Below are 54,890 nucleotides of genomic sequence, written 5' to 3' on the forward strand. Positions count from 1 at the left end.
GGGATCGAGGCGGTCCGCACGTCGTCGGCCCAGTCCCGCCAGATGGCGGCCGGGTCGCCGTACAGGTCGATCATGTCGTCGCGCTCGGACCAGGCGAACAGCACCGGGCAGGCGATCCGGCGCCCGGCGGCCCGGTCCGCGTCGTCCGCCGCCCGGTCCGGCCCGAGCCCGGCGCGGTAGTCCTCGCACATGGCGTGCACTGTCGCCGGATCACCGATGGCCCGCCGGTAGTCGGCGTACGCCTGCTCGCCCATCTCCTCCGGTGAGCCGCCGTACCAGGCGTCCGGATCGGCGTTGATCACCCGCTCGGCCGGCTTGGCGAGCTGACCGAGGAAGAACCAGTGCCACCAGCGGGCGGCGAACCGGGCGTCGCAGCGGGCCAGCGCCTCGCCGATCGGCACCCCGTCCAGCACCCCGAGGCGGCTCACCCGGTCCGGGTGGTCCAGGGCGGTCCGCATGGCCACGTACGCCCCGCGGTCGTGACCGATCACGGCGGCCCGGCGGTGGCCGAGCGCGTCGAGCAGCGCCACCACGTCGGCGGCCATCGCCCGCTTCGAGTAGACCGTGTGCTCCGGGTCGCTCGGCGGCTTCGACGAGCCGCCGTAACCGCGCAGGTCCGGGCAGATCACCGTGTGCCGCGCGGCCAGCCGCGGCGCCACCCGGTGCCAGGTCGCATGGGTACGCGGGTGCCCGTGCAGCAGCACCACCGGCGGCCCGGCGCCGCCGTGGCGCACGCGCAGGCGTACCGGCCCCACGTCGATCTCGGTGAGCGTGAATCCTGCGAACATGGCCGCAGCGGTGCCCACCGCCGACGACGGGGAAACCTAGGTCAGCGCCGAGCAGGCGGCCACGCCGAACAGCAGCACGGCGCCCAGCATGGCCTGCAACAGCAGCGCCGGACCCAGGTGCGACCAGAGTGTGGCGGTACGCGGGCGCAGCAGCTGACCGGTGGTCAGGTTGACGATCCGCTCGATGCGGGGCGCCAGGTCCGCGTCGCGCTGGGCCCGCAGCGTGAGCTGGACGTGATCGCCGGGGTGCAGCGCGCTCTGCGGCAGGTGGCCGTGCAGCTCGACCTCGACCAGCCGGCCGCTCGCCTCGCGAACCCGGACCGGGGTGACCAGGAACTCCGGGCCCTTCTTCAGCTCCTTGAAGCTGCGCCGGGCCCCGCCGCCACCGCTGCTGAGCAACGCGCGCACCACCTTGAGCAGCAGCCCCACCACCCCCGCGGCGGTCAGCACCGCGACCAGCGCCGGCTGCGCGACACGTACCTCCCGGGCGTAGCCCTCCATCAACCGGACCAGACGGCCGGTGACGACGCGCTCCGCCGGGTGGACGACGCGTCGGGTGTGCAGCTCCGTGTCCATGTTCACCACCGAGAGTTCCGATCCGTGCACAGATGGTATCGACCCGTGGAGTTGAACGACGTGAATGAACACTGGTCACGCCCGGGAAGCCGGCAGGTGAACTCCGCCGGGGCGCGGGTATGCGTGCGGCCGAGCCGGAAAGGGGTCGAGCATGCAGCTGTCCTTCCTGCGCCCGGTCTACAACCGTCCCGGGCCCTGGTGCTCGGTGTACCTGGACGCCTCCCGCGACACCCAGGACGCGCGAGCGCAGGTCGACCTGCGCTGGCGGGCCCTCAAGGGCGACCTGCTGAGCCAGGGCGCCGACCCGGTCACCGTCGAGGCGGTGGAGGAGGTCGTCCGCCGGCACCAGCCGATGCCCGGCGACTACGGCATCGCCGTCTTCGCCACCCGGGGCCGCGTGGTGCTCACCGAGTACCTGTCCGCGCCGCCGCTGCGTGACCTGGCGAGCTGGTCGGCGCTGCCGCACACCATGCCGCTCGTCGCCCAGCGCGGCGAGCAGGTGGCCTGGGTGCGGGTGCTTGCCGACCGCACCGGCGCGGACGCGATGGCGGTGAGCGCCGGCGGCGTGCCCCGCCGCGCCCACGTCACGGGCGCGCAGAGCCGGCAGCTGCGGCGCGTGCAGCCGGGCGGCTGGTCGCAGTCGCGCTACCAGCGCGCCGCCATGGAGGCGTGGCATCAGAACGCCGGTGACGCCGCCGCGGCCACCGCCGACCTTGCCGAGCGGGTCGGCGCGGACGTGGTGGTGGTGGCCGGGGACATCCGGGCCACCGGGATGATCGCCGCCCAGCTGCCGGAACGGTGGCAGGACGTGCTGGTCCGCACCGACGCCGGCGCCCGCGACGTCGGCGCGGACGACACGCTGATGGACGACATCACGGCGCAGACCGTCGCCGAGGTCGCCGACCGGCGCGTCACCGCCGCCCTGGACCGCTTCGGCGTGCAGGAGGACGTCGGCGCCGGCCTCGACGCCGTGGTCTCCGCGCTGCAACGCAACCAGGTCGACACCATGCTCATCGTGGACGACCCGTCCGCCGACGGCGAGCTGTGGGTGGGCCCCGAGCCGACCGAGATCGCCACCGACCCGGGCCAGCTGGCGGACATGTCCGTGGCCGACCCGCAGCGGGTACGCGCCGATGCCGCGCTGCTGCGCGCGCTGATCGGCACCGACGCGGACCTGACAGTGCTCGCGCCGGAGGAGGCGCCGGAGCTGACCGACGGGGTCGGCGCGGTGCTGCGCTACGTCGACGCGAGCACGCCAGGGCGGGGTAATGGCTGAGCGCATCGTCGCCGACCTGGTGGTCGAGCGCCTGCGGGCCTGGCGGGTGCCGCGGGTGTTCGGCTGTCCGGGCGCGGCGATCGCCCCGCTGGTGGGCGCGCTCGACGACGCGGGCGGGGACCCGGCTTTCGTCCCCGCCCGGCACGAGGAGACCGCCTCGTACATGGCCACCGGGCACGCGAAGTTCACCGGCGGCGTCGGGGTGTGCCTGGCGACCCAGGGGCCCAGCGCGGTGCACCTGCTCAACGGGCTCTACGACGCCAAGCTCGACAGCAAGCCGGTGGTCGCGATCATCGGCGAGGACGTCACCGGCCCGCTCGGCGGCGCGCACGAGGAGATCGGGCTGAGCCGGCTGTTCGGCGACGTGTGCAACCAGTTCGTCCGCTACGGCCGCCGGCCTGAGCAGGTGCCGGCGCTGCTGGACCAGGCGTTCCGTACCGCGGCCGCGACCCGCAGCCCGACCTGTGTGGTGCTGCCACGGGTGTTGCAGGTCACCGCCGTACCGGACCTGCTGCCGCAGACCGCCGGCGTGGTCACCGCGACGCCCGGCGAGCCGCTGGCCCGGGTGCTGCCGCACGACGCCGACCTGGACGCCGCCGCCTCGCTGCTCGGCAACGGGCGGCGGGTGGCGGTGCTGGTCGGTCAGGGCGCGCACGGCGCGGCCGAGGAGATCGTCGCGCTGGCCGACCGGCTCGGCGCGGGCGTCGCCACGTCGCTGCTCGGCAAGCCGGTGCTCGACGAGCGGCTGCCGTTCCACACCGGCGTGCTCGGCGAGGTCGGCACCACCGCCGCCGCGCAGCTCATGGGCAGCTGCGACACGCTCCTGATGATCGGCACGAATGACCCGTGGACCGACTGGTTCCCGATGCCGGGACAGGTGCGCACCATCCAGATCGACATCGACGGCCGGCGCATCGGCACCCGCTACCCGGTGGACGTGCCGCTGGTCGGCGACGCCGCCGAGACGCTGCGGGCGCTGCTGACCCGGGTACCCGACCAGCCCCTGCGCGAGTGGCGCGGCATGGTGGAGAAGATGGTGGACCGGTGGCGGGAGACCGCCGCCGAGCGCGCGGCCGCCCCGGCCGAGCCGGTCAACCCGCAGCTCGTGCTCCGCGAGCTGTCCGCCCGGCTGCCCCGGCACGCCGCGGTCGCCGTCGACGTCGGCTCGGTCATCTACTGGTACGCCCGGCACCTGGAGCTGCCGCCGGGGGTGCAGGCGCAGCTGTGCGGCACGCTCGGCTCGATGGGCTGCGCGCTGCCGTACGCGGTCGCGGCCAAGCTGGCCCGCCCGGACGAGCCGGTGCTCGCGCTGCTCGGCGACGGCGCGATGCAGCTCAACGGCCTGGCCGAGCTGATCACGGTGGCCCACCACTGGACGCGGTGGCGCGATCCCCGGCTGATCGTGCTGGTGCTGAACAACCGGGACCACTCCGGTGTGGGCGGCGGGCGGACGCCCGGGGGGCGGCGCTCCGACGTGCCGTACGCCGGGTGGGCCCGCCTGCTCGGGCTGCACGGCGTCCGGGTGGACCGGCCCGACCTGGTCGGACCCGCCTGGGACGAGGTGCTCGCGGCCGACCGGCCGGCCGTCCTGGAGGCGGTGGTGGACCCGGCCGTGCCGCTGGAGCCGCCCGAACCGGCGCTGGCCGACCTGCGTGGCCTGGTGACCGACGGGGACGCCGCCCGCCGGGTGCGGGAGCGGGTGATCCAGACCGAGGCCATCGCGGCGGACGAGGTCGTTTAGCCGGATCACACCGGGGCACTGCGACCAGGCACAACAGTCCCGGGAGGTCCCATGTCCGTCGCCGCCGGCCGTCGCTACGGCCCCGCCCCACTGCCCGCCGTCCGCGGCCCGGTCTCCGCCGCGCTGCTCACCGCGCTGAGCGGGACGCCCGGCGAGCTGCCCGCCGGGCTGGGCGCCGAATTCGGCGCGGTGGCCGCGCCGCTGACCGACGAGGACCTCCAGCTCACCCTGTTCCTCTGCTACGAGCTGCACTACCGGGGCTGGTCGGGCGTCGACGAGGCGTGGGAGTGGGAGCCGTCGCTGCTGGCGCTGCGCGCCCGCGCCGAGCAGCCGTTCGAGGCCGCGCTGCGGCAACTGGCCGGCCCGGCGCCGGCGGTGCTGCCGGCCGCCCTGCCGGCGGCGCTCGCCGACGTGGTGACCGCCGACGGCGGCCCGCCGCTGGCGGCCACGCTGCAACGCCGGGCCGACCTCGACCAGTTCCGCGAGTTCGTGACGCACCGCTCGATCTACCACCTGCGCGAGGCCGACCCGCACAGCTGGGCGCTGCCGCGCCTCGGCGGTCCGGCGAAGGCGGCGCTCGTGGAGATCCAGACCGACGAGTACGGCAACGGCCGGCTGGACCGGATGCACGCCGAGCTGTTCCGCACCACGATGGACCGGCTCGGCCTGGACACCGGGTACGCCGCCCATCTGGACCGGGTCCCGGCGGTGACGCTGGCGACGAACAACCTGATGTCGCTGTTCGGACTGCACCGGCGGCTGCGCGGGGCGCTGCTCGGGCACCTGGCCGCTTACGAGATGACCTCGTCGCTGCCGAACCGCCGCTACGGCAACGGACTGCGCCGGCTCGGCTTCGACGCGGTGGCCACGCGCTTCTACGACGAACACGTCGAGGCCGACGCCGTGCACGAGCAGATCGCCGCGCACGACATGTGCGGCGGGCTGGTTCGGGCCGAGCCGGCGCTCGCGTCCGACGTGCTGTTCGGCGCCGCCGCCGCGCTGGCGGTGGACGGCCTGTTCGCCGCGCACCTCCTCACCGCCTGGTCGGCCGGGCGGTCGTCGCTGCGCCCACCCCACCACGCCCTCGCGGCAGCCTGACCCGCGCACCCCCTACTCCCGCGATCTTGCAGTTCGGGCCCCATGAGTGCCCGGTTCGGGAGGTTTTCCGGGTCCCGAAGTGCAAGATCGGCGGGCGGGCGGGCGGGCGGGCGGGCGGGCGGGGTGGGGTGGGGTCAGGCCTCGCGGTCGCTGCCGGCCCGGAAACCCGCCACCTTGTGCGTGCCGTCGCAGAACGGCTTGATCGCGCTCTTGCCGCACCGGCACAGCGCCACCGTGCCCCGGCGCGTCTCGATCGGCGTCCCGTCGGGCGTGACGAGCGCGAAGTCGCCGCGCACCAGCAGTGGTCCGTCCCGGTACGGGGTGATGGTCGCCGCCGGGGTGCTCTCGTCGTCGGGCATGCGCCCTGCAGTGCCCGTCCCGGTCCGGCCCAAACCCGCGTCCGAGCGCCGTTGCGCCCACGACGGCGGGCGCGCGGCGCGACGGCGTAGCTGGGTGCCGCGGGCGGTGCGGCCATGGGGCGGGCCTTGGTCCTCACCAGTGGGGAGATGCCCCGTTTAGACCCCAGAGGGACGGGAAGCCGGGCCGCGTGGTGAGCGAACGAGTCGAACGGACGCCGGTCAGCGGCGCCGGGCTGCCCGCGGAGCGGGTGGTGGCGGCCGGCAGCGCCGCCCGGATCCTGGTCGCCGTGACCGCCCGGGCGCTGCGCGGCGACGACTGCGGCGACCTGGGCCACCCGCGTGCGCTGTCCCGCCTCACCGGCGCGCCCGAGCCGGTACGCCGCGCCGCCGCCGTCCGGGCCGCCGGGCGTGCGGCGCTCACCGCCGCCCAGGTCGCCGCCGTGGACGCCGAACGGGTGGCCGGATGGTTCGCCGGGCAGTACCCGGACCGGCGCTGGCCCGGGGTGGTGCTCGGCTCGCCGCACGGTGCCGCCGCCCACCTCGCGGTGGCGCTCGGCGTGCCCTGGCTGCCGGCCGGCTTCGAGGTCGCCGCCCAGTGGAGCCGGGGCGCTGTGGACCGCCCGGACGCCGCGTACGACCACGGGGTCCCGCTGGCCGACCGGCTGCTCACCGGCAACCCCAGGGTGCACGTACGGCAGGTGCACTGCCCGGCCAGCCGGGGCGCGGCAGCCGGCGCGGTGGTGACGTTCGCGGTCCGCTGGCGCGCGCTGCCCCGGGCGTACGCGCGTTTCCTGGCCGACCGGCTGGAACCGGCGGCGCCGGTGCTGCTGCTGCACGACGCCCGGACCTGGCCGGTGCGCGACGGCGGCGACGGGCACAGCTTCCAGGCCGGCTGCCCGGCCGGCGGGCTGGACCCGGTCGACTTCCACCCCGACGCCCGCGCGTTGGGCCAGGTGCTGCGCGCCGCCGGCGGGGACGAGGCGCGCTGGGCGGCGCCGGAGGTGACGGTGGCGGGCGCGTTCGCCGAACACGGAGTGGAGTCCGGTTTCGAGCACGACGCCCGCTCCTGGGGCGATCGGCACGGGCATCCGCTGTACCGGGTGGTCGTGCCGCAGCCGGACGCGCTGAGCGCGGTGACTGCCGACCTGTACCGGCGCTGGCTGCGGCGGGCCGGTAAGACCGGGGACCGGCTGGTGGTGGAGTGCGGTCGGCTGCTCGATCCGGGACAGGTGCTGCGGGCCGGTCTGGTGCCCTACTGGTGCGAGAACGCCACCGCGCGCCGGGTGGCGGGCGTCGAGTGGTGGCTGGCCGGCAGCGAGCCGTTCAGCTCGGTGGACGTGCTGGCCGAGCCGCCCGGCCTGCGCTCGCCCGCGCACGCGGGGCTGCCGCAGTGGCTCGCCGTGGCGGGGTTCGGGCGCCGCCGCCGGGCGCTGGACCGGGGTGCCGCGCGCGGGTATCCGGTCGCCTCGGTACCCACCCGACGTGCCACGGAGGTGTTGCGCAACCAGCCCTGCGACCTGCCCGCGCCGCCGCCGTTGCGGATGGCCGACGCCCTCGCCGCGCTCCGCGACGCCGGTGCCCACCAGGGCCTGCTGGTCTGCTGACGCGCCCGCCGGTGACGGCGCGCCGGGCATCCTGGCGAAACATCCTCGCGATCCTGCGGTCCGTGATTGAGTACCTACGGAGCGGGAAGAACGCTCGCCGCGGAACGGCCCACACGCCGTGCGGCGAACGGCCACCGCTTTCGACGTACTCCGTCACGTAACCCAACTTCCTCACCCGGTGCGTGGTCCGACCACGCGCACGACCGGTTACGACCGGGCGGGGACCTTCGGCGAGGGGGGCGCGGATGTTCGGACAGACCACCACACCCAGACCCACACCACCGACCACCGACCGGGGCCTGGAGGACCTGGACGCCGCGGCGCTCGCGTACGCGGCCCGGATCGAGGGACTGCCACCGGAACGGCGGCAGGAGGCGCGGGACGACCTGGTCCGGTTCGCGTTGCCGTTCGCCGGCCGGCTGGCCCGGCGCTACCGGGGACGCGGCGAACCGCTGGAGGACCTGGAGCAGGTGGCCCGTCTCGGGCTGGTCAACGCCGTCGACAGGTACGACCCGGAACGGGGCTCGTTCACCGCGTACGCGGCGATCACCATCGTCGGCGAGATCAAACGGCACTTCCGCGACCGCACCTGGGGCGTGCACGTGCCGCGCCGGCTGCGGGACCTGATCCTGGAGGTCGGGCAGGCGACGGCGACGCTCACCAGCGAGCTGTCCCGCGCCCCCACGGTGGCGGAGCTGTCCGCCCGGCTGGAGACGCCGGAGGAGGAGATCCTGGCCGCGCTGGAGTCGGCCGCCGGCTACAGCCCGGCGTCGCTCAACGCGCCGGTCGGCGGGGAGAGCTCGGCCGAGTTCGGTGACCTGGTCGGCGAGTCCGACCACGCGCTGGAGTCGGTGGACGACCGGGTTACGGTGAGCGGCCTGCTGCACCGGCTGCCCTGGCGGGAGCGCCGCATCCTGGCGATGCGCTTCTACGGCAACCAGACCCAGGCGGAGATCGCCGCCCGGTTCGGCATCTCGCAGATGCACGTGTCCCGGCTGCTGTCGCGGGCGCTGACCTGGCTGCGCCAGGCGATGCTGGCCGAAGCGCCGCCGCCCTGGCAGAACGGCGCCGCCGAGGCCGAGCCGGCGAAGGCCCGCATCTCGGTGAAACAGAACGGCGACCGGGTGGTCGTCGAGGTCGGCGGCGAGGTCGACCGGGCCGGCGCGGACCAGCTGCGCCGGGCCGTGCTCAAGGCGGTCACCGGGCAGCCTCGCGAGGTGGTGGTGGACCTGGTGGGGGCGGGTGGCTTCGACGCCGGCGGGATCGCCGCGCTGATGGCCGGGCGGGACGCCGCCGCGCGTACCGGGGTGCCGCTGCGGCTGACCCGGGTGCAGCCGGCGGTGCGCCGCTCGCTGACCGCTGCCGGACTGCCGGCCGCCGACTGACCCGCCGCACGCACGTACCGCGCCGGCTCCCCACGACGGGGAGCCGGCGCGTGGCGTACGACGAGGGCCGGCGCCCGCACGGCGCCGGCCCTCGTGCTCCGTCTCAGTTCTCCGGGGTGTCCCCGTGCCCGCGCGGGTGCCGCCACCTTTCGTTGGGCTGCTCGTCGCGCTCGGCGTTGAGGGCGCTGTCCTCCGGCTCGTCGGTCTCCTCGAAGCTGGGCCGGCGCACCTCCTCCGGCGCCGGCACCTCCACCGGCCGGGCGCCGGACTGCGGCGCGGGCTGGTAGTCCACCGCCTCGGGCGCGCCGTACGCGCCGCCGGCCGACGGCGACTCCGGCGCGTGGTGCTCGTGGTGCAACTCCTCCCGGAACGTCTGCGGCGGCTTCGTGGTGCGCTGCGGCAGGTCCCGGCCCAGGTCGGAGACGAGCGGACCGTACTTGAGGTCGAACGCCGGGCGCTCGGAGCGGATGCGCGGCATCCGGTCGAAGTTGCGCAGCGGCGGCGGGCACGTGGTGGCCCACTCCAGCGAGTTGCCGAAGCCCCACGGGTCGTCCACGGTGACCAGCGCGCCGTACCGCCACGACTTCCAGATGTTCCAGATCACGAACAGGGTGGACGCGCCGAGCACGAACGAGCCGATGCTGGAGATCGTGTTCAGCGTGGTGAAGCCGTCGCCGGGCAGGTAGTCGGCGTACCGGCGCGGCATGCCCTCGTTGCCCAGCCAGTGCTGCACCAGGAACGTGGCGTGGAAGCCGATGAACATGGTCCAGAAGTGCATCTTGCCCAGCCGCTCGTCGAGCAGCCGCCCGGTCATCTTCGGGAACCAGAAGTAGAGCCCGCCGAACGCGGCGAACACGATGGTCCCGAACATCACGTAGTGGAAGTGCGCCACCACGAAGTAGCTGTCGGTGACGTGGAAGTCCAGCGGCGGGCTGGCCAGCAGCACCCCGGTCAGACCGCCGAGCAGGAACGTCACCAGGAAGCCGACGGCGAACAGCATCGGCGTCTCGAACGTGATCTGGCCCTTCCACATGGTGCCGATCCAGTTGAAGAACTTCACCCCGGTGGGCACCGCGATCAAGAAGCTCAGGATGCTGAAGAACGGCAGCAGCACCTGCCCGGTGGCGAACATGTGGTGCGCCCAGACCGTCATCGACAGCACGGTGATGGCGATGGTGGCCAGCACCAGGCCGGTGTAGCCGAAGATCGGCTTGCGGGAGAACACCGGGATGATCTCGGTGATGATGCCGAAGAACGGCAGCGCGATGATGTACACCTCGGGGTGACCGAAGAACCAGAACAGGTGCTGCCAGAGCATCGGCCCGCCGGTCGTCGCGTCGTACACGTGCGAGTGCAGCAGCCGGTCCGAGGCCAGCGCCAGCAGCGCGGCGGCCAGCAGCGGGAACACGAAGATCACCAGGACGCTGGTGAGCAGCGCGTTCCAGGTGAAGATCGGCATCCGGAACATCGTCATGCCGGGCGCGCGCAGCGTCACGATCGTGGTGATCAGGTTGACCGCGCCGAGGATCGTGCCCAGGCCGGACACGGCCAGGCCGACCACCCACAGGTTCGCGCCGACGCCGGGGGAGTGCTGCGCGGTGCTCAACGGCGTGTACGCGGTCCAGCCGAAGTCCGCCGCGCCGGCCGGGGTGGCGAATCCGCCCACGACCATCAGGGCGCCCAGGAAGTAGAGCCAGTACGCGAACGCGTTGAGGCGGGGGAACGCCACGTCGGCGGCGCCGATCTGCAGTGGCACCAGGTAGTTGGCGAACCCGAAGAACAGCGGGGTCGCGAACAGCAGCAGCATCACCGTGCCGTGCATGGTGAACATCTGGTTGTACTGCTCCGGGGAGACCACCTGCATCCCCGGCCGGGCCAGCTCCACCCGGATGACCAGCGCCAGGATCCCGCCGACGATGAAGTACGCGAACGACGTGATCAGATAGAGCAGGCCGATCTGCTTGGCGTCGGTGGTGCGCAGCAACCGCCACAGCGCGTTGCCCTTCACCGCTTCCCGTACGGGCCCGGGGAATCCCCCGAACCGGGCCGGCGCGAGGATCGCGGGCCCCCGGTCTCGTGCCGGTTCCGTGACTACCCGCTTGGGCATGGCATCTCACCCCGTGTGACGACAGACAGGACGGGCGGGCGTACCCGGCCCCCTGCCCATGTAACCAGGCGAGAGCGGAGAATTCGGTCAATTAGCTGGGAGCATGGCCCAGACGACCTTGCCGGCGCCGACCGGAGTGCTGCCCCAGCGCTGGGTCAGCTCCCGCACCAGCATCAGCCCGCGGCCCCCCTCCTCGCGCGGGTCGCGGCTGCTCGCGGCGCGGGCGTCGGCCGGGCTGCCGTCCATCACCGCCACCCGCAGGTACGGCCGGCGCAGCGTCAGCGTCACCTGCATCGGGGTGCCGGCGTGCCGCACCACGTTGCCGACCAGCTCGCTGAGCACCAGCGAGGCCGGGCCGGCCAGCTCCGGCACGTTCCACCTGCCGCACGCCTCGGTGACCATCTCCCGGGCCCGCCGGCAGGCGCCGGCCACCGGCTCCAGCCGGGCCCGCAGCCGGGGCGCCGAGTCCTCGCCGGCCAGCGCCGCCGCCTCGGCGCAGTCCCGCCGTACCGGCACCACCCGGCAGGCGGTGGTCTCCGCCAGCCAGGCCGCCGTCTCGGCCGGTGGCGCGGCCAGCACCATCGGCACCGCCGGCCAGTCGGCCGCCCGGCGCGCCGCGGCGGCGAAGACGGACAGCGCCAGCGGCTCGCCGACCTCGATCTCCTCCAGGTCGACCACCAGGGCGTCCGGCTGCGCGGCGAGGCACCCGTCCAGCACCTCGTGCACCGCGCGCATCGTGGCCAGGTCGAGCGCGCCGGCCAGCCGTACGACAGTGATCGGCGACTCGTCGCGGACCTCGCACCTGATCCGGGTCACCATCGCCGTCCTCGTTTCCGTTTCGTCGGGGAGGGTCGCCCGGCCGGGACGCTCGTCCGCCTCCCGCAGCCGGTAGAACTACGGACGTACCCGGGCCCCCGGCCCCCGAAACCGGGCATCCAGGTCACCGGGGCGCAGGTCAGCCGCGGTTCCCGCGCCGCGCCGCGAGCAGGCCCAGGACCAGCATGACGGCGCCCAGCAGCAGGTGCAGCCAGGCGTCCGCGCGGTTGACCGCCAGCACGTTCGCCGCGTCGCGCCGGTCGATTCCCAGACCGGCCAGCCACAGCACCAGGTAGATCGCCCCGGCGCCGATCAGGAACGCGCGGGCCCCGGCCACGCTGCGCGCCAGCGCCAGCCCGGCCACCCGAGGACCAGGTGCACCAGGTTGTGCACGACCGAGACCTGGAACAGCCCCAGCAGCCGGGCGCCCGACCCCGGCCCGGCGAAGCGCAGGTCCGCGTAGTCGCTGGTGATGCCGGGCACGAAGCCCAGCGCGCCGAGCAGCAGCAGGAGCACGGCGAACCCCGAGGCGATCCGACGCACCGGCGCCCGGCCGTCGGCCGGGTTGCGGCGCGCCCGGGAGTGCGCCATCGAGTTCGTCACGCCGGCCTCCTCGCCACGCGGGGCAGCGACGGTTTCCCGGGCCGGGCGCGGACAAACGCCGGCCCGGCCACGCGGGGTGGCCGGGCCGGCGCCGGGTTCGCGACCGGATCAGGCGGGCTGCAACGGCTGCGCCGCGCCCTGGCGGACCCGCTCGTACAGCTCCAGATAGCGCTGCGCCATCCGGGCCGGGGTGAACCGGCGGGCCGCCTCGCGCCGGCACTCGTCCGGCTCCAGGCCGCCGGCGGCGAGGACCATCTCGCCCAGCTCCTCCTCGTCGCCGGTGAGCAGGCCGGTGCGGCCGTGCTCGATCAGCTCCGGCAGGCAGCCCCGGGCCGTCGCCACCACCGGCGTGCCCAGCGACAGCGACTCGACCACCGCGGTGCCGCCCGGCTCCTCCCAGCGCAGCGGGAACAGCGAGGCCCGCGCCGAGGCCACCAGGTCGTCGCGGTCCCGCCCGGCCACCGTGCCGACCCAGCGCACCCGGTCCCCGTCGACGTACGGCGCGACGTGGTCGTGGAAGAAGCGCACGTCCGGGTTCTGCCGGGCCTCGTCGCCGGCCGCGGCGAGATCCTCCGGCCGGTGGTACGGGCCGACCGGCCCGGCCAGCACCAGCGGGAAACCGGCCTCGTGGGCGAGCCGCGCGCCCAGGTCCTGCCCCTTGCCCGGGTTGATCCGGCCGAGGATCACCACGTGGTCGCCCTTGGGCACGGGCGCGTGCCGGTCCGCGCCCACCGCGAGCGGGGTGGACAGGTGCACGTGACCCACCGAGTGCGCCCGCAGCGCCTCCGGCGCGCGGGCCAGCTGCGACGCGGACACCCCGTTGACCCGTACCCGGTCGCCGCCGTCGAGGTTGCCGTACAGCTCGGGGTGCTTGGCCAGGTCCCAGTGCAGCGTGTGCAGCACCGGCGGGGCGTCCGGGCCCATCGCCGCGAGCGTGGCCAGCCCGACCGCCTCCACGTGGTCGTGCACCAGGTCGATGTCGTCGCGGGCGTACAGCGCCCGCACCACCCCGGACAGGTGCGCCTGGGACACGCCGCACACCTGGTTGTACGGCCGTTGCAGCGCGTGGAACTGGCCGTCCGGGAAGACCGCGATCTTCTCGTCCACCGGCAGCGTGCTGCTCTCCACCGAGGCCAGCACCACCCGTACGCCCAGCCGGCGCAGCTCCGGCACCAGCGTGGCCACCACGTTCTCGATCCCGCCGTAGCCGGGCGGCGGCACGGACAGCCACGGACCGGCGTTCATCAGCACGGTGAGCGTCATGCGTTGCTCCTCCTCGCGCTCACGCGGCCGCGACCCGGCGGCGGCGCGGGATGCGGTGCCGCAACTGCGCCAACGGCGGGCGCTCCTGCACCGACACGTCGTTGACCACGATCTCGCGGTCCAGGTTGGGCAGCGCCTCCGAGCCGCCGCGGCGGAACTGGGTCAGCAGCGCGCCCGGCGAGACCCCGGGCGCCGCCCAGCCGCGCCGTTGCAGCCGTGACCAGGCGGTCAGCATGATCTGCGCGGACATCCGGCCCAGCGCCGCGGTGTCCTGGTGCCGGTGCTTGCGCTCGCCCAGGTCGACCTGGGCCAGCGCGTCCAGCCCGACCATCTCCAGCAGGTCGATGAGCATGGCCGTCTCCACCCCGTACCCGGTGACGAACGGCACCCGCTCCAGCACCTGGCGGCGGCCGGCGTACTCGCCCGCGAGCGGCTGCACGAAGCCGGCCAGCTCCGGCCAGAACAGGTTGAGCAGCGGCCGGGCCATCAGCTCCGTCACCCGCCCGCCGCCGTCGGGCTCCACGCTCGTCGCGCCGACCAGCGGCCGGTGGTAGAAGCCCTTCACGAAGTCCACGCCCGGATCGGTGAGCAACGGCCCGAGCAGTCCGGTGACGAAGTGCGGCCGGAACTCGCGCAGGTCGGCGTCGATGAACGCGACCACGTCCCCCTCGGCCGCGGCCAGCCCGGCCCAGAGCGCGTCGCCCTTGCCGGTCAGCCGGGGCAGCCCGCGCGTCATGGCGTCCTGGCTGACCACCTCGGCGCCGGCCGCGCGCGCCACCTGCGCGGTCCGGTCGGTGGAGCGGGAGTCGACCACGATCAGTTCGTCGACCAGCGGCACCCGGTCCATCAGGTGCTCCCGGACCGTCGACACGATCGCGCCGACCGTCGCCTCCTCGTCGCGCGCCGGCAGCACCACGCTGACCCGGCTGTTTCCCTTGGCCCGCACCAGTCGCTGCGCCGGCCAGTCGGCGGCGGTGCTGGTGCGGTACGTGGCCCACGCCTCAACCACTGGTGAGACTGTCGAATCTGCTTCCCGCACAGGCACCCCCATCGACGGTGGACTAGCGGATCTGGTTTTCCCAATCCCGCATCCGCGCTAACCGGATCTTGCCCAACATCCTGATCACCTGCCGCGTACCGGGAGGTTCCGGGCGCATGAACGTTGCGTTGCGCACCTCGGCGGAGTTTGGCGCGACGCCGCCGGGGGGAGTGGTGTCCGCAGTTTCTCCAGTCGTGGCGAGAGGGTTGGTCGGATGCGTGCCTGCCGGGTGGGACTTGTCGGAGCCGGCGGGGTGGCGCAACGCCACGCCCGGGTGCTCAGGGGCTTCGAGGACGTGGAACTGCTCGGCGTGACAGACGTCGCGCCGGACGCGGCGGGCGCACTCGCCGGCACGTACGGCGGCCGGGTGTTCCGTGACGTGGACGAGCTGCTCGGGGCCGGCCCGGACGCGGTGTACGTCTGCGTGCCGCCGTTCGCGCACGGCCCGGTCGAGGAGGCGGTGGTCGCCGCCGGGGTGCCGATGTTCGTGGAGAAGCCGGTGGCGCTGGACCTGGAGACCGCCGAGCGGGTCGCGGCGCTGGTGCAGCGGCGCGGGCTGCTCACCGGCGTCGGGCACCACTGGCGCTACCTGCACGTGGTCGAGGAGGCCCGGCGGCTGCTCGCCGGCCGTCCGGTGCGGATGGTCAACGGCGCCTGGCTGGACAAGGTGCCGCCGGTGGCCTGGTGGGCACGGCGGGACCGCTCCGGCGGCCCGGTGGTCGAGCAGGCCGCGCACGTGCTCGACCTGGTGCGGCTGCTGGCCGGCGAGGCGGTCGAGGTGAGCGCGTACGGCGACGGCAGCCCGCCGCCGGTCGACGGCGCCGACATCGACTCGGTGACCGCGGCGACGCTGCGCTTCGGCTCCGGCGCGGTCGGCACGCTCGCCGCGTCGTGCGTGCTGGGCTGGAAGCACCGGGCCGGCGTGGAGATCCTCGCCGACGGCCTGGCGTTGTGGCTGGCCGAGGACGGCCTGACGATCCGCGACGGCGACGGCGAGCGGCACCTGCCCGCCGACCCGGACGCCGCTCGTGTCGCCGTCGACCGGGCCTTCGTCGACGCCGTGTGCGGCCTCGGCGACGACGTCCGGGTTCCGTACGCCGAGGCGCTGCGCACCCACCGCCTCGCGCTCGCGGTGGCCGAGTCGGCGCGGACCGGCCGGCCGGTGGCGCTGCCGACCGGGCCGGCGTCGCGGCTCACCGTGCCGGTCGCGGACGCGGGGGTGAGCGTCGATGCGTGACCGCGTGGTGGTGGTCGCCGGCCCCGGCCGGGTCGAGCTGGCCGAACTGGACGCGCCGGAGCTGCGCGAGGGCACGTTCCGGGTGGAGACGCTCTACAGCGGCGTCTCGGCCGGCACCGAGCTGAGCTTCGTCAAGGGCACCAACCCGTACCTGCACGTCACCTGGGACGCCGGGCTCGGACTGTTCCGGCCCGGGGAGGCGAGCACGCCGTACCCGGTGACCCGGCTCGGCTACATGCAGGTCGGGCGCGTGGTGGAGAGCCGCACCCCGGCCGTCGCGGTGGGCGAGGTCGGCGCCATGACGTACGGACACCGCAGCGGCTGGGTCGCCGACCCGCTGACCGAGCGTTTCGTGCCGCTGCCCGACGACCTCGACCCGCTGCTCGGCGTCTACGTCGCGCACATGGGCCCGATCTGCGCCAACGGGCTGCTGCACGCCGCCGCCGACCTGTGCGGCGCCGACGTGCGCTCGCTCGGCGACGGCGTACGCGGGCGCCGGGTGGCGGTTGTCGGCGGCGGCGTGGTCGCGTTGCTCACCGCGCTGTTCGCCCGCCGCCACGGCGCCGCCTCGGTGGTGGTGGTCGATCCGACGCCGGCCCGCCGACAGGTGGCCGAGGCGCTCGGGCTGGACACGCTCGACCCGGACGCGGACGACCCGGCCGTGTTGCTCAAGACCCGGTGGAACCACGCGGCGGGGGACCGGGGCGCGGACGTGGTCTTCCAGTGCCGCGGCCAGGACTGGGCGTTGCAGCTCGCGCTGCGCCTGCTGCGCCCCCAGGGCACGGTGATCGACCTGGCGTTCTACCAGGCCGGCGCGGACGCGGTCCGGCTCGGCGAGGAGTTCCACCACAACGGGCTGTCGCTGCGCTGCGCGCAGATCGGCCGGGTGCCGCGCGGCCTGACCCCGACCTGGGACCGCGAGCGGCTGTCCGCGGAGACGGTGGAGCTGCTGCGCCAGTACGGCGACGTGATCCGCAAGCACCTGATCTCGGCCGTGGTCCCGCTGGACGAGGCCCCGGCCCTGCTGACCGACCTGGCCGAGCGCCGCCGCTCCGAACTCCAGGTGGTCCTCACCCCCTGACCCGCCCTCTTTCCAGGGCGTCGATCATGAGGTTGGCGGCGACAAAACGGACGCCGAACGCCGCCAACCTCATGATCGACCGAAGCGGACGCGAAGGGCGGAACCCGGCGCGCGGCGGGCGGGGGTCACAATCGGCTCCGGTTCGCGTACCGTTGCCGCTCATGGGTGTGTCGCAACGGTTGAAGACCAGGTTCCGCCGGTTCCTCCAGCGCCCGGGGACGACTGTCGACCTGGCTCCGCTGGAGAAGCTGCTGCCGGCGATCGAGGCGCGCGAGGCTGACCTGGAGAATCTCTCCGACGCCGAGCTGACCGAGGCCGCCGGCCAGGCGTCGGGATACGAGGAGATCTGCGCGATCGGTCGCGAGGCGGCCCGGCGCGGGCTCGACCAGCGCCCCTACGACGTGCAGCTGCTCGGCGCGATGGCGCTGCTGTCCGGCAAGGTCGCCGAGATGGCCACCGGTGAGGGCAAGACGCTCACCGCGACCGTCGCCGCGTACGGGCACGTGCGGCTGGGCAACGGCCCGGTGCACGTGCTCACCGTCAACGACTACCTGGCCCGCCGCGACGCCGAGTGGATGACGCCGGTCTACGACCTGCTCGGGCTGACCGTCGGCTGGGTCAACGAGGCGTCCACGCCCGACGAGCGGCGCGCCGCGTACGCCTGCGACGTCACCTACGTCTCGGTCAGCGAGGCCGGCTTCGACTTCCTGCGCGACCAGCTCGTCACCGACCTGGCCGACCGGGTGCAGCCGCCGCTGAAGACCGCGATCGTGGACGAGGCCGACTCGATCCTGATCGACGAGGCCCGGGTGCCGATGGTGCTGGCCGGCGCGGTCGGCGGCGAGCAGGACCCGGCGCACGCCGCCGCCGCGCTCGTGCGCGGGCTGCGCAAGGGCAAGCACTACACAGTCGCCGAGGACGGCCGCAGCGTCGCCTTCACCTCGGTCGGCCTGGCCACCGTCGAGGCCAAGCTCGGCGGCATCGACCTGTACGACGAGGAGCACGTCGGGCAGCTCTCCGCGGTGAACGTGGCGCTGCACGCGCACGCCCTGCTGCACCGCGACGTTGACTACATCGTCCGGGACGACTCGGTCGAGCTGATCGACGAGATGCGCGGCCGGGTCGCGCAGCGCCGCCGCTGGCCCGACGGGTTGCAGGCCGCGGTCGAGGCGAAGGAAGGGCTGGACGCCACCGCCGAGGGCGAGGTGCTGGGCACGGTCACCGTGCAGGCGTACATCGCGCTCTACCCGACGGTCTGCGGGATGACAGCGACCGCGGTGCTCGTCGGCGACCAGCTCCGCGAGTTCTTCGGCCTCGAGGTGGCGGTGATCCCGCCGAACACCCCGTGCGTGCGCGAGGACGAGTCGGACCGCATCTACGCCACCCGCGCCGAGAAGGAGGAGGCGCTGGTCGACGAGATCACGCGCTGCCACCAGGCGGGGCGGCCGGTGCTCGTGGGCACGCTCGACGTCAAGGAGTCCGAGGGACTGGCCGCCGCGCTGAACGCCGCGGGCGTGTCGTGCGTGGTGCTCAACGCCAAGAACGACGACGAGGAGGCCGGGATCATCGCGGAGGCCGGCGCGTACGGCGCGGTGACGGTCTCCACGCAGATGGCCGGCCGGGGCGTCGACATCCGGCTGGGCGGCAGCGACCAGGCCGACCGCGAGCGGGTGGCGGAGCTGGGCGGCCTGTACGTGATCGGCAGCGGCCGGCACGACAGCCGCCGGGTCGACGACCAGCTCCGCGGCCGGGCCGGCCGGCAGGGCGACCCGGGCGGCTCGGTGTTCTTCGTCAGCCTGGAGGACGACCTGGTCGTCCGGCACGCCGGCGACACCGTCCCGGCCTCGCCCCGGATGAACGCCGACGGCCTGGTCACCGACCCGCAGGTCGACTACGCGGTCGAGCACGCCCAGCGCGTCGCCGAGGGCGTCAACCACGAGATCCACCGCAACACGTGGCGCTACAGCCAGGTGATCGAGCAGCAGCGCAAGGCGCTCGCCGAGCGCCGGGAGCGGCTGCTGACCAGCGACATCGCCGCGCTGATGCTGCTGGAGCGGGTGCCGGAGAAGGCCGGCGAGATGGACGAGGACCTGCTCGCCGACGTGGCCCGCAAGATCGCCCTCTATCACCTGGACCGGCTCTGGGCCGACCACCTGGCCGAGCTGTCCGAGGTGCGCGAGGGCGTGCACCTGCGGGCGCTGGGCCGGCTCGACCCGCTCGACGAGTTCCACCGCAGCGCGGTGCCGGCGTTCAACGCGCTGGTGCCCGAGATCGAGACGCGGACCGTGGCCACGTTCGAGGAGACCGAGTTCGACGAGGGCTGGGAGCCGGACTCCGCCAAGCTGGTGCGGCCGAGCGCCACCTGGACGTACCTCGTGCACGACAACCCGTTCGGCTCGGAGCTGGACCGGCTGATCGCCTCGGTGGGGCGGCGGCTCATCTCCGGGTCGCGCTGACCCGCGCGGAAAGGCCCCTTCCGGCGCGACCGGGAGGGGCCCTTTTTGCGCGGTTTCGCCCGCGGTCTGGGAGGGTAGTAGGCCGAGGCCCGGCCACAGGAGGGACGGACATGGGACAGGCAACGACGCCGAGCGGGAACATCGGGTGGACGGTGGAGGCCACGGCCCGGTGAACCTCGACACGCGCCAACCCATGATCGACAACCTTGGTGTGCTGGAGACCGCCGCGTTGCTGCGCGAGCTGACCGCCGGACTGATCGGCGCGGCCGGGTTCGACGAGGCGCTCGACCGCCTGGTCCGCATCGCCCGCGACGCCGTGCCGGCAGTGGACTCCTGCGGCTTCACCGCGCTGCGTGCCGGTGAGCCCGCCGGGGTGGCCGCCTCCGACCCGGACCGGGCCGAGCTGGACGACCTGCGGCACTGCCCGGACACGCCGGCGATGACCGCGATCCGCCGCCGGGAGATGATCACCGCGGGCGGGCTGTCCGGCGACACGCGCTGGCCGGTCTGGAGCGAGCGGGCCCGCGCCCTGGGGGTGCACGGGGTGATCTCCGCGCCGGTCGACATCGACGAGCAGGTCATCGGCGCGATCAACCTCTACGCCGACTCGCCCGACGCGCTGACGCCCCGGCACCAGCTCACCGCGATGCTCCTGGCCGAGCACGCCGGGCTGCTGCTCGCCGCCGCGCGCGACCGCGAGCGGGCGGCCACCCGGGCCGGTCAGCTCGACGACGCGCTGCTGGCCGAGGGGGTGGTCGGGCAGGCCGTCGGCGTGATCATGACGCAGCGCGGCTGCCCCGCCCCGGAGGCGCTGCGGGTGCTGCGCAGCGCGGCCTCCTCGTTGGACATCCCGCTGCGCGAGGTGGCCGAGCGGCTCGTGCTGACCGTCTCCCGGCCCCGGGACAACTGAGCGACAGTCGTTTCGCCTCGCGGCGCCTCGGGTAGCACTCTGGACTGGTGAGCTGCGCCGACCTGGGGAGGAAGCGATGCAGAGCCGGCTGCGGGTGCAGGGGCACCCCATCCAACCGATGCTGGTGACGTTTCCGTTCGGCCTGTTCGTCTGTGCCGCGGTCTTCGACCTGGCCGACGTGGCGGGCGGTCCGGCGTTCCTCGGTGAGGTGGGCTACTGGACGGCGGTGGCCGCGCTCGTCGCGGCCGGGCTCACCACTGTCGCCGGGATGGTCGACCTGTGGGACGTGCGGGCCGGCCGGACCAGCCGTACGGTGCTGATGTTCAACCTCGTCAACGCCGTGATGGCGGCGCTGTTCCTGCTCTCCTGCCTGATCCGGGCGAGCGCGCCGCAGCGGGGCGCGAACGGTGTCCTGCTCGCCGCCGAAATCGTCGCGCTGGGCGTCGGTGCGGTCGGGGTGGCCCTGGGCGCGCGGCTGATGCAGCAGTTCGACCGGGTCACCGAGCCGGCCGGGTTCGAGCCGTTCGCCGACGTGCCCGCCGGGTCCACCGTCGAGATCGCCCGTCCGCGCCCGTACTGACGCCGGCCGAAATCCGTTGCCGCGCTCGGCGCGGAGCGGCAGGCTCGCGGGCATGGTCAGGACGTTCGAGGAACTCGTCGCCGAAGCCGAGGCAGCGCCGGTCGAGGGCTGGGGTTTCGACTGGCTGCGCGACCGGGCCACCGAGGAGCGCCCGTCCTGGGGGTACGCGCGCCTCGTCGGCGACCGGATGGCCGCCGTGAAGGCGGCGCTCGACATCGACACCGGCGGGGGAGAGGTGCTCGCCGAGGTGCCCGTGCCGCCGCCGCTGCTGGTCGCCACCGAGGCGTGGCCGCCGAACGTGCCGGTGGCCCGGCGCAACCTTCTCCCGCTCGGCGCGACAGTGGTGCGGGTGGCCGACCGCCCGCCGCTGCCGTTCCGGGACGCCACGTTCGACCTGGTGGTGAGCCGTCACCCGGTGCACACCTGGTGGGACGAGGTGGCCCGGGTGCTGCGGCCCGGCGGCGCCTACCTGTCCCAGCAGATCGGCCCCGGCACGGTGCGGGAGCTGAGCGAGGCGATCCTCGGGCCGCTGCCGCCGCCGGAGCACCGCCACCCGGAGGTGGCTGTCGCCGACGCGCGGGCCGCCGGGCTGACAGTCGTCGACCTGCGCGAGGCCACGCTGTGCACCGTCTTCCACGACGTCGGCGCGGTGGTCTGGTTCCTGCGCAAGGTGGTCTGGACGGTGCCCGGCTTCACTGTGGGCCGCTACCGGGACGAGTTGCGCCGCCTGGACGAGCGGATCCGGTCCGAGGGGCCGTTCGTCGCGTACGCCCGCCGGTTCCTCATCGAGGCGCGCCGGGACTGAGCGGGCCGGGCCGGTGGGCGGCGGCGTGGTGCGCGGCCAGCACGTCGGCGCCGAAGTCCCCGGCCGGGCGGCGCAGCACGGTGTGCGCGTGGTTGCCGTCGTCGGTGGTGTTGTCGTACTCGATGAGCAGGTCCTCGCCCTGCACGCGGTAGTAGTGCCGCCGGCCCGGCTCGACCGGGCCGGCCCAGGCGAAGTGCAGCTCGCCGTCGTCGAGCCGGGCGGCCTCCCGGGCCGCCAGCTCCGGCGGGAGCCGGTCCAGGTAGAGGGCGACCAGCCGGTCGAGCAGCGCCCGGCCGGTCGCTCCGAGCCGCCCCCGGGGTACGCCGAGCGGGTCGAGCCGGCCGGGCGCGGTGGCCCGGGTCGCGCTGATGATGTCGGCGGGCGCCTCGTCGGCGACGATCGCGGCGGACCGGCCGCCCGGACCGAGCGCGTCGAGCAGCTCCCGGGCCAGGTCCTCCTCCGGGCCGAGCGGCCGGGTCACCGGGCGGCCGGCGTGCCGGACGGTGGCCGGGTTGGCGCCGAGGAAGACCGGCGCGGGGGAGACCTGGTCGTCGGCGACTGTCATGCTCACCGACAGGTGGTGTCCCTCGAACCGCCAGGCCCAGCTGTCGTCGCGGTCCGGGTCGCCGAAGACGGCCACCCAGTAGTCGCCGCTGTGCCGCCCGCGCCGCCACCCCTCGGCCCGGTCGAGCACCTCTTCCAGGGCCATCACGGTCATGGCCTGCGCGTACGCGGCCGGGCTGAGCGCGGTGGCGAGCAGCCGGTGTGCGGCCTTGCGCGCGGTGACGTCCAGGCCGTCGAGCGCGACGCCGGGCCGGGGCCGCGGCCGGTACTCCAGCCACCGCCGGGCCGGCTCGTCGTCGAAGGCGTGCCGGGCGGCGTCGCGGGCGGGCTCGTCCAGCGCGGCCAGGAACGCCGCCGCGGCCGTGCGCATCCGCTCGGGTGCGGGATCCTCCACCGTCTCTGTATACCGCCTGGGGCTCACTCGCGGCCGAGCAGCGCCAGCATGTCGGGCAGTTCGAAGAACCGGGCGGTCTCGACAGCCGACGGGCCGCCGTGGTCCGGGTCGGCGCCGGCGTGCAGCAGCGCGCGGACCGCAGCCTCCTGGCGCCGGAACACCGCCGCGGCGAGCGCGGTCTGCCCCCTGTCGTTCACCCGGGCGGGGTCGGCGCCCCGGGCGAGCAGCGCGGTCACGGTGTCCGGGTGGGCGTGGTACGCGGCGAGGATCAGCAGCGTGTCGCCCTTGGCGTTGGTGAGGTTGACCGGCAGCCCGGCGTCCACGTTGGCCGCCAGTTCCTCGGTGGCGCCGGCCCGGGCCAGGTCGAACATCCGGTGGGCGAAGGCGATGGTCTCGTCGTCGAGTTCGTCGGGCATCCGCCCAGGCTATGGCGTCGTGGCCGGACGCGCCTGGTAGCTTGCGCAGCCGGGCACGGGAGGCGCGCACATGGACGATCGGGTGTACGTCGGCAACGCGGCGGTGGACGGCGCGACCGACGCGGGCTGGCTGCTGGGCCACTTCAAGCCGGCCGGCGACGTGCGGCACAGCACCGACGTGGAGGTGAAGTGGGGCGTGCACCCGGCGGGGGAGAGCCGGTCCCGGTGGGCCACCGGTGAGCGGCGTACCGCCCTGCTGGTGCTGATCAGCGGGGCGTTCCGGATCGAGCTGCCGGATCGCACGGTGGTGCTGCGCGCGCCCGGCGACTACGTGGTGTGGGGCCGGGGCGTGGACCACTCCTGGTACGCGGAGCGGGAGTCCACGGTGCTCACCGTCCGCTGGCCGTCGGTGCCCGGGTACCGGGTGGACCCGCCGGTCCGCCGCTGAGCCGCGCCCGGCGTCCCAGTATCTGGTATTACCTACTAAACCTATAGGCTTTGCCGTCTAGGCTGGTGGGGCACATCCGCTCCGCACCGTGAGGACGCCCCGCCGATGACCAGCACCGTTCCCGCCGATCTGCTCGCTGCTGCCGCCCGCTGGGCCGACCCCGCCCGCTGGCCGGTGCCGCTGCGCTTCGACGCGTCCGAGCGGTGGTACGCCCGCCTGGACGCCGGCGACGAGCACGAGGTGTGGGCGCTGAGCTGGCTGCCCGGACAGGGCACCGGCCTGCACGACCACGGCGGCTGCGCCGGCGCCTTCCTGGTCGTGGCCGGCGTGCTCACCGAGGAGACGGTCAGCGGCGCGCGGCTGCGCCCGCACCGCCTCGCCGCCGGGACCGGCCGGCGCTTCGGCGCCCGGCACGTGCACCAGGTCACTAACCACGGCGACGAGCCCGCCGTGAGCGTGCACGTGTACCGGCCGGCGCTGACCCGGATGACCCGCTACCACCTCGTCGCCGGCCGGCTCCAGGTCGCCGAGGTGGCCGAAGCCGGCGTGGCCTGGTGACCAGCCCCCGCAACCCCGACGAACGGAAGGACGCCACGATGGCGCAGACCCCCACCACCGCGACCGAGCGCTGTCCGGTCCCGCCGCCCGGCTCGCGGGGCATCGACGAGATCCTCGCCGCCGCCCGGGCCCGCCTGCGCCGCCTCGACCCGGAACAGGCGCACCTGGCGTGCCGGACCGGCGCGCTGCTGGTGGACATCCGCCCGGCCGCCCAGCGCGCCGCGCAGGGCACAGTGCCCGGCGCGCTCGTCGTCGAGCGCAACGTGCTGGAGTGGCGCTTCGACCCGCGCTGCGCCGCCCGCCTGCCGCAGGCGGTCGACTACGACGTCCCGGTGATCGTGCTCTGCCAGGAGGGCTACACCTCGTCGCTGGCCGCCGCCGCGCTCCAGGACATCGGCCTGCGCCGCGCCACCGACGTCGTCGGCGGCTTCGCCGCCTGGCACATCGCCGGCCTGCCCACGCTCGGTCCCACCCCGCCGACCCGACCCTCGTCCGCCGCGCCCCCGGTCACCGCCGGAGGGGCGCTCCGCTGACCGTCCCGCCACGACCGGCGGGGCGGGGCGACCGCCCGCACAGGAGGCTCCCATGTCCGTCGTCGCCCTCACCACCCGTCCGGCCCGATCGGGCCGCCCCGACCGGGCAGTGCCGCCCCGGCCGCGTACCGCGCCGACCGTGACCATCACCCTCGACCTGGGCAGCGGCCCGCTGACGCCGGGCCTGGCCCGCCTGGCCGAGCTGCTGGACGAACTGGCCGCCTCCGGCGAGGCGGTGGTCGGCCCGGACGAGCACCGGGCCGCCCGTACCGTGCTCGGCCTGCGCCGCCCCGCCACCGCGTCGCCGCCGGTCGGCGGCCTGCGCATCCTCACCGGCACCCGCCGGGTCCGGCTCGGCGACACCGAGATTACGCTCACCCGGATCGAGTACGACCTGCTGCTCTTCCTCGCCGAGCACCCGCGCCGGGTGTTCACCCGGCTGCAACTGCTCGCCAACGTCTGGGGCTACGAGCACGCGGTGGCGCGCACTGTCGACGTCCACGTCCGCCGGCTGCGGGCCAAGTTCGGGCCGGACACACCGCTGGTCACCACCGTCTACGGCGTCGGCTACCGCCTCGCCGACGACGCCGCGATCACCGTGGACCGCGACGCCTGACCTGCCTTCGGCCCGCACGCGGCGCACCCGACGACGGGTGCGCCGCGTTCACGTTCAGGACGCATCCGCCATTGTGAACCGCCGGGGAGACCCCCCGTACCGTCCCGGAACGGCGCTCTGCTGTAATCAACGGGCCTCGCACGCAGAGCGAGCGCACGGCTCCGATGTGTTCGTCAAATGTCACATTCATGCAACGCAGCCGCCTCTTGACCCTCGCAGAGACGCCGGGAAGCATCGATGAGGCGGCGTCCCGGGCCGTGGGGAGATACCCGGACCAGCCCAAGGAGGACCATGTCGGTCAGCCCCGCCTCGTCGCGCGCCGGATGGCATACGTCCCAACCCGCGGTCCCCGGTCGTCCCCCCGGCGGCCAGCGTCGTCCCGCCAACACCGCCGCGCCCATGCTCACCGTCACGCTGACCATCCCACTGGCCTGTGAGGAGTCGCTCACCCCGGCCGCGCGCCGGCTGCTCGACGCCGCCCGCGAGATGCTCGAACGCGGCGACGCGGTGGTCACCGCCGCCGTACCGGCCGAGCGCCGGCCCGACGCCGTACCGTCCGGCCGCGCGCCGTCCCGGCCGCTGGCCCCGACCATCCCGACCCTGCACATCCTGGCCGCGTCCCGGTCGGTGCTGCGCGACGGCGAGCCGCTGCCGCTGACCCGCCTGGAGTTCGACCTGCTGCTGCACCTGGTCGCCCACCCGCGCCGGGTGTTCACCCGGCTGCAACTGCTCAACGCGGTCTGGGGGTACGAGCACGCCGGCGTCCGCACCGTCGACGTGCACGTCCGCCGGCTGCGCGGCAAGGTCGGCGTGGACGTCCCGCTGGTCACCACCGTCTACGGCGTCGGCTACCGGCTCGCCGACGACGCCCGCGTGACCATCGACCGCACCGGCTGACCACCCGGGACACCACGCGCCGATCGCCGCCGGACGGAGCCCCGACCGCCCGGACGATCCATGTGGTGACCCGCCCGCCCGCGCGGCACGATGGGGCGATGCGTGTCCGCCCGATCAGCCCCGACCGGCTCGTCACCGAGCTGGCCGGGCGTCTCGTCAGCACCGGGACGCCCGGCCGGCTGCGGGTCGCCGTCGACGGCCCGCCCGCCGCCGGGCCGGACGCGCTCGCCGAAGCCCTCGTCGACCCGCTGCGCGCCGCCGGCCGGCCGGTGCTGCACGTACGCGCCGACGACTTCCTCCGCCCCGCCTCGGTCCGGCTGGAGCACGGCCGCACCAACCCCGACGCGTACTACGAAGGCTGGCTCGACGAGCCCGGGCTGCGCCGCGAGGTGCTCGACCCGGCCGGCCCGGGCGGCTCGGGCCGGCTGCTGCCGTCGCTCTGGGACGCCGCCGCCGACCGGGCCAGCCGGGCCGCGTACGTGGATCTGCCGCCCGGCGGGGTGGTCCTGGTCAGCGGCGCGCTGCTGCTCGGCGGCGCGTTGCCGTTCGACGTCACGGTCCATCTCGCGCTGTCCCCGGCGGCGCTGGCGCGACGTACCGACCCGGCGCTGCGCTGGACGCTGCCCGCCTTCGCCCGCTACGCCGACGAGGTGGTCCCCGCGTCCTTCGCCGACGTGGTGGTCCGGGCCGACGACCCGCGTCGCCCGGCGCTCGTCGAGGCGGCCTGACCAGCGGTTCCGGACTCACCGGAAACACTCAGGAAACAGCCGGTTTGGCCTGCCGTGGGCGGGGGTAATCGCCCGGCTCACAGAGCACGGGTGATCTCGTCGCCCGCGCTTTCACAGTCGGACCGGGTCCGGGGCGCTGGCCGCCCCGGTCCGGTATGAGGACGTAGGAAAGGCAGGCAGCGATGCTCGTCCACGACACGACAGCCACCGGCCGCTCCCAGGCGGAGGCCGACCAGATCCGGCAGTCCCTGCGGTCGCGGTACGACGAGCTGACCGCCGAGTACGAGCAGACGCTGGCGCAGAGCCACGTGCTGCGGCTGGTCGAGGTCGGCGACACCGCCGGCGACGACCAGGCCGACAGCGGCACCAAGACCGCCGAGCGGGACACGGCGCAGTCGCTGCTGCGCACCATCCTGGAACGGCGGGCGCAGTTCGAGCACGCGCTGACCCGCCTGGACGAGGGCACCTACGGCTTCTGCGAGGGCTGCACCGCCCCGATCCCGGTGGAGCGGCTGGAGATATTCCCGTCCGCCACCTCCTGCGTGGCCTGCAAGCAGACCCGGGAGCGGCGGGCGGCCTGAACGACGATGTGGTTGCCGGTCGGTCCGCCGACGCGATGAACTCCCACCATGGGTGAGATCAAGGTGGGCACCGCCTCATGGACCGACCGGACGCTGCTCGACTCCGGCTGGTATCCGGACAGCGCCGACACGCCGGAGCGCCGGCTGTCCTACTACGCCCGGCAGTTCCCGCTGGTCGAGGTGGACGCCACCTACTACTCGCCGCCGGCCGAGCGCACCGCCCGGCTGTGGGCCGAGCGGACACCGGCCGGGTTCACCTTCAACGTCAAGGCGTTCAGCCTGCTGACCGGTCATCCCACCCGCGTCTCCGCGCTCTACAAGGACCTGCGCCCGGACACGGACAAGCGCAACGTCTACCCGGACGACCTGCCCGCGCAGGCGTACGAGGAGGTCTGGACGAGGTTCCTGTCCGCCCTGGACCCGCTCGTCGAGGCGGGCAAGCTGGGCGCGCTGCTGTTCCAGTTCCCGCCCTGGTTCACCATCAAGCGGGACAACAAGCAGTATCTGCTGGAGGTGGCCCGGCGCTGCGCGCCGCTGCGCCCGGTCTTCGAGTTCCGGCACGCCTCCTGGTTCGACGGTGACAACGCCGAGGAGACACTGGGTTTCCTGCGCGAGCACGAGCTGCCGTTCGTCTGCGTGGACATGCCGCAGGGACACAAGTCGTCCATCCCCCCGGTGCTGGCGGCCACCGCGGACCTCGCGGTGGTGCGCTTCCACGGGCACAGCGACAAGTGGACGAGCAAGGACATCCACGAGAAGTTCGGCTACGACTATTCCAAGCGCGAGCTGCGCGACTGGGCGCCGAAACTGCGCGAGCTGGCCGGCGAGGCGGAACAGACCCACGTCCTGATGAACAATTGCTACCGGGACTACGCCCAACGCAACGCCCGTACGCTCGTCGACCTGCTGGACGCCTGAGCGGCTCACCCGCCGAGGGTGAGGCCGGCTCACCCGCCCGCGGCACAGCATGAGTGTGGACGCGCTCCGCCGGCCGGGCGGAGGCGCCGCGACGAGGAGGTGGGTCATGACGGTACGGGTGGTGGCGGATCGACGCCGCGGTGGCGTACTGCACGTGGTCGGCAGCTCCGAGGCGCCTCGGCGGGCCGAACGGCCCGGCCGGTTCAGTCCGACCCGGTTGTGGCGGGGACCCAGCGGACCGCCGCGCCGTGCCGAAGACCGACGCTGGGAGACCGAAACCCGGGGGTGATCCCGATGGCCGAACAGCTGTTGTCCGCGTTCGAGTCCTCGCTGGACAAGACGAACGTGATCCTCAAGGAGATCGAGTCCGCGTACGGCTGGCCGAAGGACCAGCGCAACCAGTCCTACGCCGCGCTGCGTACGGTGCTGCACCTGCTGCGGGACCGGATGCCGGTGCAGGAGAGCGTCGAGTTCGCCCAGCAGTTGCCGGTGCTGGTGCGCGGCATCTACTTCGACGGCTGGCAGCCGGAGAACGTGCCGATCAAGCTGAACCGCGACGACTTCCTCTACGAGGTGCGCCAGGGCTTCCCGTACGACGTCGAAGGCGGCGCGCAGCGGGTGGTGCAGGTCGTGCTGGACACGTTGCGCCGGCACGTCACCCAGGGTGAGTGGCAGGACGTGAAGTCCACCATGCCGAAGGATCTGCGTCAGCTCATTCCCTGACCCGGCACCGGCCCGGTCCGTCCCGCCCCCTCGGCGGGGCGGGCCGTCGGCGTCCGGGACACCGGCAGCCCGGCCCGCCGGGCCAGCCCGGCGAACGCGACGGCGTCCACGATCGCCGCGCCGCCCGGGTCGTTGTTGAAGTAGACGTACGCCGGCTCGCCGCCGCCGAACGCCTCGGCCAGCCGGCGCGTCCAGCCGGCCAGCGCGGACCGGCCGTAGCGCGGCCACGGCCGGGCCCGGCCCTCGTGCAGCCGCAGGTAGCCGAAGTCGGTGGTGCGCCACAGCGGCGTGATCGGCCGGCTGAGCCGGTCGGCCCAGACCAGCGCGGCCCGGTGCCGTTCCAGCACCCGCCTCGTGTCGTCGGTCCACCACGATGGATGCCGTGGCTCGACCGCCACCCGAACGCCGGCCGGGAACCGGCGCAGCACGTCGGCGAGCGCGTCCGGGTCGGCGCGCAGCGTCGGCGGCAGCTGCACCAGCACCGGCCCGAGCCGGTCGCCCAGCCCGGACGCCCGGTCCAGGAACCGGGCCACCGGCTCGGCCGGGTCGCGCAGCCGCTTGACGTGGGTCAGGTAGCGGCTCATCTTCACCGCCACACAGAAGTCGCCGGGCGTACGTTCCCGCCACGCGACGAACGTGTCCCGCTCGGGCAGCCGGTAGAACGCGTTGTTCACCTCGACTGTGGCGAACCGCGAGGCGAAGTGCTCCAGCCAGCGCCGCTGCGGCAGCCCGGCCGGATAGAACCGCTCCCGCCAGTCCCGGTACTGCCAGCCCGACGTGCCGACCAGGATCATCGCCGCGCCCTACTGAAGGTTGATCTGGAACACCTCGAACGTGGCGCCGAACCGCGCGCCGAGCCGGCTCCCGGCCGGGCGGGCCATGCCCTCCAGGAACTCCTCGGCGTCGAAACCGCCGTCGCCGAGCCCGCTCAGGTACGCCCCGTGCGCCCGCAGCGACGCCACGCCCTTGTCGAACGTGTCGGTCACGTCCACCCCGTGCCGAGCTGCCGGCGACCCGGCCGCCCACACCTCGCGGACCCGCGACCACGGCTGCGTGCCGTCAGTGAGCTGCTCCGGGAAGATCCACCGGTTGCCGGCGTCGCGGACCGCGTCCAGCGTGGCCCGGCCGCAGGCGATGTGGTCGGCCTGGTTGAGCGCGTACGCCCCGTCCCAGGTCTCCCGGAAGTTGTTCGTCAGCACCACGTCCGGCCGGTGCCGGCGCACCACGGCGGCGATGGCCCGGCGCAGCGGCACGCCGTACTCCAGCAGCCCGTCGGGCAGGCCGAGGAACTCGACCACGGGCACCCCGACCACGGCGGCGGAGGCACGCTGCTCCTCCTCGCGCACCACCCGGGCGCGCTCCGGCGCCATCCCGTCGATGCCCGCCTCACCGCTGGTCAGCAGGCAGTACACGACCTCCTTGCCCTGGGCGGTCCAGCGCGCCACCGCGGCGGCGGCGCCGAACTCCAGGTCGTCGGGGTGCGCCACCACTGCGAGCGCCCGCTGCCAGTCCTCGGCCAGTGGGGTGAGCGGCTCCGGCTGCGTCACGTGCGCCTCCTCGCGTCGTCCTCCCGCCATCCTGGCATCCACCCGTCCCGGCCGCTTGCCCCGCGAACCGTCCGTACGGCGGCGTCCGGGCGTCTACCGTGTGGTTAGAGACGATCGGGCGTGGGGTACCACCCGCTGCACACGGACCCCGGCACCACGCGGGGCGGCACACCGAGGGAGCACCCATGGCATTGAACGACGACGACATCCAGAGCAGCGGCGGCAGCGGCCTGGAGGGCCCCGCCGACGGCGGTGCCACCCCGGGTCAGCACGACGGTGGCGCGGACGGCGGCGCGGAGGGGCCCGCTGACGGCGGCGCGACCCCGGGTCAGCACGACGGTGGCGCGGACGGCGGCGCGGAGGGCCCCGCTGACGGCGGCGCGACCCCGGGTCAGCACGACGGTGGCGCGGACGGCAGCGCGGAGGGCCCCGCCGACGGCGGCGCGACGCCCGGTCAGCACGACGGCGGCGCCGACGGCAGCGCCTGACACATGAGCACGCACGTCGACCCGCCGGGTGGCCACGGCCGCCCGGCGGTTCCGCTTTCCGCCACCGAGGCGCTGGCCCGGTGCGTGGCAGTGGAGCCGGCCAAGTTCGCCGCCGACCACTGGGGGCGCAGCCCGCTGCTGTCCCGCGCCGCGGAGCTGCCCAACGCGTACGGCTTCACCGACCTGCTCAGCCCCGCCGACGCCGACGAGCTGCTCAGCCGCCGCGGTCTGCGTACCCCGTTCCTGCGGGTCGCGAAGGACGGCCAGCTGGTGCCGGCGGCGCGCTACACCGGCGGCGGTGGCGCGGGCGCCGAGATCGGCGACCAGGTCCTCGACGACAAGGTGCTGGCGCTCTACGCCGACGGCGCCACGCTGGTGTTGCAGGGCCTGCACCGCACCTGGCCGGCGATCGTCGACTTCGCCCGCGACCTGGGCGCCGCGCTGGCCCAGCCGTTGCAGGTGAACGCCTACCTGACCCCGGCCGGCAGCCAGGGCTTCGCCACCCACTACGACACCCACGACGTGTTCGTGCTCCAGGTCGACGGACGCAAGCACTGGCGCATCCACCCGCCGGTGCTGGCCGACCCGCTGGAGCGCCAGCCCTGGGGCGGCCGGGCCGACGAGGTCTCCGCCACCGCCGACGGACGCCCCGAGCTGGACGTGGTGCTCGAACCGGGCGACGCGCTCTACCTGCCGCGCGGCTGGCTGCACAGCGCCCAGGCCCAGGAGTCCAGCTCACTGCACCTGACAGTGGGCATCCGGGCGCTGACCCGGTACACGGTGGTCGAGGAACTGCTCGCGCTCGCCGCCGAGGACGCGCGGCTGCGCGCGAGCCTGCCGTTCGGGCTGGACCTGGCCGACCCGGACGCGATCGAGCCGGAGCTGACCGAGACGGTCGAGGCGCTGCGCGACTGGCTGCTGCGCGCCGACCCGGCGGCGGTGGCCGACCGGCTGCGCGCGCGGGTCTGGCCGGCCGCCCGGCCGGCGCCGATCCGGCCGCTGGCCCAGGCGCAGGCGCTGGCCCGGCTGAGCGCGGACAGCGAGGTCGCGGTGCGCGGCGGGCTGCGCTGGCAGCTCGTCCCGGCCGCCGACGGACGGGTGACGCTGCGGATGCCCGACCGGACGCTCACCCTGCCCGGCACCTGCGAGGCGGCGCTGCGCGCCCTGCTCACCGGCGAGGTGACGAGGGTCGGTGACCTGCCCGGCCTCGACGACGACGCCGACCGCCTGGTGCTGGCCCGCCGCCTCCTCAAGGAGGCGGTCCTCGTCCCCGCCTGACCGGCGCGATCATGAGGCGGACCGGCGGCGCGACGGCGTGTCGCGCCGCCGACGGTCAGCGGGTGTAGGTCACCGTGAGCAGCAGGACGGTCGTGACCAGGCCGGAGACGGCCACCAGAATCATCGGGCGCGGTGTCAGCACCGCGTGCCGCCGGTCGGCCAGCAGGCGGGCCGGCGCCAGCCCGATCACCGGGCCGAGCAGCGTCACCACGAGCGCCAGCACCGGCAGGCCCACCGCCAGGTCACCGCTGGAACCGGCCGCGAGGGCCCGCGCCGCCACCCCCAGCGCGTACGCCACCAGCGCGCCGCCGATCCCGCACGCGACGAGCAGCGGGTTCACCGAACCGGGCAGCTCGCCCGGCGCTCCGGTCCGCTCCAGCAGCTCCCGGACCGCCCGCAGCAGCGGCACCGGGTCACCGGCGGCGCCGCGAACCGGGCCGGGCGGGTCGCCCAGCCGCCGGGCGCTCATGCCGAGCCGGGCCCGCAACTGCGTCCACAGGTGAGTGGCCTCGCCGTCGACGCGCTCCACCATCCGGGACGCCTCGGCCACCTCCGCCTCGGCCTGCCGGACCTGCTCGGCCGCCTCGGCCACCGCCCGGTCGGCGGCGGCCACCTGCTGCGCGTACCAGGTGTGCGCCTCGGCCCGCTGGGCGGACACCCGGGCGGTCAGCTCGGCCAGCCGCCGGATGTGCGCGTGGTACGTCTCACTGGTAACCGGTTCGTTCATCGGGAGGGACCATAAGGGATGATCACCTGTCCGGTGCGGTGCACCGCCCGGTCGAAGTAGAGACCGCGCCACGGCCGGGGATACCAGTCCGGCCCGCCGCTGCCCGGATACAGCGAGGAGCCCAGCTCACCGCCCTGCACGTCGAGCGCCACCCAGGCGCCGATCTGGTCCGTGCGCGCGCCCGCGCCGCCCAGGTCCACGCGCATCCGGGCCACGCCCCGCCACCACGCCAGCACGTGCGTGCGCCGCTCCGGCCCGTCGTGCAGGATCCGGCGCAGCTGCTCCAGCCCGGTCCGCGTACCGGCCTTGCCGGCCAGCGCCGCCGCGGCCGCGTCCACCGCGTACAGCAGCAGGAAGTGCGGGGTACGCGACGCGCCCGGCGCGCCCAGCCCGTCGCCCACCTCGGCCATCAGCTCCGGCACGGTCTCCTCGTCGTACCAGGAGGCGTCCCCGGCCAGATCCTCGTACAGGGCGCGGGCGGCCGGGTCGGCGTCCGGGTCCAGGCAGGCGATGGAGAAGCGGGCCGCGCCGGGCTGGTACTGCCGGGCCAGCGAGCGGGCGGCGGCGTCCAGCACCGCGCACGCCTCGTCCACCCGGGTGCCCAGCACCGCCAGGTTGCGGCCCGGGGCGCGGGGCAGCCGCAGCGACGCCGAACGGGACTGCACGTCGATGATCTCGCCGAGCAACGCCACCGGGTTGCGTGGGACGCCCTGCTCGGGCGCGGTCAGCGCGCGGAAGTCCGGCGCGTCGGCCAGCTTCGGGATCGCGTCGCCGTCGAAGAGCCGGGCCGGCGCGGCGTCCTGCGGGCGCATCCGCCACAGCCGGTGCTGAAGCTCGCTCCACGTCTCCCAGTCGCTCGCCGACGGGATCCGGGCCACCTCGTTCCCCTCGGCCAGGCCCGACTCGGCGTTGATGACCGCGTGGTGCCGGGGCAGCGACTGCGCCGCGTCGTTGCGCTCGGCCAGGATGCGCAGCGCCTTCGGCATCGCGATCCGCAGCGTGAACTGGGCGACCAGCGCGGGCCGCCCCCACAGCGCCTCGATGCCGCGCACGTCCTGCGAGGCGAGCACCAGGTGGATGCCCTGCGACCGGCCCCGCCGGGCCAGGTCCTCCAGCAGGTCGGCGGCCTCGCGGGCGACCACGTCCCGCCCGGCGAGCAGCGCCTGGAACTCGTCCACCACCGCCACGATGCGCGGCCAGTGCCCGTCCGGGTCCACCGCGCGCAGCTCGGCCAGCTTGGTGACCTCGTGTTTCTTCGCCGCGTCGGCGCGTCGGCGCAGCTCCTCGGCGAGGAAGCGCAGCAGCGCCAGGCCGAACTCCCGGTCGGTGTTGACGTTGATGCCGACCAGCCGCATGTGCGGCAGCCAGCTCGGATCGCGGCGGCCCTGCGCGAACCGGGCGAAGGACACGCCCTCCTTGAAGTCCAGCAGATAGAACTCCAGCTCGGCGGGGGAGTAGCGGGCCGCGAGCGCGCCGATCCAGGCGAAGATCAGATTGGTCTTGCCGGTGCCGGACGGGCCGCCGATCAACGCGTGCGGCGGGTAGTCGCCGAGCGTGAGCAGCACCTGCCGCCCGTGCGGGCCCTCGCCGACCGGCGCGCTGAGTCCGTGCGCCGAGTCCTCCCGCCAGTACTCGTCCGGCGGCGGGAGCAGGTCGGTGAAGGGCGTCGGGGGAGGGCCGGCGGCGACCCGGGAGGCGACAGTACGGCAGGTCTCGGTGACCAGCGCGGGCGGCGGCGGGGCGTCGAGCACGACCGGCAACCCGGCCACCCGGGCGTCGTCCGGCTCCACCGCGATCCGGACGACCGTCGGGTCGTCGGGCAGCTCGATGCCGCGGACCACCAGATGCACGCCGCACGCCGCGCCGGTGCGTACCACCCGGTCGAGCTGGCCGCGCTCGTGCCGGGACAGCTCGTCGCCGCCGAGCAGCACCGCCACCCGCCACGGCTCCGGGCGGCGTCCGGTCGCGGCGGCCAGCTCGCGCAGCGAGCCGTACTCACCGGCGAGCACCGTGGCGTTGATCCGGCGGATCTGCTCCACCAGGTCGTCCAGCAGCCGGCCCAGGCCACCCGGCCCGACGAACGTGAGCAGGCCGGCGGTGCCGAGCGGGGCGAACCCGGCCAGACCGCCGCCCAGGTGCTCCGGGTCGTACCCGTACAGCCGCACCGCGCCCGGGTCGGCGCGGCCGACCGAGCGCAGCAGCAGCGCGGGCACCACAGTGGCCAGCCCGGCACGGTCGCCGCCGGCCAGGTGCGCGTGCCCGGCGTCCAGCAGCGGGACCAGCGCCGGCACCGGCTCCGCGCCGTCCAGGCGTACCGTGCCCACGCGCAACGCGCCGGGCGGCTCGGCCCGGCCGGCGGGCGTGGCCTGCCAGCGGTCCCAGGGCGCGGACGCCGCGCCGGGCGCCTCCCGCTGCGCCGCGGCGGCGGCCCGGCGGGCCAGCTCCGCCAGACGGGCGGTGTGCCGGGCGTCGATCTCGGCCAGGCGGCGGTCGCGGGCAGTGCCCACCCGGGCGGGCACTGCGGCGGCGGCCCGGCGGGTACGCGCCAGCCGCTCCCGGCTCGCGGTCAGCTCCGCCTCGGCGGCGGCGAGCCGGGTACGGGTGGCGCCCAGGGCCTCGGAGAGCATCCCCCGGACCCGCGTCACCAGTTGCGTGCGGACGTCAGCCACGGGACGTCTCCCGTTCGTCGGTGTCCTTCGGCAGGTCCCGGCCGAGCCGGTCGAGCAGCACCCCGGTGAGCACGCCGGCGGTGACCGCCGGGTCGGCCGCGTGCGGCTGCTCCGCGTCGTCGTCGCGGCGCGGCGGGGGCATCCGGCACACCCGGGTCAGCAGCGTGTCCAGCACCGGCCGCGGCAGCCCGGGCAGCAGGTCACGGACCCGGGAGTCCAGCGCGCCGCGCAGCCGGGGCAGGTCGTCCGCGCGGGGCGGATGGCCGAGCAGCTCACCGGCCAGCTCGCGCAGCAGCGGCGGGGCGATCGCGGCCAGCCCCAGCCCGACGTCGGCGTGCGCGGCGCGCAGCTCGCGGTGCAGCCGGTCCCGGTCACCGGAGCGGACCCCGGCGACCACCCGGCGCAGCAGCTCACGGGAGTCCCCGACGCGCTCCTCCGGCTCGTCCGGCGTCCCCTCCCGGCCGCCGGTCAGCTCCGCCACCCGCACCGCCCACCAGCGCCGTACCGCGGGCTGCTCGCCCGGCTCGGGGGTCGCGCCGGGCGCGGGCGGGTCGTCGCCGCGCGGCGTGTCGTGCCGGGGCCGCCGCTCGCCCGGTGGCGGCGGTGGCGCGCCGTCGGGGGCGAGCCCGATCGCGGCCAGGTACGCGGCGAGCTGCTCCTGCGCCACGCGCAGCGCGTAGCCGGCGGTCTCGGCGTGCTCGGTGGCCGAGGACAGCTCCGGCACCCCCATCGGGTCGGCCGACTCCTGACGCACCCAGCGCAGCCGCTCCTGCGCCTGGCCGAGCTTCTCCAGCGCGGCGGCGAGCTGCGCCAGCGGCAGGTCCTCGGTGGCGGCGCGGACCTGCGCGCCGATGTCCTCGACGATGGACACGGCCGGCCTCAGAGCGTCGCGACGTAGAGCTGTGCCTGCTCGACCGCGACGAGTGTCGCGGCGAGGCACTCCTCCAGCTCCTGGCTGGCCTGTGTCAGCGAGGCCTGGGCCGCCTCGACCGTCTCGTGGCCGCTGCCCTCCAGCGCGCCGGCCAGGGTCTGCTGTGCCTCGGCCAGCTTCTCGCCCGCTGCCTGCACCGCTGTCTGGCCGTCACCGATCTGCTGGAGCGCGACATCGATGGCGGCCTTCAGCTCGGCGACGCTCGCCACGGAACCTCCTGGGGGCAAAAGAGATCTCCATTACAACCCATCGGAACGAGTGGACGAACATCCACCCTCGCCCCGTTGCGACCCGCGTGTCCGGTTCCCGCCCTGACGTGCGCGAAGACCTCGCCGTCGGTCCCGCCGGCGGGCCCGCCGGTCCCGTGGACGGAACCGGATGATCTAGCGGCCCAGCCAGCGCGGGCCGCGTACCTCCGCGCCGAGCGCGGTCACCCGCTCGCGTAGCTCCCGGTCGGCGGTGACCACCACCCGCCGCCGCTGCGGCGCGGCGGCGACCAGCTCGACCACCGTGTCGTCACCGGAGCCGGGCGCGGACACCACCTCCACCCCGGGCACCGAGGTGACGTGCCGGGCCGCGCCCTCCACCACCAGCACCACCCGCACCGGCGGGGGCAGCTCCGGCGGCACGCCCGCCTCCCCGACGGACGCCAGCGCGTCGCGCAGCCGCGCCGCCGCGCCGGCCCGGTCCCGCCACCAGCCGTCCGGGCGCGAGCCCACCACGTTCGCGCCGTCCACGACCAGCAGCGGTCCGCTCTCCATGCCCCCAGCCTGCCATCCGGTCGCGTTTGTCGCGCCGACCGCCGGGTAGCCACCGCCGACCGTGCCGCGCGTGCCGGGTACCGGTCGTGCCGACCGACTGCGGAGGACGATGATGATGGGACCGGGTGACTTCGGCAACGACCCCTGGGACGAGTTCCTGGCCCGATACTTCGGCCGGGGCGAGGGGGGACGCCGACCGGCGCACCGGGTCGACATCACCCGACTGATGACCGCCGACGCCCGGGAGATGCTCGCCGACGCGGCCCGCCGGGCCGCCCAGAAGCACAGCAACGACCTGGACACCGACCACCTGCTCTGGGCGGCGTTGCAGCGCGAGCCGCTGCGGGACCTCGTACGCCGGGCCGGCGCCGACCCGGACACGCTCGTCAACGCGCTCGGCGGGCGGGGGGAGGGCGCGCCCCGGGGCGAGGTGCCGCCGAACCTGTCGCTGACCCCGGCCGCGAAGCGGGCGCTGCTGGACGCGCACCAGCTCTCCCGCGCGATGGGCGCCAACTACATCGGCCCCGAGCACATCCTGATGGCGCTGCCGCTGAACCCGGAGTCGCCGGCCGGGCGGATGCTCGCCGCCGGCCGGATCCAGCCGGAGTCGTTGCAGGCGGCCAGCGCCGAGCGGGGCGCGGCCGGCCAGCCGCGCCCGGACCGCGGCACCCCCACCCTCGACCAGTACGGCCAGGACCTCACCGAGCTGGCCCGGATGGACCAGATCGACCCGGTGATCGGCCGCGCCGACGAGATCGAGCAGGCGGTGGAGATCCTGTCCCGGCGGACCAAGAACAACCCGGTGCTGATCGGCGAGGCCGGTGTCGGCAAGACCGCGATCGTGGAGGGCCTGGCGGAGCGGATCTGCGACGGCGACGTGCCGCAGACGCTCATCGGCAAGCGGGTGATCCAGCTCGACCTGTCCGGCCTGGTCGCCGGCACCCGCTACCGGGGCGACTTCGAGGAACGCCTGAAGAAGGTGATCGACGAGATCCGCGCCCACCGCGACGAGCTGATCATCTTCCTGGACGAGATCCACACGCTGGTCGGCGCGGGCGGCGCCGGCAGCGAGGGCGGCATGGACGCGTCGAACATGCTCAAGCCGGCCCTGGCGCGCGGCGAGCTGCGGGTCATCGGCGCGACCACGCTCGACGAGTACCGGCGCAGCATCGAGAAGGACGCGGCGCTGGCCCGCCGGTTCCAGCCGGTGCTGGTGCCCGAGCCGAGCGTGGAGGACACCGTCGCGATCCTGCGCGGGCTGCGCGACCGCTACGAGGCGCACCACCAGGTCCGGTTCACCGACGAGGCGCTGATCGCCGCCGGTGAGCTGTCCGACCGGTACGTCACCGACCGGTTCCTGCCGGACAAGGCGATCGACCTGATCGACCAGGCCGGGGCGCGGGTGCGGCTGCGCACGCGTACCCCGGCCGAGGACGTGCGCGAGCTGGAGCAGCAGCTCGAGGACACGCGCCGGGACAAGGAGCAGGCGGTCTCCGACGAGCAGTACGAGCGGGCCTCCGCGCTGCGCGACCGGCTCGCCGAACTGGAGGACCAGGTGCGCCGCGCCCGCGGCGACGAGGCACCCAACCACGTGCCCGAGGTGGGGCCGACGGAGATCGCCGAGGTGGTCTCGCGGGCCACCGGCATCCCGGTCACCCAGCTCACCGAGGAGGAACGCGACCGGCTGCTGCGCCTGGAGGGGCACCTGCACGAGAAGATCATCGGCCAGGACGACGCGGTCAGCGCCGTCTCCGAGGCGGTGCGCCGCTCCCGTACCGGGCTGGCCGACCCGAACCGGCCGATGGGCAGCTTCCTGTTCCTCGGCCCGACCGGCGTCGGCAAGACCGAGCTGGCCCGCGCGCTGGCCGAGGCGCTGTTCGGCGAGGCGGACCGGATGGTCCGGGTGGACATGAGCGAGTTCCAGGAGCGGCACACGGTCAGCCGGCTGGTGGGCGCGCCGCCCGGGTACGTCGGCTACGAGGAGGCCGGCCAGCTCACCGAGGCGGTCCGCCGCCGCCCGTACGCGGTCGTGCTGCTGGACGAGATCGAGAAGGCGCACCCGGACGTGTTCAACATCCTGCTCCAGGTGCTCGACGACGGCCGGCTCACCGACAGCCAGGGCCGGACGGTGAACTTCAAGAACACCGTGCTGATCATGACGAGCAACCTCGGCTCGGAGCTGATCACCGGCACCCAGCGCACCGTCGGCTTCGCCAGCGGCGCTCCCGGCGAGCAGGAGAACGACGAGCTGCGGGAGCGGCTGATGCGCCGGCTCCAGGAGAACTTCCGCCCGGAGTTCCTCAACCGCATCGACGAGGTGATCATCTTCCAGCGGCTGGAGGCCGAGCAGCTGCGCCAGATCACCGGTCTGCTGCTGGAGGAGACCCGCCGCCGCATGCACGCCCAGGACATCCAGGTCGAGTTCAGCACCGCCGGGGTGGACTGGCTCGCCGAGCACGGCTACCAGCCGGAGTTCGGCGCCCGCCCGCTGCGCCGGGTGATCCAGCGCGAGGTCGACAACCGGCTGTCCCGGATGCTGCTGGAGAACGAGATCTCCCCGGGGCAGAAGGTCACCGTCGACACCCGCGACGGCCAGCTGGTCTTCGACGTCACCGCCGGTGAACGCGGGCACGCGGCGGCCACCACGTCTCATCCCCGATGACCGGTGACGGTCCGTCCCGCACGGGACGGACCGCCTCGGCACCGAAGGATCGGAGGACGGACATGACCGAACCCGAGGAATCCCGCGACGACACCGCCGCCGGTGAACCGATCGAGGCGGCCCCGACGGCGAACCCGTCCCGGGTCCGGGTACCGCCGGAGGGCGTGCGGCAGCAGACACCGAACGAGGGCGAGGCGGCACCCGGGCCGCCGCCGGCAGAGGAGGCGTGATGGCACGCGAGGCGCGACTCGACCCCGAGGTCGAGGTGATCTGGGACGACTTCCACGCCGAGGTGAACGTCGAGTCCGAGACGCTGCGGCAGTGGTTGCTGACCCGCGGGTCGGGCGAGGAGGCGTTCGGCCCCAATCCGGACCTCGACCTACCCGAACCCGGGCGGCAGATCCTCGCCGTGCTGCGCAAGCGCAAGGTGGACCTCACGCCGGAGGACATCGAGGTGATGCAGGAGGCGATCACCCGGATCCGGGAGCTGACCGCCGAGCGGCCACGCCGGGGCAACGCCGACGACGAGTGGCGGCACGCCCTGCTCGACCTCGGTCACGACGTGCTGATCGAACGCTGAGCCGGTACGCCGGCGCCCGGGCGGATCACCCGCCCGGGCGCCGGCGTCTACTCCGACTCCAGGCTGGGCAGTCGCAGCCCGGCCGCGTCCGCCGCGGCCAGCAGGTCGTCCCGGGCCCGCTCCGTACGGCTGAGCAGGTTGGCGTACTCGGTGACGTCGGCCGGGTCCGGCACCTCCGGCAGCCGCCGCAGGAACGCCTCCACCTCGGCGGCGGCGGTGGTGTGCGCGGTGGCCGCCTGACGCAGCAGCTCCCGCTGGTCGGCGGCCGGATACAGATCAGTCATGTCGCCGGTGTTACCCGGGTTCAGGCGATTCGCACCCCGCCGGTGCCATTCGGCTGCACGCCGAACTCCGGGTGCGCCAGCAGCCAGCCCAGATAGTCGGGGTGGTTGGCCAGCGCGTCCGTGTACGCCGCCACCGCCGCCGCCAGCACCGGGTCGGCCACCCCGGCGGCCGGCACGTCCGGATGCCAGCCGAGCAGCAGCCGCCAGCGCAGCGGCGAACCGGCCAGCCGCCGCGTGACCAGCCCGGCGACCGGCCGGAACGTGGCCTGGCACAACGCCACCGCCGCGCCCGCGTCCACCAGTTCCAGGGCGGCCCGCACGTCCGCCTCGTACACCTTCTTGGGGGTGAAGCCGGCGCGTGCGCACGCGGCGGCGAAGCAGTCGCCGAAGCAGCCGTCGCCCGGCGCGGCCACCCACCGCTCGTGGCCGAGGTCGACCAGGTCGATCTCGGCGCTACCGGCCAGCGGGTGGGTCTGCGGCAGCAGCACGCAGATCGGCTCCACGGCCACCTCCCGCCAGCTCAGCCCGAACCCCGCCGACGGCGTCGAGTCGCCGCACACCCCGGTGAGGGCGAAGTCGAGCCGGCCGCCGGCCACCATCTGCGCCAGCTCGTCCACCGACCACGAGGAGTACGTGGTGATCTGCGCGTCCGGCCGCTCGGCGGCGAGCCGGTGCACCAGCCGGCCCATGATCGGGCTGTTCACCCCGCCGAAGCGGTACCGGCGCAGCGGGTCTCCCGCGCCGGCCATCCGGGCCGCCTCGTCCCGCAGGCCCTTCATCGCCGGCAGCAGCACCCGCGCCCGGTCCAGCACCAGCTCGCCCAGCGCGGTCGGGCGGGCGCCGCGGCGGTCCCGTTCGAACAGTGGCCCGCCCAGCGCCCGTTCGATCCGCTGAAGCTGGGCGGTCAACGCCGGCTGGGCCAGGCCGAGCGCCGAGGCGGCCTTGGTCACGCTTCCCGTCTCCGCGATCGCGCAGACCACACGCAGGTGTCGCAGCTCCAGATCCATACCGTGACGGTAGGACCACTAATCGATACGCGAAAGGGGCGATCGGCTCATGCCTCGCGGCGGTGTTCCAGGTCACTCAGCCGGGTACGCCGTCCGGTGACCACGTCACGCACCTTGTCCAGCACCCCGACCGCCGGTTCGACGATCTTGTTCCAGGGCGGGGTGGCCGGGGTACCGGGGTGCGGACGCGTCGGCGCCGCCTCCTCCGCGATCTCCCACCGGTTGCCCAGCCGGATCATCTCGGCGTCGCTTGCCACCTCCCGCAGCGGCGTGACCAGCGCCGCGACACGACTGACGTGCCGGCGCACCCGCTCGGCCACGTCCGCGACCGCCGGATCGTCAGCGCCGGACAGCCCCTTGAGCGCGGTCAGCAGCCCGGCGTCGGCCTCGATCTCCCGTTCGACCAGCTCGACGGCGTCCGGCATGGCGGCCCGGGCCGCCGGGAACAGGTACTGCTCCTCGGCCGACAGGTGCCGGGACACCGCGGCGGTCAGCACGTCCAGCACGTCGCGCCGCTCGGCCGCCGCCAGCGCCGGGTCGGTGACCCGGTCGGCCAGCCCCAGCAGCGCCCGGTGCTCGATGTCCACGAGGTCGGCGACGCTGCGGCCCCCGGGCCGGTACGCGTCGTCGGCGGCGGGCGGCAGCGGCGGCAGGGGGACGGTCATGATGCCCTCCTCGTGACGGCCGGGGTCGATGTCCCGGGCGCCTCCGCCGGTACCCGGCCGGGCGATCCACGAAACCGCGGCGCGCACCGGCGACCGCGACGACCTCGCCTGCTGATATAAGGAAGCGATGACGAGCGACGCCCTCCCCGCCCGGCCCGACGCCACCGACGAGGTCGTGGACCTCTGCCGCGACCTGCTGCGCATCGACACCACGAACACCGGCGACAACGACACGAGCGTGGGGGAGCGGCGCGCCGCCGAGTACGTGGCGGAGAAGCTCGCCGAGGTCGGTGTCGACGCCGAGATCCACGAATCCGCCCCCGGCCGGGCGAACCTGGTCGCCCGCATCCCCGGCACCGAGCCGGGCCGCGACGCGCTGCTCGTGCACGGCCACCTCGACGTCGTCCCCGCCGACCCGGACGAGTGGTCGGTGCACCCGTTCTCCGGCGAGATCCGCGACGGCTACCTGTGGGGCCGCGGCGCGATCGACATGAAGGACTTCGACGCCATGGTGCTCGCCGTGGTGCGCGGCTGGCAGCGCGCCGGCGTCCGCCCCCGGCGCGACATCGTGCTCGCGTTCACCGCCGACGAGGAAGCCGGCAGCGACTACGGCGCGCACTTCCTCACCCAGCGGCACCGCGACCTGTTCGACGGCTGCACCGAGGCGATCGGCGAGGTGGGCGGCTTCTCCTACTCGGTGGACGACCAGCGCCGGCTCTACCTGATCGAGACCGCCGAGAAGGGCATCGACTGGCTGCGCCTGCACGCCAAGGGCCGGCCCGGCCACGGCTCGATGATGCACGACGACAACGCGGTCACCGCCTTGGCCGAGGCGGTCGCCCGGATCGGCCGGCACCGCTTCCCGGTGGTGATGACCGACACCGTCCGCGCCTTCCTGGCCGAGGTCTCCGACGTGCTCGGCATCGAGATCGACCCGGACGACCCGGAGACCGCGATCGCCAAGCTCGGCCCGATCGCCAACATCATCGGCGCGACCATCCGCAACACCGCCAACCCGACCCGGCTGGCCGCCGGCTACAAGGACAACGTCATCCCCGGCCGGGCCACCGCCACCATCGACTGCCGCAGCCTGCCCGGGCAGAGCGAGGAGCTGGAGCGGCAGCTGCGCGAGCTGGTCGGCCCGGACATCGCCATCGAGTACGTCCAGCGCCAGCCGGCCCTGGAGACCACCTTCGACGGTGACCTGGTGGCGGGCATGTCGGCCGCGCTGCGCGCCGAGGACCCGGGCGCGCACCCGGTGCCGTACATGCTCTCCGGCGGCACCGACGCCAAGGCGTTCACCCAGCTCGGCATCCGCTGCTTCGGTTTCGCGCCGCTGCGGCTGCCCGCCGACCTCAATTTCTCCGGCCTGTTCCACGGCATCGACGAGCGGGTTCCGCTGGACGGACTACAGTTCGGCGTGCGGGTTCTGGACCGCTTCCTGCGTACCTGCTGACCGCGCCCACAGCGGCGCCGCCGGCGCGGAACCCTCCCCCCATCGCGAAGGGACTGCCACACATGACCGACCAGCACGGTGAGCTGGATGCCGCCCTCGAGCAGGTGATCGACGCCGCTCGTGCCCACCTGGCCGCCGTCCGGGCCGCCCAGGGCCGGATCGACGACGACGCCGTCTGGCAGGCGTACGTCGCGTTGAACAACGCCTCGTTCGCCTACGACGAGCAACTGCTCGACGCGTTCGGCGAGGTGACGCCCTGGGACGTGGAGTCGATCGACCCGGACGAGGCCGACGAGCGCTTCGGCGCCGTCGAGGGCGGCGAGCCCACCGACCCGCACCCGCGGGTCATCTCGGTGCGGCAGCGGCGCGACTACCGGGTGCCCAGCGTCGCCGCGCTGCTGCGCGCGGCCGAGGCGGCCCGCCGCGACGGCACCCCGGAGGAGGACGAGCCGGCCCCGGTGGAGGGGGTCGGCGAGGCGGTGCTGGAGCTGCTGCAGAGCGGCGACGGCTCGCTGTCCGCGCTGGACGTGCCGGAGCTGGAACCGCTCGACGGCGTGGTCATGGTCAGCGAGGTCGGCACCCCTGTCGACCTGGAGTCGTTCGACGACGACGACCCGGTCGGGCCGTTCCAGCCCGCCGCCGACGACCGGCTGGTCGGCCGGCTCGACGAGCACCCGTTCATGGAGCTCGACGAGGAGCACGACCACGCGCACTAGGCCGTGCGCGTCCCCGGGGCCGTGCCGCGTCGCGCGGCCCCGGCGGACGGGCCCGTCAGTACGACAGGCCCGGCTGCGGCTTGTTCACCAGGCGGCGCCGCAGCACCACCTGCCGCGTGCCGTCCCGGTAGAGCCGCACCCGGGCCAGCTCCCAGCCGGAGAACTCGGCCTGGATCGCCAGCTGCGCCGCGGCGGTCAGCCGATCGACGTTCGAGGGCAACCGCAGCGGCGCGTATTCGTAGTCCATGCCCCTATGCTGCCCAGGTGGCGGGCCCTCCGCCACCCCCTGACGGTGACCCGGATCGCCCCGCCGCGACTCAGCCGTCGCGCTCCGGATAGCCCACCGGCACCGCCGACACGTCGTCGAGCGCCGTGACGATCTCCGCCGGCAGCGTCATCCGCTCCACCTGCAACGCGCCGAGCAGTTGCCCGACGGTGCGGGCGCCCAAAATCGGCGCGGTCACGCCGGGCCGGTCCCGGACCCAGGCCAGCGCCACCTCCAGCGGCGACACGCCGAGCCCGCCGGCCGCGATGGCGACCGCCTCCACGATGCTGGAGCAGCGCGGCTCCAGGTAGGTGGCGACGAACCGCTCGAAGTGCGGCGACACCGCCCGGGAGTCGGCCGGGCGGCCGTTGCGGTACTTGCCGGTGAGCACGCCCCGGCCCAGCGGCGACCACGGCAGTACGCCCAGCCCCATCCCGGCGCAGGCGGGCAGCACCTCCCGTTCCACGCCGCGCTCCAGCAGCGAGTACTCCACCTGCGCGGCGACCACCGGCGCCCGCCCCGGCCAGGCGGCCTGCCAGGTTGCGGCGCGGGCGGTCTGCCAGCCGGAGAAGTTCGACACGCCGACATAGCGTGCCTTCCCGCTGGACACGGCGTGGTCCAGTGCCGAGAGCGTCTCCTCCAGCGGGGTGTCCGGGTCGTACCCGTGCACCTGCCAGAGGTCGACGTGGTCGGTGCCGAGCCGGCGCAGCGAGGCGTCGAGCGTACGCAGCAGGTGCCCGCGCGAGCCGTCTCGGCGCCGGCCGCTGCCCGGCCGCAGCCCCGCCTTGGTGGCGATCAGCAGCTCGTCGCGGTCCACCAGGCTGCCCAGCAGCGAGCCGATCACCGCCTCGGCGTCGCCGTCGGCGTACACGTCGGCGGTGTCCACGAGGTTGCCGCCCGCGTCGAGGAAACTCTTCAGCTGGGCGGCCGCGTCGTCGGCGTCGGTGTCCCGTCCCCAGGTCATGGTGCCGAGCGCGAGCCGCGATACCGCCAGCCCGCTTCGGCCGAGCGGTCGCTGTTGCATGCGTGAACCTTATTTCGAACCCGGCGTCACGGATATCCTCGCCGCAGTCAAGTTCCCGCGCGACATCAGACCGGTGTGACATGTTCGGGTGAGCCGGACGTCGAGTGCGCCACGCTCATTGCGTAACCTGATGCGACCTGTGGTGCGGATGGCGGGAGGATCAGTGCGACTCGGGCTCAACCTCGGATACCAGACGGCGTGGAGCACGCCGTTCGACCACCTGGCATTGGCCCAGGAGGCGGACCGGCTCGGCTACTCGGTCGTGTGGGCCGCAGAGGCGTACGGCTCGGACTCGCCGAGCATCCTGTCCTGGATCGCCGGGCAGACGGAGCGGATCGACGTCGGGTCGGCGGTCATGCAGATCCCGGCCCGCTCGCCGGCCATGACCGCGATGACCGCGGCGACCATCGACGCGATCTCCGGCGGCCGGTTCCGGCTCGGCCTGGGCGTGTCCGGCCCGCAGGTCTCGGAGGGCTGGCACGGCGTCCGGTTCGCCAAGCCGCTGGCCCGCACCCGCGAGTACGTCGACATCGTCAAGCTGGCGGTGGCCCGCAAGGAGGTCGCGTACGACGGCGAGCACTACACGCTGCCGCTGCCGGACGGCCCGGGCAAGGCGCTGCGGCTGGGCTTCCACCCGCCGCGCGAGCACATCCCGATCTACCTGGCCGCCGTCGGCCCGAAGAACCTGGAGCTGGCCGGCGAGATCGCCGACGGCTGGCTGGCCGTCTTCTACTCCCCGGAGTTCGCCGAGGAGCACCTCGCCTCGGTCCGGACCGGCCGCGCCGCCGCCGGCAAGGAACTGGACGGCTTCGACGTGGTGCCGTCCGTGCCGGTCGTGATCGGCGACGACATCGCCACCTGCGCCGAGCTGGTCCGCTGGTACGCCGCCCTGTACGTCGGCGGCATGGGCAGCCGCAAGCAGAACTTCTACAACCAGCTCGCCACCCGGATGGGCTACGGCGACGCGGCCCGCGAGGTCCAGGACCTCTACCTGGCCAAGCGGCAGCGCGACGCGGCCGCCGCCGTACCCATGGAGTTCATCGACCGCACCTCGCTGCTCGGCCCGAAGGAGCGCATCGCCGAGCGCATGCGGGAGTACGCCGCCGCCGGCGTGACCACGCTGTCGGTGTCGCTGTTCGTGGCCGACCGGGAGAGCGGGGTGCAGACCCTGCGGACCGTAGCCGAGGCGCTGGAGCTGTCCGGAGTCGGCGAGTGACCTGGCTCGAAGCCATCGTCCTGGGCCTCGTCCAGGGACTGACCGAGTTCCTCCCGGTGTCCTCGTCGGGGCACCTGCGGATCACCTCGGCCATCTTCTTCGGCCGGGACGCGGGCGCGTCGTTCACCGCTGTCACCCAGCTCGGCACCGAAGCCGCCGTCCTGATCTACTTCGCCAAGGACATCTGGCGGATCGTGCGGACCTGGTGCGTGGGCCTGGTCGACCGCTCGGTGCGCTCCAGCCTCGACTACCGCATGGGCTGGTACGTCATCGTCGGCACCATCCCGATCGGCATCTTCGGACTGATCTTCAAGGACCAGATCCGCACCGCCGGCCGGAACCTCTGGCTGATCTCCTGCACACTGATCCTCGGCGCGGTGCTGCTCGCCTTCGCCGAGTACTGGGGCCGCCAGACCCGTACGCTGGAGAACTTCCGGATGCGCGACGGCGTGATCATGGGCTTCGCCCAGGCCGCGGCGCTCGTGCCCGGCGTGTCCCGCTCAGGCGGCACGTTGACCGCGGGCCTGCTGCTCAACCTGACCCGGGAGACCGCGGCCCGCTACTCGTTCCTGCTGGCCATCCCGGCCGTGGTGATCTCCGGTGTGTTCAGCCTTCCGGACGTCTTCGAGCCGTCCGCGCCCGGCACCGCCGCGCCGAGCGTCGCGCAGATGGTGGTGGCGACGCTCATCGCGTTCGTCGTCGGGTACGCCGCCATCGCCTGGCTGCTGCGCTACGTCGCACACCACACGCTGTACGTCTTCGTGCTGTACCGGGTGGCGCTCGGCAGTCTGGTCATCTGCCTGCTGGCCACGGGCACGCTCAGCGCGACCTGACGCTGCCCCTGGCACGCGAAAGGCCGGCACCCCGTCTCGGGGTGCCGGCCTTTCGCTGTGTATTACTTGTTCCAGTGTTCGGCGACGAGGTCGGCGGCCTGCTGCTCCCACTGGGCGTAGTGGTCGGGGTAGGCGGAGACCTGCACGGTCTGGGCGGCCTTGGTCAGCGGCATGTCCTGCCAGCCGTCGACCTGCTTCAGACCCTTCAGGAACGCCGTCGTGGAGTACTCGGGGTCGGTGATCTGCTCGACCGTGCCCCACCCGCTGGAGGGGCGCTGCTGGAACAGGCCCTGCGAGTCGTGGTCGTTGCGGTCACCGAGGTGGCCGAGGTTCTCCAGCTTCGACTCCTGCAACGCCGTGGCGATGGACACGACGGCGGCGCGCTCGTCCATGCCGGCCTTCTTGGTGGCCGCGATGATCGCCTTGACGTTGGCGGTCTGCTCGTCGTTCAACTCGATGCGCGACTGGTTGCCCTGCACGCCGTGCGGGATCAGCGCGGCGGTGTCGAGCTTGCCGGCCGTCTGCGTGGTGACCGCGGCGTCCCGCGCGGTGGGGGTGCTGTCGGTGTGGTTGAGCGGACCGGCGGCCAGACCACCAGCAACGGTCAGACCGGCGATACCGAGGATGCTCTTGCGCAGAATCGTGTTCATGGGGGCTCCATTCGGGGGTCGACGCACACCCACAGGGGATGGGATGCGCGGGCACCGTCAGGCGCTCAAGAAAGTCTTCGGGGATTTCCGGCTCGCTGCTCGTGGTGCGGGGGCCGGAGGCATGTGCAACGACCGCCGCCCCGCGTTCATTCCGGGGCCCGCCATCGGCCCCGCGGGGGTGCGGGGAATGCTGCTGCGGTCGTTCACCAGGTATAACGCCCCGGCCCCGCCCACGATTCCGCCACCAGGGTGTCCCCGACCACCCCGAAACCCGACACCCCAGCCCACTCCCGGACACCGACCCCGGACCGCCCGCCCCAGCTCGACTCCAGGCCAGCCCGGGCCCAGGTCGCCCTTGTTGCCGTCGATGATGAAGTTGACGGCACCTGACGTCCGGCTCTCACCGCCAACCCATGATCAACGGCCGACGCCTGCCCCCGCCTTTCAGGAGAACTTGGAAGGAAACGGCCCTTATGCGGGCGCATAGCTTCCAAGATCTCCCGCGCGGGCCGCAAGCCACGCTCAGAGAGCGCCGAAGACTGGCGACCGGGCACCTCAGCAAACCCGCACGCCTCACCTCCCCGAGCCACCCGGACCGCCCGCCGCTTCCCACTCCACCCCTGTCGCCGGCCCGACCGTCGATCATGACGTTAACGGCATCCGGTGTCCGGTTTGTCGCCGTCAATGTCATGATCGATGCAAACCTGCGGACAGCAGACGGCGGGCTGGTCGGCGTGCCCCACCTGCGAGGAGATCTTGGTACGGAGCGACCCCCACGAGGGCGATTCCGTACCAAGATCTCGATCGCGGGCGCCGTGCGGCGCCGTTGACCATGAGGTTGGCGGGTTCTGCTGCCCGTTATGTCCCGGTCAACTTCATGATCGACGGGGCAGGGTGGGGCAAGGCGGAGCAGAGCAGGGCGGGCGGGGGAAGGCGGGGGTCGTGGCGGGACGATCACCTTCGGGGCGTACCGCCTAGGGTGGTCAGCGTGGCGACCCTTCTGCTTCTGCGACACGGCCGGACCACCGCGAACGCCGACGGCGGCCTGGCCGGGCGGCAGCCGGTCGAGCTGGACGACACCGGCCGGGCGCAGGCGACGGCGGTGGGCGCACGGCTCGCCGGGCTGCCGCTCGCGGCGGTGGTGACCAGCCCGCTGATCCGCTGCCGGCAGACCCTGGAACTGGCGCTGCCGGACGCCGAGCCGGTGGTCGACGAAGGGCTGATCGAGTGCGGGTACGGCGACTGGGAGGGACAGTCGCTGAAGAAGCTGGCGAAGGAGCCGCTGTGGCCGGTGGTCCAGCAGCACCCGAGCGCCGCCGCGTTCCCGCAGGGGGAGTCGATGGCGGCGATGTCCGCGCGCGCGGTGGCCGCGGTACGGGCGTGGGACGCGCGGGTGTCCGCCGAGCACGGGCCGGAGGCGGTCTGGCTGGCGTGCAGCCACGGCGACGTGATCAAGGCGATCGTGGCGGACGCGCTCGGCGTACACCTTGATCTTTTCCAGCGGATCGTGGCCGACCCGGCGTCGGTGACGGCGATCCGCTACACCCCGTTGCGGCCGTTCCTGGTCCGCCTCAACGACACCGGCGGCGATCTGTCGGCGCTGGTCCCGCCGCCGCGTAAGCGGCGCCGGCGCGCGGCACGGCCGGCCGAGTCGGACGCGGCGGTCGGCGGGGGCGCGGGCGCGGCCGGATAGCCGGCCCGTCACGGCGCGTTCGCTCTGGGCGGATTCGGCGTCGGTGGGCTGCGCGGCACTTCCACGCGCCGGATAGGGTCGTGGGTATGACGCACCAGGTGCACGCCTTCGAGCCGCCCGAGCGGTTCGTCGCCGGTACGGTCGGCCCGCCGGGGGAGCGTACGTTCTTCCTCCAGGCGCGCGGCGGCGGCCGGCTGGTCAGCGTGTCGCTGGAGAAGGTCCAGGTGTCGTTGCTCGCCGAGAAGCTCGAAGAGCTGCTCGCCGAGGCGCAGCGCCGCTTCGGCGTGCAGCTGCCGGAGGCCGCGCCGACGACGGGCGGCGACAACGAGCCGCTCGACACCCCGGTGGACGAGGAGTTCCGCGTCGGCACGCTGGGCCTGGCCTTCGACGTGGACACCGCGACAGTGGTGATCGAGGCGATCGCCGTGGGTGAGGCGGAGGTCGAGGTCGAGCTGGGCGGCGCGGACGACGACGCCGACGAGGAACCGGAGGAGCCGGACGACGACCTCGACCGGCTCCGGGTGCGGCTGACCCCGGAAGCGACCCGCGAGTTCATCGAGCGGGCCAAGCGCGTCGTCAACGCCGGCCGTCCCCCCTGCCCGCTGTGCGGGCAGCCGCTGGACCCGGCCGGTCACCTCTGCCCCCGGAACAACGGCTATCACCGGTGACGTCGTCGGAACTGCAGCCCCGACAGGACGGCGCCGAGGCGCTGCGGCTGCTCGCCGACGGTGAGCTGACCCTGGAGGGGCGGCTGGTCGACGCCTCCAACGCCACTCTGCGCGGCGTCGTCGCGCTCGGCGACGTCACCGCCCACTGTGTCTACAAGCCGGTACGCGGCGAGCGCCCGCTGTGGGACTTCCCGGACGGCACGCTCGCCGGCCGGGAGGTGGCCGCCTACCTGGTGTCCCGCGCCACCGGCTGGGACCTGGTGCCGCCGACGGTGCTGCGCGACGGCCCGTTCGGTCCCGGCTCCTGTCAGCTCTGGATCGACGAGCCGGACGACGCCGAGCCGCTCGTCGGGTTCGTGCCGGCGCGGGAGGTCCCGCCGCGCTGGTTCCCGGTGGCCGCGGCCCGCGACGACGACGGCGCGGCGTACGCGCTGGCCCACGCCGACGACCCCCGCCTGGCCCGGCTCGTCGTGCTCGACGCGGTCATCAACAACGCCGACCGCAAGGGCGGGCACGTGCTCGTCGGCCCGGACGACCGGATCTACGGCGTCGACCACGGCGTGAGCTTCCACGTCGAGGAGAAGCTGCGTACGGTGCTGTGGGGCTGGTCCGGCCGCGAGCTGCCACCGGACGCGGTGGAGATGCTCGACGGCCTGGCCGGTCAGCTTCGCGGCCCGCTCGGCGACGAACTGGCCGAGCACCTGACGATCGGCGAGACCGCGGCGCTGGCGGCCCGGGTGCGGCGGCTGCGCGAGACCGGCCGGTTTCCGCTGCCCCCCGAGGAGTGGCCGGCGATGCCCTGGCCACCGATGTGAGCCGCTGTCGCGTTGATCACCCGTAGGGCGGCACCCGAGCGTCTGACGGATCGTTAGGCTGGCGGTCATGGAGTCTTGGGCGGGACACGAGGTGCCACGGCTGCCCGGCGCGGGCGTGCCGCTGAGGTTGTACGACTCGGCGCGGCAGGGCGCCCACCCCAGCCGGCCCAAGGGCGCGGCCTCGATGTACGTCTGCGGCATCACCCCGTACGACGCCACACACCTCGGGCACGCCGCCACCATGATCGCGTTCGACCTGGTGCAGCGGATGTGGCGCGACGCCGGCCTCGACGTGCGCTACGTGCAGAACGTCACCGACATCGACGACCCGCTGCTGGAACGCGCCGAGCGCGACGGCGAGGACTGGAAGGTCCTGGCCATGCGCGAGACCGCGCTGTTCCGCGAGGACATGGAGTCGCTGCGGATGATCCCGCCGGCGCACTACGTCGGCGCTGTCGAGTCGATCCCGGAGATTGCCGAGAAGGTGCTGGTGCTGCTCAAGGACGGCGCGGCGTACCGGCTCGACGACGGCACCGGCGACGTCTACTTCGACGTCTCCGCCGCCCCGCGCTTCGGATACGAGTCGAACCTGTCCCGCGAGCAGATGCTGGAGTTGTTCGCCGAGCGCGGCGGCGACCCGGAGCGCGCCGGAAAGCGCGACCCGCTCGACCCGCTGCTGTGGCGCGGCGTCCGCGAGGGCGAGCCGTCCTGGCCCGGCGGCGAACTCGGCGCGGGCCGTCCCGGCTGGCACATCGAGTGCACAGTCATCGCGCTGAACCTGCTCGGCGACCGGATCGACGTGCAGGGCGGCGGCAACGACCTGATCTTCCCGCACCACGAGTGCTCCGCCGCGCACGCCGAGCGGCTCACCGGCGAGGCGCCGTTCGCCGACCACTACGTACACGCCGGCATGATCGGCCTGGACGGCGAGAAGATGTCGAAGTCCCAGGGCAACCTGGTCTTCGTGTCCCGGCTGCGGGCCGACAAGGTCGACCCGATGGCGGTGCGGCTGGCCCTGATGAGCGGCCACTACCGCACCGACCGCTCCTGGACCGACGAGCTGCTCACCGAGGCGCACGAGCGGCTGGACCGCTGGCGGCGGGCCGCCGCCGCGCCGGCCGGGCCGTCGGGTGCGGCGTTGCTGGCCGAGGTACGCGAGCGCCTGGCCGACGACCTGGACACGCCGGGCGCTCTGGCGGCGGCTGACCGCTGGGCCGACGGAGCCCTGAACGGCGCCTCGGACGACCCGGAGGCCCCGGCGCTGTTCACCGACACGGTCGACGCCCTCCTCGGCATCGCCCTGTAGCCGTTCCGCCTTCTGCCCGGTCGCCCGTCCCGCGCCACCCCGGCGTGCCCTCGCACCTTCGTCGCGCCCTGCCGCGCCCGTCCCCGAGCCGCCTCTGGCTCCGTGCCGCGCGCCCTGCCCTTTGCTCGTCCCCGAGCCGCCCCTCTTGCCCCGTGCCGCGCCTGCTCGCTCGCCCATCCCCGAGCCGCCCTCTCGTGCCCCGTGCCGCCCTCTCCCGCTCCCTCCCGCCCCTCGCCTTGGCTCGCCTCGCCGATCTTGCACTTGCGGCCCGCGTTCTCGCCGTTTCGCCCCGATTTGCGGGGGCGAAGCCGCAAGATCGCGTCACCCGACGGGTGGGTGGAACGTGATGGGTGTGTCGGGGGCGGTTTGACACCCATGGTGTTCCACCCCGGCATGGCCCGGCCCGAGAACTCCGCCCCGGCGTGGCCATTCCGGGAGCTGCGCCCGTGTGCCCCGACCCGGGAGTTCCGCCCGGGCGTGGCCCTTCCGGGAGCCTGTGTGCGTGCGGCGCCGGTCCTGCCGGTGCGCCTCGGCGATCTTGCACTTGTGGCCCCTGGGGCGTCGTAAATGCCCCATCTGCCGGGGCGCGAAGTGCAAGATCACCGGGGCGTGCGCATGATCGCCGGGGCGCGGGGCGCGGGGCGCGGGGCGCGGGGCGCGGGGCGCGGGGCGCGGGGCGCGGGGCGCGGGGCGCGGGGCGCGGGGCGCGGGGCGCGGGCGGTCAGCCCAGGACCAGGCCGGGGTCGGGGTCCTGGTCGGGGGACGGAGCGGGGATCTTGTACTCCTCGGTGAGCGTGGTCATCGGGCCGGGCCAGGTGGCCTGCGCGACCTCGATCGGCTTGCGCCGCTCGTCGTAGGCCACGTGCAGCAGGTGCAGCACCGGCGTGTCCGGGCGGATCTGGAGGATCTCCGCCTCCTCCCGGCTGGGCTGGCGCGCGCTGATCGTGTCGGTGGCGGTGACGTACCGCCGGCCGGTGACCTCCTCGGCCTCCTGGTAGAGGGGGCGGCCGAACGCCTCGGCGCGCTCCAGCGAGGTGCCGGCGGTGTCGGCGGGCAGGAACCACGACGCGCCGACCTCGACCGGGGAGTCGTCGGTGCGTACCAGGTGTCGCCGGCAGAGCAGTTCGGTGCCGTCGGCGACGCCGAACGCGTCGGCCACCTCCGCCGGGGCGGGGGAGCGGCCGACCGAGACGAGCTGCTGGCGGTACCGGGCGGCCAGGTCGGTGTGGTAGCCGCGGAAGCCGCCGTACCGGCCCCGGGACAGGCGGTTGAGGCGGCGCCGGGTGCCCCGGACGTACGTACCGGAGCCGGGTTTGGTGATCAGGATGCCCTCGACCCGTAGCTGGTCGACGGCGCGCTGGACGGTCTGCTTCGCGACGCCGAACATCTCGGCGATGGCCGGGATGGACGGCAGCCGCTCGCCGGGACCCCAGTCGCCGCGGCGCACCTGGGCCTTGAGCTGTGCGGCGATCTGCCGGTGCGGGAACTCGGCCGCGCCGGGGTTGATCTGCATCCGGGCCTCCTCAGAACAGCTAGGTTCCTAGGATGC

The 54,890-nt window shown here is 74.3% G+C and carries 56 protein-coding genes and 1 pseudogene (1 of these 57 cut by a window edge); 33 read left to right on the forward strand and 24 right to left on the reverse strand.

What is annotated here, in order from left to right:
- Window positions 1–788 carry the 5' portion of an alpha/beta fold hydrolase gene (locus FHU28_RS17955; protein ID WP_184685685.1) on the reverse strand. The gene continues 103 nt to the left of window position 1, outside the view, so 788 of the gene's 891 nt are visible here — the first part of the coding sequence; the start codon lies at window positions 786–788; its stop codon lies beyond the left edge, outside the window.
- Between the two features lie 36 nt (window positions 789–824).
- Window positions 825–1,373, reverse strand: a complete 549-nt coding sequence (locus FHU28_RS17960) for a hypothetical protein (protein WP_184689670.1) — start codon at window positions 1,371–1,373, stop codon at window positions 825–827.
- Window positions 1,374–1,515: 142 nt separating this feature from the next.
- Here FHU28_RS17960 and FHU28_RS17965 point away from each other — a divergent pair, with 142 nt between their 5' ends.
- From FHU28_RS17965 to FHU28_RS17975, 3 genes are read left to right on the forward strand one after another with little or no spacing between them, the layout of a single operon-like run.
- Window positions 1,516–2,640: a baeRF2 domain-containing protein gene (locus FHU28_RS17965; RefSeq protein ID WP_184685687.1), complete on the forward strand. Its 1,125-nt coding sequence runs from the start codon at window positions 1,516–1,518 to the stop codon at window positions 2,638–2,640.
- Window positions 2,633–4,381: a thiamine pyrophosphate-binding protein gene (locus tag FHU28_RS17970; protein WP_184685689.1), complete on the forward strand. Its 1,749-nt coding sequence runs from the start codon at window positions 2,633–2,635 to the stop codon at window positions 4,379–4,381. Before FHU28_RS17965 ends, FHU28_RS17970 begins: the two co-directional genes overlap by 8 nt.
- A gap of 51 nt (window positions 4,382–4,432) precedes the next feature.
- A complete protein-coding gene (locus FHU28_RS17975; protein WP_184685691.1) occupies window positions 4,433–5,479 on the forward strand; it encodes an iron-containing redox enzyme family protein in 1,047 nt (348 codons plus the stop codon).
- A gap of 134 nt (window positions 5,480–5,613) precedes the next feature.
- Here the strand turns inward: FHU28_RS17975 and FHU28_RS17980 are convergent, their stop codons facing one another.
- A complete protein-coding gene (locus FHU28_RS17980; protein WP_073829723.1) occupies window positions 5,614–5,838 on the reverse strand; it encodes a CDGSH iron-sulfur domain-containing protein in 225 nt (74 codons plus the stop codon).
- Between the two features lie 188 nt (window positions 5,839–6,026).
- On the opposite strand from FHU28_RS17980, the gene FHU28_RS17985 reads away from it, so the two are divergent.
- On the forward strand, window positions 6,027–7,442 hold the full coding sequence (locus FHU28_RS17985; RefSeq protein WP_184685693.1) for a hypothetical protein: 1,416 nt from the start codon (window positions 6,027–6,029) through the stop codon (window positions 7,440–7,442).
- 245 nt (window positions 7,443–7,687) lie between these two features.
- Window positions 7,688–8,827, forward strand: coding sequence for a SigB/SigF/SigG family RNA polymerase sigma factor (locus FHU28_RS17990; protein WP_184685695.1), 1,140 nt, complete (start codon window positions 7,688–7,690; stop codon window positions 8,825–8,827).
- Window positions 8,828–8,930: 103 nt separating this feature from the next.
- Here FHU28_RS17990 and ctaD read toward each other — a convergent pair whose 3' ends face one another.
- From ctaD to FHU28_RS18015, 5 genes and pseudogenes are all read right to left on the reverse strand, one after another.
- Entirely contained in the window at window positions 8,931–10,934 is a 2,004-nt protein-coding gene (gene ctaD / locus FHU28_RS17995; protein WP_184685696.1) for an aa3-type cytochrome oxidase subunit I, read from the reverse strand.
- An 87-nt stretch (window positions 10,935–11,021) separates the two neighbouring features.
- Complete coding sequence (locus FHU28_RS18000; RefSeq protein WP_184685697.1) at window positions 11,022–11,753, reverse strand: ATP-binding protein; 732 nt, start codon at window positions 11,751–11,753, stop codon at window positions 11,022–11,024.
- Window positions 11,754–11,889: 136 nt separating this feature from the next.
- Window positions 11,890–12,341 (reverse strand): annotated as a pseudogene (locus FHU28_RS18005) (DUF4383 domain-containing protein).
- A 120-nt stretch (window positions 12,342–12,461) separates the two neighbouring features.
- Window positions 12,462–13,616, reverse strand: a complete 1,155-nt coding sequence (locus tag FHU28_RS18010; protein ID WP_184685698.1) for a glycosyltransferase — start codon at window positions 13,614–13,616, stop codon at window positions 12,462–12,464.
- Between the two features lie 19 nt (window positions 13,617–13,635).
- Entirely contained in the window at window positions 13,636–14,667 is a 1,032-nt protein-coding gene (locus tag FHU28_RS18015) for a glucosyl-3-phosphoglycerate synthase (RefSeq protein WP_184685699.1), read from the reverse strand.
- 202 nt (window positions 14,668–14,869) lie between these two features.
- Between FHU28_RS18015 and FHU28_RS18020 the strand changes: the two genes are divergently transcribed.
- The 6 genes from FHU28_RS18020 to FHU28_RS18045 all read left to right on the forward strand — a co-directional run bounded on the left by FHU28_RS18020 (window position 14,870) and on the right by FHU28_RS18045 (window position 21,724).
- A complete protein-coding gene (locus FHU28_RS18020) occupies window positions 14,870–15,892 on the forward strand; it encodes a Gfo/Idh/MocA family protein (RefSeq protein ID WP_184685700.1) in 1,023 nt (340 codons plus the stop codon).
- Window positions 15,885–16,973, forward strand: coding sequence for a zinc-binding dehydrogenase (locus FHU28_RS18025; protein ID WP_184685701.1), 1,089 nt, complete (start codon window positions 15,885–15,887; stop codon window positions 16,971–16,973). Before FHU28_RS18020 ends, FHU28_RS18025 begins: the two co-directional genes overlap by 8 nt.
- A gap of 161 nt (window positions 16,974–17,134) precedes the next feature.
- On the forward strand, window positions 17,135–19,429 hold the full coding sequence (secA2, locus tag FHU28_RS18030) for an accessory Sec system translocase SecA2 (RefSeq protein ID WP_184685703.1): 2,295 nt from the start codon (window positions 17,135–17,137) through the stop codon (window positions 19,427–19,429).
- Window positions 19,430–19,622: 193 nt separating this feature from the next.
- Complete coding sequence (locus FHU28_RS18035) at window positions 19,623–20,339, forward strand: GAF and ANTAR domain-containing protein (protein WP_221453230.1); 717 nt, start codon at window positions 19,623–19,625, stop codon at window positions 20,337–20,339.
- 76 nt (window positions 20,340–20,415) lie between these two features.
- Window positions 20,416–20,919, forward strand: a complete 504-nt coding sequence (locus tag FHU28_RS18040) for a DUF2231 domain-containing protein (RefSeq protein ID WP_184685707.1) — start codon at window positions 20,416–20,418, stop codon at window positions 20,917–20,919.
- 52 nt (window positions 20,920–20,971) lie between these two features.
- Window positions 20,972–21,724: a class I SAM-dependent methyltransferase gene (locus FHU28_RS18045; RefSeq protein ID WP_184685709.1), complete on the forward strand. Its 753-nt coding sequence runs from the start codon at window positions 20,972–20,974 to the stop codon at window positions 21,722–21,724.
- Here the strand turns inward: FHU28_RS18045 and FHU28_RS18050 are convergent.
- Window positions 21,702–22,658: a DUF3500 domain-containing protein gene (locus FHU28_RS18050; RefSeq protein ID WP_221454133.1), complete on the reverse strand. Its 957-nt coding sequence runs from the start codon at window positions 22,656–22,658 to the stop codon at window positions 21,702–21,704. The genes FHU28_RS18045 and FHU28_RS18050 overlap by 23 nt on opposite strands.
- Before the next feature lie 47 nt (window positions 22,659–22,705).
- Window positions 22,706–23,098, reverse strand: a complete 393-nt coding sequence (locus tag FHU28_RS18055) for an ankyrin repeat domain-containing protein (protein WP_116510638.1) — start codon at window positions 23,096–23,098, stop codon at window positions 22,706–22,708.
- A gap of 70 nt (window positions 23,099–23,168) precedes the next feature.
- Between FHU28_RS18055 and FHU28_RS18060 the strand changes: the two genes are divergently transcribed.
- The 9 genes from FHU28_RS18060 (at window position 23,169) to FHU28_RS18100 (ending at window position 29,100) form a co-directional block, all read left to right on the forward strand.
- On the forward strand, window positions 23,169–23,546 hold the full coding sequence (locus FHU28_RS18060) for a cupin domain-containing protein (RefSeq protein ID WP_030504031.1): 378 nt from the start codon (window positions 23,169–23,171) through the stop codon (window positions 23,544–23,546).
- A 105-nt stretch (window positions 23,547–23,651) separates the two neighbouring features.
- Entirely contained in the window at window positions 23,652–24,104 is a 453-nt protein-coding gene (locus tag FHU28_RS18065; protein ID WP_184685713.1) for a cysteine dioxygenase, read from the forward strand.
- A 38-nt stretch (window positions 24,105–24,142) separates the two neighbouring features.
- Window positions 24,143–24,637, forward strand: coding sequence for a rhodanese-like domain-containing protein (locus FHU28_RS18070; RefSeq protein WP_184685714.1), 495 nt, complete (start codon window positions 24,143–24,145; stop codon window positions 24,635–24,637).
- Between the two features lie 52 nt (window positions 24,638–24,689).
- Window positions 24,690–25,253 (forward strand): winged helix-turn-helix domain-containing protein, encoded by a 564-nt coding sequence (locus FHU28_RS18075; protein ID WP_260413061.1) that lies wholly within the window; start codon window positions 24,690–24,692, stop codon window positions 25,251–25,253.
- Between the two features lie 291 nt (window positions 25,254–25,544).
- On the forward strand, window positions 25,545–26,150 hold the full coding sequence (locus FHU28_RS18080) for a winged helix-turn-helix domain-containing protein (RefSeq protein WP_073829708.1): 606 nt from the start codon (window positions 25,545–25,547) through the stop codon (window positions 26,148–26,150).
- Between the two features lie 98 nt (window positions 26,151–26,248).
- Window positions 26,249–26,878, forward strand: a complete 630-nt coding sequence (locus tag FHU28_RS18085) for a nucleoside/nucleotide kinase family protein (RefSeq protein ID WP_184685716.1) — start codon at window positions 26,249–26,251, stop codon at window positions 26,876–26,878.
- A 182-nt stretch (window positions 26,879–27,060) separates the two neighbouring features.
- Complete coding sequence (locus tag FHU28_RS18090) at window positions 27,061–27,459, forward strand: TraR/DksA family transcriptional regulator (protein ID WP_184685718.1); 399 nt, start codon at window positions 27,061–27,063, stop codon at window positions 27,457–27,459.
- Between the two features lie 48 nt (window positions 27,460–27,507).
- Entirely contained in the window at window positions 27,508–28,377 is an 870-nt protein-coding gene (locus FHU28_RS18095; protein ID WP_184685720.1) for a DUF72 domain-containing protein, read from the forward strand.
- Window positions 28,378–28,671: 294 nt separating this feature from the next.
- Window positions 28,672–29,100: a DUF2267 domain-containing protein gene (locus FHU28_RS18100; RefSeq protein WP_069089812.1), complete on the forward strand. Its 429-nt coding sequence runs from the start codon at window positions 28,672–28,674 to the stop codon at window positions 29,098–29,100.
- Here FHU28_RS18100 and FHU28_RS18105 read toward each other — a convergent pair.
- The gene (locus FHU28_RS18105; protein ID WP_184685721.1) at window positions 29,085–29,894 is read right to left on the reverse strand and encodes a DUF72 domain-containing protein; all 810 of its coding nucleotides are present in this window, start codon (window positions 29,892–29,894) and stop codon (window positions 29,085–29,087) included. The two genes, FHU28_RS18100 and FHU28_RS18105, sit on opposite strands and share 16 nt — an antisense overlap.
- A 9-nt stretch (window positions 29,895–29,903) precedes the next feature.
- Window positions 29,904–30,647, reverse strand: a complete 744-nt coding sequence (locus FHU28_RS18110) for a PIG-L deacetylase family protein (RefSeq protein WP_069089868.1) — start codon at window positions 30,645–30,647, stop codon at window positions 29,904–29,906.
- 185 nt (window positions 30,648–30,832) lie between these two features.
- On the opposite strand from FHU28_RS18110, the gene FHU28_RS18115 reads away from it, so the two are divergent.
- Together FHU28_RS18115 and FHU28_RS18120 are read left to right on the forward strand one after the other, a co-directional pair.
- Entirely contained in the window at window positions 30,833–31,135 is a 303-nt protein-coding gene (locus tag FHU28_RS18115) for a hypothetical protein (RefSeq protein WP_026268594.1), read from the forward strand.
- A 3-nt stretch (window positions 31,136–31,138) separates the two neighbouring features.
- Window positions 31,139–32,413 carry a cupin domain-containing protein gene (locus FHU28_RS18120; protein ID WP_184685723.1) on the forward strand — a complete coding sequence of 425 codons (1,275 nt, stop codon included), beginning with the start codon at window positions 31,139–31,141 and terminating at the stop codon, window positions 32,411–32,413.
- A 55-nt stretch (window positions 32,414–32,468) separates the two neighbouring features.
- Here the strand turns inward: FHU28_RS18120 and FHU28_RS18125 are convergent, their stop codons facing one another.
- From FHU28_RS18125 to FHU28_RS18145, 5 genes are all read right to left on the reverse strand, one after another.
- Window positions 32,469–33,140, reverse strand: coding sequence for a hypothetical protein (locus FHU28_RS18125; RefSeq protein ID WP_184685725.1), 672 nt, complete (start codon window positions 33,138–33,140; stop codon window positions 32,469–32,471).
- A complete protein-coding gene (locus tag FHU28_RS18130; RefSeq protein WP_184685727.1) occupies window positions 33,137–35,809 on the reverse strand; it encodes an FtsK/SpoIIIE domain-containing protein in 2,673 nt (890 codons plus the stop codon). Before FHU28_RS18130 ends, FHU28_RS18125 begins: the two co-directional genes overlap by 4 nt.
- Window positions 35,802–36,680 (reverse strand): hypothetical protein, encoded by an 879-nt coding sequence (locus FHU28_RS18135; protein ID WP_184685729.1) that lies wholly within the window; start codon window positions 36,678–36,680, stop codon window positions 35,802–35,804. Before FHU28_RS18135 ends, FHU28_RS18130 begins: the two co-directional genes overlap by 8 nt.
- An 8-nt stretch (window positions 36,681–36,688) precedes the next feature.
- Window positions 36,689–36,949 (reverse strand): hypothetical protein, encoded by a 261-nt coding sequence (locus FHU28_RS18140; protein ID WP_030504016.1) that lies wholly within the window; start codon window positions 36,947–36,949, stop codon window positions 36,689–36,691.
- Between the two features lie 174 nt (window positions 36,950–37,123).
- Window positions 37,124–37,501 (reverse strand): PIN domain-containing protein, encoded by a 378-nt coding sequence (locus tag FHU28_RS18145; RefSeq protein ID WP_184685731.1) that lies wholly within the window; start codon window positions 37,499–37,501, stop codon window positions 37,124–37,126.
- A 112-nt stretch (window positions 37,502–37,613) separates the two neighbouring features.
- On the opposite strand from FHU28_RS18145, the gene FHU28_RS18150 reads away from it, so the two are divergent.
- From FHU28_RS18150 to FHU28_RS18160, 3 genes are all read left to right on the forward strand, one after another.
- Window positions 37,614–40,163: an ATP-dependent Clp protease ATP-binding subunit gene (locus FHU28_RS18150; RefSeq protein WP_073830026.1), complete on the forward strand. Its 2,550-nt coding sequence runs from the start codon at window positions 37,614–37,616 to the stop codon at window positions 40,161–40,163.
- Window positions 40,164–40,225: 62 nt separating this feature from the next.
- The gene (locus tag FHU28_RS18155) at window positions 40,226–40,393 is read left to right on the forward strand and encodes a hypothetical protein (protein ID WP_184685733.1); all 168 of its coding nucleotides are present in this window, start codon (window positions 40,226–40,228) and stop codon (window positions 40,391–40,393) included.
- Window positions 40,393–40,743 carry a DUF3140 domain-containing protein gene (locus tag FHU28_RS18160; RefSeq protein ID WP_073829697.1) on the forward strand — a complete coding sequence of 117 codons (351 nt, stop codon included), beginning with the start codon at window positions 40,393–40,395 and terminating at the stop codon, window positions 40,741–40,743. The genes FHU28_RS18155 and FHU28_RS18160 overlap by 1 nt, the downstream gene beginning before the upstream one ends.
- Before the next feature lie 47 nt (window positions 40,744–40,790).
- On the opposite strand, the gene FHU28_RS18165 is transcribed toward FHU28_RS18160, so the two are convergent.
- Genes FHU28_RS18165 through FHU28_RS18175 form a run of 3 tightly spaced genes read right to left on the reverse strand, consistent with a single transcriptional unit; the run spans window position 40,791 to window position 42,699 of the window.
- Entirely contained in the window at window positions 40,791–41,027 is a 237-nt protein-coding gene (locus FHU28_RS18165; protein ID WP_030504012.1) for a hypothetical protein, read from the reverse strand.
- A 20-nt stretch (window positions 41,028–41,047) separates the two neighbouring features.
- Entirely contained in the window at window positions 41,048–42,034 is a 987-nt protein-coding gene (locus tag FHU28_RS18170; RefSeq protein WP_184685735.1) for a LysR family transcriptional regulator, read from the reverse strand.
- A gap of 47 nt (window positions 42,035–42,081) precedes the next feature.
- Window positions 42,082–42,699: a hemerythrin domain-containing protein gene (locus FHU28_RS18175; RefSeq protein ID WP_184685737.1), complete on the reverse strand. Its 618-nt coding sequence runs from the start codon at window positions 42,697–42,699 to the stop codon at window positions 42,082–42,084.
- A 127-nt stretch (window positions 42,700–42,826) separates the two neighbouring features.
- On the opposite strand from FHU28_RS18175, the gene FHU28_RS18180 reads away from it, so the two are divergent.
- Both FHU28_RS18180 and FHU28_RS18185 read left to right on the forward strand, forming a co-directional pair.
- Window positions 42,827–44,155, forward strand: coding sequence for a M20/M25/M40 family metallo-hydrolase (locus tag FHU28_RS18180; protein ID WP_184685739.1), 1,329 nt, complete (start codon window positions 42,827–42,829; stop codon window positions 44,153–44,155).
- 62 nt (window positions 44,156–44,217) lie between these two features.
- The gene (locus tag FHU28_RS18185) at window positions 44,218–44,871 is read left to right on the forward strand and encodes a hypothetical protein (RefSeq protein ID WP_184685741.1); all 654 of its coding nucleotides are present in this window, start codon (window positions 44,218–44,220) and stop codon (window positions 44,869–44,871) included.
- 55 nt (window positions 44,872–44,926) lie between these two features.
- Here FHU28_RS18185 and FHU28_RS18190 read toward each other — a convergent pair whose 3' ends face one another.
- On the reverse strand, window positions 44,927–45,118 hold the full coding sequence (locus FHU28_RS18190; RefSeq protein ID WP_043324435.1) for a DUF5703 family protein: 192 nt from the start codon (window positions 45,116–45,118) through the stop codon (window positions 44,927–44,929).
- 70 nt (window positions 45,119–45,188) lie between these two features.
- A complete protein-coding gene (locus FHU28_RS18195) occupies window positions 45,189–46,160 on the reverse strand; it encodes an aldo/keto reductase (protein ID WP_184685743.1) in 972 nt (323 codons plus the stop codon).
- A gap of 163 nt (window positions 46,161–46,323) precedes the next feature.
- Between FHU28_RS18195 and FHU28_RS18200 the strand changes: the two genes are divergently transcribed.
- On the forward strand, window positions 46,324–47,376 hold the full coding sequence (locus FHU28_RS18200; protein WP_184685745.1) for an LLM class F420-dependent oxidoreductase: 1,053 nt from the start codon (window positions 46,324–46,326) through the stop codon (window positions 47,374–47,376).
- Window positions 47,373–48,209: an undecaprenyl-diphosphate phosphatase gene (locus FHU28_RS18205; protein WP_184685747.1), complete on the forward strand. Its 837-nt coding sequence runs from the start codon at window positions 47,373–47,375 to the stop codon at window positions 48,207–48,209. The genes FHU28_RS18200 and FHU28_RS18205 overlap by 4 nt, the downstream gene beginning before the upstream one ends.
- Before the next feature lie 62 nt (window positions 48,210–48,271).
- On the opposite strand, the gene FHU28_RS18210 is transcribed toward FHU28_RS18205, so the two are convergent.
- Window positions 48,272–48,859: a hypothetical protein gene (locus FHU28_RS18210; RefSeq protein WP_184685749.1), complete on the reverse strand. Its 588-nt coding sequence runs from the start codon at window positions 48,857–48,859 to the stop codon at window positions 48,272–48,274.
- A gap of 979 nt (window positions 48,860–49,838) precedes the next feature.
- Here FHU28_RS18210 and FHU28_RS18215 point away from each other — a divergent pair.
- From FHU28_RS18215 to mshC, 4 genes are all read left to right on the forward strand, one after another.
- Entirely contained in the window at window positions 49,839–50,552 is a 714-nt protein-coding gene (locus tag FHU28_RS18215) for a histidine phosphatase family protein (RefSeq protein ID WP_184685750.1), read from the forward strand.
- A gap of 86 nt (window positions 50,553–50,638) precedes the next feature.
- Entirely contained in the window at window positions 50,639–51,220 is a 582-nt protein-coding gene (locus FHU28_RS18220; protein ID WP_116510679.1) for a DUF3090 domain-containing protein, read from the forward strand.
- Entirely contained in the window at window positions 51,217–52,035 is an 819-nt protein-coding gene (locus FHU28_RS18225) for an SCO1664 family protein (protein WP_184685752.1), read from the forward strand. The genes FHU28_RS18220 and FHU28_RS18225 overlap by 4 nt, the downstream gene beginning before the upstream one ends.
- Window positions 52,036–52,102: 67 nt before the next feature.
- Window positions 52,103–53,341 (forward strand): cysteine--1-D-myo-inosityl 2-amino-2-deoxy-alpha-D-glucopyranoside ligase, encoded by a 1,239-nt coding sequence (gene mshC, locus FHU28_RS18230; protein ID WP_184685753.1) that lies wholly within the window; start codon window positions 52,103–52,105, stop codon window positions 53,339–53,341.
- Between the two features lie 721 nt (window positions 53,342–54,062).
- Here mshC and FHU28_RS18235 read toward each other — a convergent pair.
- Window positions 54,063–54,854 (reverse strand): GntR family transcriptional regulator, encoded by a 792-nt coding sequence (locus tag FHU28_RS18235; RefSeq protein ID WP_184685754.1) that lies wholly within the window; start codon window positions 54,852–54,854, stop codon window positions 54,063–54,065.
- Between the last annotated feature and the right edge of the window lie 36 nt (window positions 54,855–54,890).

The organism is Micromonospora echinospora (assembly GCF_014203425.1).
GTDB classification, from domain to species: domain Bacteria; phylum Actinomycetota; class Actinomycetes; order Mycobacteriales; family Micromonosporaceae; genus Micromonospora; species Micromonospora echinospora_A.

Excerpts from the sequence above, each read along its gene's own strand:
- FHU28_RS17975 (WP_184685691.1), top strand. The coding sequence starts at position 4,433 with ATGTCCGTCGCCGCCGGCCGTCGCTACGGCCCCGCCCCACTGCCCGCC.
- FHU28_RS18100 (WP_069089812.1), top strand. The coding sequence starts at position 28,672 with ATGGCCGAACAGCTGTTGTCCGCGTTCGAGTCCTCGCTGGACAAGACG.
- FHU28_RS18050 (WP_221454133.1), bottom strand. The coding sequence starts at position 22,658 with ATGCGCACGGCCGCGGCGGCGTTCCTGGCCGCGCTGGACGAGCCCGCC.
- FHU28_RS18015 (WP_184685699.1), bottom strand. The coding sequence starts at position 14,667 with ATGGGGGTGCCTGTGCGGGAAGCAGATTCGACAGTCTCACCAGTGGTT.
- FHU28_RS18075 (WP_260413061.1), top strand. The coding sequence starts at position 24,690 with ATGTCCGTCGTCGCCCTCACCACCCGTCCGGCCCGATCGGGCCGCCCC.
- FHU28_RS18085 (WP_184685716.1), top strand. The coding sequence starts at position 26,249 with ATGCGTGTCCGCCCGATCAGCCCCGACCGGCTCGTCACCGAGCTGGCC.
- FHU28_RS18235 (WP_184685754.1), bottom strand. The coding sequence starts at position 54,854 with ATGCAGATCAACCCCGGCGCGGCCGAGTTCCCGCACCGGCAGATCGCC.
- FHU28_RS18095 (WP_184685720.1), top strand. The coding sequence starts at position 27,508 with ATGGGTGAGATCAAGGTGGGCACCGCCTCATGGACCGACCGGACGCTG.
- FHU28_RS18175 (WP_184685737.1), bottom strand. The coding sequence starts at position 42,699 with ATGACCGTCCCCCTGCCGCCGCTGCCGCCCGCCGCCGACGACGCGTAC.
- FHU28_RS18115 (WP_026268594.1), top strand. The coding sequence starts at position 30,833 with ATGGCATTGAACGACGACGACATCCAGAGCAGCGGCGGCAGCGGCCTG.
- FHU28_RS18220 (WP_116510679.1), top strand. The coding sequence starts at position 50,639 with ATGACGCACCAGGTGCACGCCTTCGAGCCGCCCGAGCGGTTCGTCGCC.
- FHU28_RS18065 (WP_184685713.1), top strand. The coding sequence starts at position 23,652 with ATGACCAGCACCGTTCCCGCCGATCTGCTCGCTGCTGCCGCCCGCTGG.
- FHU28_RS18190 (WP_043324435.1), bottom strand. The coding sequence starts at position 45,118 with ATGGACTACGAATACGCGCCGCTGCGGTTGCCCTCGAACGTCGATCGG.
- FHU28_RS18195 (WP_184685743.1), bottom strand. The coding sequence starts at position 46,160 with ATGCAACAGCGACCGCTCGGCCGAAGCGGGCTGGCGGTATCGCGGCTC.
- FHU28_RS17990 (WP_184685695.1), top strand. The coding sequence starts at position 7,688 with ATGTTCGGACAGACCACCACACCCAGACCCACACCACCGACCACCGAC.
- FHU28_RS17970 (WP_184685689.1), top strand. The coding sequence starts at position 2,633 with ATGGCTGAGCGCATCGTCGCCGACCTGGTGGTCGAGCGCCTGCGGGCC.
- FHU28_RS18185 (WP_184685741.1), top strand. The coding sequence starts at position 44,218 with ATGACCGACCAGCACGGTGAGCTGGATGCCGCCCTCGAGCAGGTGATC.
- FHU28_RS18045 (WP_184685709.1), top strand. The coding sequence starts at position 20,972 with ATGGTCAGGACGTTCGAGGAACTCGTCGCCGAAGCCGAGGCAGCGCCG.
- FHU28_RS18060 (WP_030504031.1), top strand. The coding sequence starts at position 23,169 with ATGGACGATCGGGTGTACGTCGGCAACGCGGCGGTGGACGGCGCGACC.
- FHU28_RS18165 (WP_030504012.1), bottom strand. The coding sequence starts at position 41,027 with ATGACTGATCTGTATCCGGCCGCCGACCAGCGGGAGCTGCTGCGTCAG.
- FHU28_RS18120 (WP_184685723.1), top strand. The coding sequence starts at position 31,139 with ATGAGCACGCACGTCGACCCGCCGGGTGGCCACGGCCGCCCGGCGGTT.
- mshC (WP_184685753.1), top strand. The coding sequence starts at position 52,103 with ATGGAGTCTTGGGCGGGACACGAGGTGCCACGGCTGCCCGGCGCGGGC.
- FHU28_RS18090 (WP_184685718.1), top strand. The coding sequence starts at position 27,061 with ATGCTCGTCCACGACACGACAGCCACCGGCCGCTCCCAGGCGGAGGCC.
- ctaD (WP_184685696.1), bottom strand. The coding sequence starts at position 10,934 with ATGCCCAAGCGGGTAGTCACGGAACCGGCACGAGACCGGGGGCCCGCG.
- FHU28_RS18055 (WP_116510638.1), bottom strand. The coding sequence starts at position 23,098 with ATGCCCGACGAACTCGACGACGAGACCATCGCCTTCGCCCACCGGATG.
- FHU28_RS18160 (WP_073829697.1), top strand. The coding sequence starts at position 40,393 with ATGGCACGCGAGGCGCGACTCGACCCCGAGGTCGAGGTGATCTGGGAC.
- FHU28_RS18105 (WP_184685721.1), bottom strand. The coding sequence starts at position 29,894 with ATGATCCTGGTCGGCACGTCGGGCTGGCAGTACCGGGACTGGCGGGAG.
- FHU28_RS18210 (WP_184685749.1), bottom strand. The coding sequence starts at position 48,859 with ATGAACACGATTCTGCGCAAGAGCATCCTCGGTATCGCCGGTCTGACC.
- FHU28_RS18155 (WP_184685733.1), top strand. The coding sequence starts at position 40,226 with ATGACCGAACCCGAGGAATCCCGCGACGACACCGCCGCCGGTGAACCG.
- FHU28_RS18080 (WP_073829708.1), top strand. The coding sequence starts at position 25,545 with ATGTCGGTCAGCCCCGCCTCGTCGCGCGCCGGATGGCATACGTCCCAA.
- FHU28_RS18025 (WP_184685701.1), top strand. The coding sequence starts at position 15,885 with ATGCGTGACCGCGTGGTGGTGGTCGCCGGCCCCGGCCGGGTCGAGCTG.
- FHU28_RS18180 (WP_184685739.1), top strand. The coding sequence starts at position 42,827 with ATGACGAGCGACGCCCTCCCCGCCCGGCCCGACGCCACCGACGAGGTC.
- secA2 (WP_184685703.1), top strand. The coding sequence starts at position 17,135 with ATGGGTGTGTCGCAACGGTTGAAGACCAGGTTCCGCCGGTTCCTCCAG.
- FHU28_RS18035 (WP_221453230.1), top strand. The coding sequence starts at position 19,623 with ATGATCGACAACCTTGGTGTGCTGGAGACCGCCGCGTTGCTGCGCGAG.
- FHU28_RS18070 (WP_184685714.1), top strand. The coding sequence starts at position 24,143 with ATGGCGCAGACCCCCACCACCGCGACCGAGCGCTGTCCGGTCCCGCCG.
- FHU28_RS18000 (WP_184685697.1), bottom strand. The coding sequence starts at position 11,753 with ATGGTGACCCGGATCAGGTGCGAGGTCCGCGACGAGTCGCCGATCACT.
- FHU28_RS18145 (WP_184685731.1), bottom strand. The coding sequence starts at position 37,501 with ATGGAGAGCGGACCGCTGCTGGTCGTGGACGGCGCGAACGTGGTGGGC.
- FHU28_RS17980 (WP_073829723.1), bottom strand. The coding sequence starts at position 5,838 with ATGCCCGACGACGAGAGCACCCCGGCGGCGACCATCACCCCGTACCGG.
- FHU28_RS18150 (WP_073830026.1), top strand. The coding sequence starts at position 37,614 with ATGATGGGACCGGGTGACTTCGGCAACGACCCCTGGGACGAGTTCCTG.
- FHU28_RS18040 (WP_184685707.1), top strand. The coding sequence starts at position 20,416 with ATGCAGAGCCGGCTGCGGGTGCAGGGGCACCCCATCCAACCGATGCTG.
- FHU28_RS17965 (WP_184685687.1), top strand. The coding sequence starts at position 1,516 with ATGCAGCTGTCCTTCCTGCGCCCGGTCTACAACCGTCCCGGGCCCTGG.
- FHU28_RS18020 (WP_184685700.1), top strand. The coding sequence starts at position 14,870 with ATGCGTGCCTGCCGGGTGGGACTTGTCGGAGCCGGCGGGGTGGCGCAA.
- FHU28_RS18170 (WP_184685735.1), bottom strand. The coding sequence starts at position 42,034 with ATGGATCTGGAGCTGCGACACCTGCGTGTGGTCTGCGCGATCGCGGAG.
- FHU28_RS18010 (WP_184685698.1), bottom strand. The coding sequence starts at position 13,616 with ATGACGCTCACCGTGCTGATGAACGCCGGTCCGTGGCTGTCCGTGCCG.
- FHU28_RS18125 (WP_184685725.1), bottom strand. The coding sequence starts at position 33,140 with ATGAACGAACCGGTTACCAGTGAGACGTACCACGCGCACATCCGGCGG.